The sequence below is a fragment of the Streptococcus sp. HMSC078H03 genome, assembly GCF_001808655.1.
Lineage (GTDB): Bacteria > Bacillota > Bacilli > Lactobacillales > Streptococcaceae > Streptococcus > Streptococcus salivarius_G.
In genome coordinates this window covers 115,344-165,488 of record NZ_KV794072.1, presented here as the reverse complement: position 1 = coordinate 165,488, position 50,145 = coordinate 115,344, and the positions used below count along the sequence as shown (strand labels likewise).

Genomic DNA, 50,145 nt, shown 5'->3' with positions numbered 1-50,145 from the left:
CGACTAGAATAATGTCAAACATTTGATTTTCCTTATCCCGAATATTTTTCAAAAGTTCCAACAAACGGTCATCAGGTTCATAGGCAGGAATGACAATAACAACATCTTGAAACATCATCGACGTTCTCCTTTCTGACTTTTATTTTCGTACATTTTCTTATCAGCTATTGCAAATAACGGTGCAAAATCAGCTCCACTACCGTCATCGACTAGAATAATGTCAAACATTTGATTTTCCTTTCTGACTTTTATTTTCGTACATTTTCTTATCAGCTATTGCAAAAAAATCAACGAAGTTTTTATGTGATTGATAAGAGTCCGTATAAGCACCTAAAGATGCTGTAATCCCCATATCTTTGAGAGTCATTTCTGCTTGAACAAGTTTTATTAAAAATTCAGCTTGATTTTCAGAAACTCCAGGGACTAAAACCGCAAATTCATCTCCACCTAACCTTGCTATTACAGCACTTTCAGGCATTATCTTCGTTAAAATATCACCAAATTCAATTAGAATCTTATCTCCCGTAGCATGTCCAAAGGTATCATTTGCTTCCTTGAATTTATCCAAATCAGATATAATAACCGTAATTTGTTCTTCTTTACGTGTCAGACATTCCTCAAAAGCAAGCTCAATATATCGTCGATTATGAACCCGTGTTAAAACATCTTCGTATGCCATCCTCTGTATTTCAAGTTCATGAAGTCTCTGCTCTGTAACATCAAGAACAAAACAAAAAACACCAATCACTTTTTGGCGATTGTTATAAATGGGAGAATACATATTTTGCCAGTAAAGCGTTTTGTCGCCTGTCTTAATAGTATCCATAAATATAAATGTTTCACCCTTTTTCGCACGATCAACATTTGCTTTTAAACGCGCAGCATCTTCACTATTAAGATAATTCATTGGAAAGTCACCAATTTTGGGAGTGAAATAAAAGATTTCTTCCATGAGCCGAATATCATTCTTATTAACCGCAATAAAACGATAATCTAAGTCTACAGCATAGACGTTAATAAGTTTCGAACTCTGTAAGATAAAGTGGGATAGCATATACTGTCTTCGATTAAGGTAAGATGCTAGGGTCCAAAGAACTAGTATTCCTATAAAGATTGCTAAAACGATGGGATTATCATGGTCAATCAAAACATCATCATACACTAAGCGCATTAATAACATTAACGCAGCAAAAATACTTAAGTACGTTAACAATCTTTGATGCTTGATTAAAAAATCACTTACTTTTCCTAATACCATTACAGCCTCACCATTCTAAGTAGTTTTAATACCTTCAGCATCCAAACTGTCTGTAACAAAACGTCCTGTAAAACCACCGATGAAGCCCGTAGCAGTATTGTCAATTCCTAAACGTTGTAGAATACGGCTGACATTAATACCCTTACCGCCAGCGAATTTATCATCACTCTCTATACGGTTAACTTCACCAATCTCTACCTTGTCGATACGAACAATGAAGTCGATTGATGGGTTTAGCGTCACAGTATAAATCATACTTCAATAACCCTCGTTTTCTCTTTTAATTATTTAAGGAGCCCTTCTTCCGAAGCATTTGTGATTATGGTTACTTTCTCAACCTCGGCTACCTTAGCATAGGTAACCTAACCAAGTTTAGAAGCATCAGCTAGAACATAGGCTTTTTGCGCATTAGCTATCACTGTTCGTTTAATGACCGCCTCTTCCATATCTGGCGTTGTGAAATAATTGGCATCAACTCCATTAGCACCAATGAAAGCACAATCAAAATTCAGTTGTCTGATTTGTTCCAGAGCTGTACTTCCAATAGAGGCATCTGTTGAATGTTTAACCTTACCACCAATAATCCTAGTACTAATACCGAGATCTACCAGCTTAACAGCATGATGGATAGAATTAGTCACAACCGTCACCTGACGATTCATTTCCTCTGGATATGGTGAATATTTGTCATAAGTTCTAAGCCCAGCCTCAACGTGACCAATACTTACTTTATTGTAAAATGCAACCAATCCAGCAGCAAAAGTTGTTGTAGTATCACCATGAACTAAAACCAAATCAGGTTGTTCTTTCTTAACAACTGGATCAAAATTAGCCAAAATTTTAGAAGTAATTTCCTGAAGTGATTGATTTTTTTCCCATGATATCCAAATCATAATCAGGAACTATTTCAAAAGTCTCCAAAACCTGGTCAAGCATTTGATGGTGTTGAGCTGTGACTACTGTAATAGTATTAATGGTTTCTTGATGTTTTTTCAACTCAAGAATTAACGGCGCCATCTTAATTGCCTCTGGTCTTGTCCCAAAGACAACCATAATATTTAATTTTCCCATAAGATCCCCCCTATGACCTATACGAAATCAATATAATATTGACAAATAAGACTCTACATTATCACTTTATTATCCCCAATAAAAAGGAAAATGAGTTATCCTTTCTCCAAAAGCATTAAAGGGAATGCCCTCGCTATTGGTCTTGTTTTGCAAATGATGTAAAGTAGATAAAGAAAAAGGTCTCAATAAAAAGACTATCATTACGTATAAAATTCAAGAAGTAAGACAAGAAAACTAAGTCATATCATCCAAGGATATCAATTGTTTTGAGATTTTCTAGTCTTCTCCCCCGAATTTAAAAATACACTATTTAATAAATAAAAAAACTGCAGGAGAAAAAACGCTTTGCTAATAAAAGTGTTTTTGAATCCAGCAGTATTGCTAATTTACATATATTTCATAAAAACTTCTCCCCATTTTAAAGAGCGTCCCCTTTACTTACGCTCTATCCCCATCTTACAAATCAAAACATCGGTATGATAACCCTATCCCAATACCATATCACATAGCACCAAGTACCAACAAGTAATCATTCAACTCTCCCCAAAAGAGTCAAAATATTACAAACAGGTTGGCTTCGAGTTACTACTACCCATGTTCCCTATTCATATAGACGCTATAATTATAGCATGTTATTTTTATTTTTCAACCTTCTTTCAATTTTTTATTATTTTAATGTATGTGATAAGCATTATAATGAGGTCGTTTGAATTAAGCACTCCTACTTAACAAATACTAATCAAATGATATTTATCTATATTTTAATAAATAATAATTAAACACCCTTTGGCTTTTAAATGGATTTGCATAAAAAAAATCAGAATTCCTATTAAAATTCTGATTCAGAATGAAGATAAACATCGTTTTTGATGTTTGTCTTTTTTTATATTCACACTTAATTCTCCCATAATCCAATAATATTGAGGTATTTGGATAAAATAACGGGTCTTCCCTACCATCATTTTTACCAATTTTTTGATATTTAGACATGCCAAAGTAAGCCCAACCTTATCTTCCATTTTGGACTTTCCTTTTTCTCTGGTATAACGCAAGTTATGATATTCTTTAGCTGTTCCGAATAAACGTTCTATCGTTTCTTTCCGGTGTTGGTACCGTTCCTTCATCCCACTTTGATGACGGATATCTTCACAGATTTCTAAGGCATCTTTCCAAATATGACGCACAACAACTTTTTGGTGCTGGCGACTTTCAGTACAAATCGCTAACAAGGGACAGGTCTTACAAATTTCGGGATTACTTTTATATTCTCTATAACCTTCACGTGTCGTTGTACGGTAAGTTAATACCTGGTTCTCTGGACAAAGATAGCAGTCAAAATGCTCGTCATAGACAAAGTCTCTAGGACGTAGAAAGCCTCTCTTACCTCTTGGCCTAGTGTAAGGGAATACTGGCGTAATCTCTTTTTCTAAAAGAAACTTGGCAATACTAGGTGTTTTGTAGCCTGAATTCGCAATAATGAATTCAGGGGAGAAGGGTTCTAACTTGGCGAAAAGAACAGGAAAGGCCTGACTATCATGGATGTTACCTGCTTCAACTGTATAAGCCAAGGCCCAACCATGTTTATCACAAGCTACCTGAGTATTATAAGCGAAGACTTCCTTGTGTTCTCCCTTGTGAAACCAACCACTATCTGGGTCTGTCGTTGATTGTTTCTTAGGTTTGGCCTCGCCTTTTTTGCATGTTTCTTCCTGTCTAAATTAATTTCAATGTCCAGTTGTTCACTCATGAATTTAGCTTTTTGATTAACGACAACATTTTTGTACTTATGATTATTAGCAGCTGCCTTGATATGTGTCCCATCGATGAAGATTTCTGAGGGATCAATAAGCCCAGCCTCCAAAACTTGATGAAGCACATGACTAAAAATGTGTGCTAATAATTCTTTATTTTGAAAGCGTCGGCTATAGTTCTTACCGTAAGTTGTAAAATGTGGCACCTTATCGTCCAGAGATAAGCCAAGAAACCAACGATAAGCCGTATTCACCTCGATGTCCTTGATGGTTTGGCGCATAGAACGAATGCCATAAAAACATTGAATCAAAGGAATCTTAACTAACAGGACAGGGTCTAGACTAGGACGACCATTATCTGAAGAATAACTATCCTCAACAACATCATAAATAAAAGTAAAATCAATCGTTTCTTCAACTTTTCTTAAAAAATGGTCTTTAGGCACAAGTTCATCAAGAGTATATAAACCTACTTGACGACGATTGTATTCAGGATTATCTTTGTGAAACATAGGAGTACCTCATCAAATGCCTTTTCTTTTATTATACTCCTTCGAAGCAAGAAAAGTCCCCAGAAGTATAACTTCTGAGGACTTTGTCTTCAATCTGAAAGAGGTATTTTTATACCTCTTTTTGTTCACTCTTCAATTATGCTGTCACTGTCCATTTACTGTCCTATATTGTGTAAAATATATAAAAGTTGTTAAGTTTACTAGTAGTTAAATCCCTTAAAATCAGTATTTATGATGATAACAAGCCTAAAAAATTCTTGGAACAAGTTTTGCATGTCTATTATAACAGCAAATAATAAACTTTCGGGAAAAGACATATTTTTCGGACAGTTACACTTTATTCTGACATTTTTTATCTTTCTAGTATTGTCTCGATTAATGGTTCTACCCCTTTGTTAATTAACCTTTCTATCTTATGTTGTGCATTGAAACGAATAATGTCATAAGCTACGTATTTTAATATATAAGCAGCCACTTCGTTAACATTATAAGAAAAATGTCCTTTTAAAATTTCATAAGCTAGGCTAGCAAAAGGGTCTGCATCTTCAAATCGTTTGATATATTGCACATAGTTAGAATCAATCTTCTGAATTATATAAGTTGCGTGAGAGTCATCCAAATTCATAAAGCTAAGTAAGCATTCGGTAAAGCGAGTTCCTTTATTGATACAAGATAGGCAGAGATCTTTTTCTGACATTTCATAAATATAGTTTTCTATGTCGTTATCAAAAATACCTTGATTAATTTTTTCCCAGATTTTTTCTTTAAAAGATTCATGACTTCTTATTCTTAACCATGAATTCAACCCGTTCAACATATCTGTTGCATTTTCATACCTATAATTAGGATCGATATTGGTAGCTTTTGTACTGATTGAACGCAGGGTATGCGAAAAATTATTAGGATCTCCAGTCATAACAAAATTGATAATTCTCCCGAGAGAGTATACATCACTACTTTTGTCAGCCTCTTTTAGAAGAGTTAGTTGTTCTGGTGCACAATAAAAAAGCTGTCCAAAAGATGCGGTATCTATAGTTTGATGCGAGGTTAAGATGTTAATATTTTTTCCTAAACCAAAATCCGCTACTTTTATTATTCCGTTTATGAAGAAAATATTAGTAGGGCTTAGATCCCTGTGCAAAATTCCTCGTTTATGCACTAGAGATATAGTGTGAAGTATTTGCCGTAAAATATTAAATTTTGATTCATCTGGTAATTCGCTTTCTTTAATATAATTAGCTAAAGTAAAATCCGCTTTTTCCATTGTGTAGGAATAATTATCGATATTAAAGTCATATACATTTATAATACTTTCAATATCTGAACATGATTTTGTAATTTCAAACTCTCTACGAAATCGACTTCTTAGCGATTCATGTTTAACCGAGTCTTCATTTAATTTTTTTAATACTAATCCTGTAGATTTTTGTAGAAAAATATCTGCAAATCCACCTTTTCCGATTTCTACTAAATCTTGATCGGTTTCTACTAAGAAGAATTCATTGCCTTTTTTTGACAAATACAATGAATAAATTGAGCAGACTTTATTTAATTCCGTTAAAACCTTTTGTTGGTATTCTAAAGAATCAACTTCACCTTTTTGACGTTCTGTTAAAAGATATTGTTTGCTCAATATAATGCTGAAAAAAGATCAAGTTTACCAGTTTCAGAGAAACTTAGTAATTTATCATTTACATAAACCCATCTTGTTGGGAACCCTTGACGGTAAACATCACTAAAACCGAAATAGCTATTAAAAAAGTCTACTAACTGTGGGCCAGTTTTATAGGTAAATAATTCTGTTTCATCCCCACAGAATATTTTTGCAAGTGTTTTGTAAAATTCTGGATTGATCAATAACGATACCTCTATCATAAATAAGCTAATAGATTCATTATAGCACTATAAATAAAGAAGACTATCTTTGTAATACACTTACTTAATTTTTTATATATCAACAATTTATTTGGTCAATTTAATTTGCTTAATTGACAGAAAAATGAAAGATCTCATTCAATCAGATCTATTTATTTTTTATGAATAAGTTGTACAACCCTGCTAAAGGTTGATATAAAGCTATTTATAAATCACTTGGACACAAACCGTGTCCAATCAGATTTTACGATAAAAAGGTAGAGAAAAAGGTAGAGTTTGAATTGAAATACAGTGCAATAAACTGCAATTGACAAAAAGAAAAAACGCTTGAAATCAGCGTTTTTCTTTTGTATTGATTCGTATTGAATCCTTATTTTACCTCAGTAAAGATTACGTGTTTACGCAATTTTGGTGAGTATTTTTTCAATTGAAGACGGTCTGGAGTGTTACGTTTGTTTTTTGAAGTAAGGTACAAGCGTTCACCAGATTCTTTGTGTTCAAGTGTAATATTTACGCGCATGGTATCTCCCTTCTATTATTTAGCTGCGTTAGCTTTAGCGATTTTACGTCCTTTGTAGTATCCTTTAAGTGATACACGGTGTGAACGTGAGTAATCTCCAGTTGTTTCGTCAAATTGTACTGATGGAGCAGTCAATTTGTAGTGTGTACGACGTTTGTTTTTCTTCGCTTTTGAAGTGTGACGTGCAGGTACTGCCATTTCTTTATTTCCTCCGAATTAATATTTATGTTCTTGATTTTAAATCAACTATAACAGAATAACATATCTTTTTTGTAAAGTAAAGTTACTTGACAAAAAACTTCTCAAGAAAATATATAGTTAAAAACTATACAATGTGATAGTAAATACATATTTCACAGCTATAACAGCAAGTGCTAGAATAGGCTTATTATTACATTAAATGAAAGAATAAAAAGGAGTAAATAACTATGAGTAAAGTTCATTATCATTTTGATCATGTTGGTTCTTACCTTCGTCCACAAGCTTTAAAAGAAGCACGTGAAAAATTTGCCAATGGTGAGATTTCGCAAGAGGAATTGTTGAAAGTACAAGATGAATTGGTTAAGGAATTGGTTCATCATGAGGTAGAAAATGGCCTTCAAGTCGTTTCTGATGGTGAATTTGGTCGTTCTTGGTGGCACCTTGACTTCCTATGGAACCTAACTGGTTTTGAAGCTTACCAACAAGAGGATTCATATAAATTTCATGGAGCTAAGACACGTACAACTAACGTTCGTATCAATGGTAAAATTGATGAAAATCCTAATCATCCTTTCTATCGTGACTTTGAATATCTTAAATCAGTGACTCCTGAAGGAATTACTCCAAAAGTAACTATTCCAAGTCCATCACTCATCATTAACCGTGACCACCGTAGTGATCTTTATGCTGATTACTATGATTCATGGACAGATTTCCTTGATGATTTGGCTAAAGCTTACCATGATACCATCCAACATTTCTACGATTTGGGTGCACGTTATGTACAATTGGATGATACGACTTGGGGTTATTTGATTCAACAGTTTGAGAATGAAAAAAATAATCCTGAGAAAACAGCTGAGTTGGCAAAAATTGCTGAGGATGATGTATACACTATCAATAAAGCTTTGGAAGGTCTTCCAGAAGATTTGACTTTGGCTACTCACATTTGTCGTGGGAACTTTAAGTCAACTTATCTTTTTGAAGGTGGCTATGATTCAGTCGCTAAATATCTTGGTCAATTGAACTATGATATCTTCTTCTTGGAATACGATGATGCGCGTTCAGGTAGCTTCGCACCACTTCCAACGATTTGGAATAACCGTGATCATGTTGAATTGGTACTTGGTGTGATTACTTCTAAGGATCCAGCTTTGGAAGATGTAGATGCTGTCATTGCTCGTATCCATGAAGCGGCTGAACTTGTACCACTTAAGAACCTTGGTATCTCAACTCAATGTGGTTTTGCCTCAACTGAAGAAGGTAATATCTTGACTGAGCAAGATGAGTGGAATAAATTGCAATTGATTAAAACAATTACTGATAAAGTTTGGTCATAATAGAAAAAATGCAGAGGACAGGCTCAGCTTGTTCTCTATTTTTATGAATATAGAAAGGAAGTGTCATGGATTATAAAGAGATAGGACAGAAATTTTAGAAGCTGTAGGAGGAAAGGAGAACGTTCAGAATCTAACCCATTGTGCGACACGTTTACGTTTTACCTTAGCAGATGATTCTAAAGCTGATGATGAGGCTGTTAAAGCTATCGATGGTGTGGTGAGTTTGGCTAAGAGTGGTGGCCAGTATCAAGTTGTTGTTGGGAGTGATGTACCAAATGTATACCGCGCTTTAGAAGGGTTATTGGATCTGGATGAAGTATCTAAGGAATCATCGGAAAAACAAGATAGAACTCCTCTTCAAAGCTTTTTAGCTCTTATTTCTGGGATTTTCACCCCAATCTTACCAGTAATTACAGCAGCAGGGATGATCAAGGCTGTTTTGTCCCTTTTGGTTGTCTTTAAGGTAGTAGCTGTAGATGATGTTAACTATCAAGTTCTTAATTTTATTGGCGATGCTGGATTTTATTTCTTACCTGTATTTTTAGGTGCCTCAGCAGCTCGACAGTTTAAGACGAATGCTCAATTGGGGATGTTGATTGGTGCTATTTTATTACACCCAACTTTTACTCAGATTGTGACAACTGCCAAGGAATCAGGTCATGGCGTCTCTTTCTTTAGTATTCCTCTTACATTAACTTCTTACTCATCAACGGTTATCCCTGTTATTTTGGCAGTTTGGTTTATGAGTTACGTGGAGCGCTTTGCGATTAAAATTTCACCAAAGGCTGTGAAGTTTTTCTTGGTTCCTATGATTACGACCTTAATTACTGCAATCGTAACACTTTTGATTTTAGGTCCAATTGGTGCTGTCATTGGTAACTGGTTGGGTGATTTCTTTAAGTGGTTGGAAAACTTTGGCCCATGGGTTGTTCCGACAATTGTAGGAGCAACCTTCCCGTTAATGGTTACAACAGGAATTCACTATGGCTTAGTATCCATTGGAATCAATAACCGTATGACTATTGGTTATGATACGATTGCACAGCCAGGTGCTTTGGCTTCAAATGTGGCTCAGGGTGGAGCAGCTCTTGCTATTGCTTTAAAAACTAAGGATACCAATAAAAAAGCTCTAGCTTCATCTGCTGGGATTACTGCGATTTGTGGGATTACGGAACCGGCTCTTTATGGGGTAACTTTGCAAAATAAAGCAGCCCTTATAGGATCTATTGTTGCAGGGGGAGTAGGTAGCTTCTTCCTTGGTATTTTAGGTGCGAGAAATTTTGCGGGTGGTTCCCCGGGTATCTTGACGATTGCAGCGTATATCGGTGAAGATACACTTAAATATTTTTACACAGCTATTGCAGGTCTTGTAATTTCTGTTGTGGTCTCTTTCATTGTGACCTTCATTCTTTGTAAGGAAGATTAATGATTGTGGCAGGCCGAGAGGTCTGTTTCTTTCTTACGTTGAAAAATCCTCCACCATTTCCCAAAAGCTATATAAATTATGATAGAATAGAGTGATTATATCTGTAATAACGGAAAAGGAGGGCAGGTCTATCTGAGGCCTGTATCATCATTATGAAACTTCAAAAACCTAAGGGAACGCAGGATATTTTACCTGCGGATAGTGCCAAATGGCAGTACGTAGAAAATGTTGCACGTGAAACATTTAAGAAATACAATTATGGTGAAATTCGTACACCTATGTTTGAACATTACGAGGTCATTTCACGTTCAGTAGGTGATACAACTGACATCGTTACTAAGGAAATGTATGATTTTCATGATAAGGGAGACCGTCATATTACACTTCGTCCAGAAGGAACAGCACCGGTTGTACGCTCTTATGTAGAAAACAAACTCTTTGCGCCAGAGGTCCAAAAACCTGTTAAAGTTTATTATATTGGATCAATGTTCCGTTATGAACGTCCTCAAGCAGGACGCTTGCGCGAGTTCCACCAACTAGGTGTAGAGTGCTTTGGATCAAAAAATCCTGCAACAGATGTTGAAACCATTGCTATGGCCTACCAACTCTTTAATACGCTTGGCATTAAGGATGTTACCCTTCATTTGAATAGCCTTGGAAATACTGAGAGTCGTCTGGCTTATCGTCAGGCCTTGATTGACTACTTGACACCGATTCGTGAAAGTTTGTCAAAAGATAGTCAACGCCGTTTGGATGAAAATCCTTTGCGAGTACTCGATTCAAAAGAAAAAGAAGATAAGGTTGCAGTTGAAAATGCTCCTTCTATCCTTGATTATTTAGATGAAGAAAGTCAAGCGCACTTTGACGAAGTACGTACCATGCTCGATAGTCTTAACATTCCTTACGTGATTGATACTAATATGGTACGTGGTCTTGATTACTATAATCACACGATTTTTGAATTTATTACCACTATTGATAAGTCTGAATTGACAATTTGTGCAGGCGGTCGTTACGATAGTTTGGTTGAATACTTCGGTGGTCCAGAAACAGCTGGTTTTGGTTTTGGACTTGGTTTAGAACGCTTGCTTTTGGTTCTTGATAAACAAGGTATTGAGCTTCCGGTAGAAGAAAGTCTGGATGTTTACATTGCAGTACTTGGTTCAGGTGCTAATGGCAAAGCTCTTGAGTTAGTTCAAGCTATCCGCTATCAAGGATTTAAGGCTGAACGTGATTACCTTGGACGTAAGATTAAGGCGCAATTTAAGTCAGCAGATACCTTCAAGGCCAAGACGGTTATCACATTAGGTGAGAGTGAAGTGGAGTCAGGTCAGGTCAATGTCAAAAATAACGCTACTCGTGAGGAAGTTACTGTAAGTTTCGAAGAGCTAACTAACAATTTTGCAGCAGTCCTCAAACAGTTAGAAAAGTAGGGGGCATATGGTTAGTATAGTTGATATGCTCAAACGGAGTGAAAAGTTCAGTTTGGCTTTTGATCGTAGTATGCCCATTCGTTTCCAACAACAGTTTTGGCAGCTGATCGCCTTTCTTGATAAACATGACATTACTTGGTTCAATGATGAGCCTGCAGGTGATCATGCGATGTGCCAGCAATTACTTGGTCAAGTTTGGCGTCAAGATTGTCAAGATGTGGTCTTGAGTTTTGAAACACAGGAACGTTATTTGGGATGGCAGGTAGACGAGGAAACTGATGAACTTAGTGTTATCATTGAGGATGTTTACGGATTCCGTTGGAATAGTTTACTTGACTTAGAAACAGCCGATTATCGTTTTGAAGATTTTGAAGAGTTTGCTGAGGATTACGTGGATACTAGTGATTTGTTGAAACAATTTGGCAAATAGTTTTATAAAAAAGAAAGTCTATTAAAATTCTAACCTGAAATGGGTGGGGTTTTGATGGGCTTTTTGCTATAATAGTTAAGACTAAAAAATTAACGAAAGAAGTGTATTTATGGAACGTTCTATGTATGCCGGACGTGTTCGTAGTGAACACATCGGAACTACTATTACTTTGAAAGGTTGGGTATCTCGCCGTCGTAACCTCGGAGGTTTGATTTTCATCGATCTTCGTGACCGTGAAGGTTTGATGCAGTTGGTTGTTAACCCTGAAAATGCGGATGCTAATGTTGTTGAAACAGCTGAAAGCTTGCGTAGCGAATTTGTTATTGAAGTAACAGGAACTGTTGAAGCGCGTGAACAAGCTAATGATAACTTGCCTACAGGTGCTGTCGAACTTAAAGTTGAAGACCTTAAAGTCCTTAATACTGCCAAAACAACACCATTTGAAATCAAAGATGGTGTTGAGGCTAGTGATGATACACGTATGCGTTACCGCTACTTGGATCTTCGTCGTCCAGAGATGTTGGAAAACTTTAAGCTCCGTGCAAAGGTAACTCACGCCATCCGTAATTATCTTGATGATTTAGAATTTATCGATGTTGAAACACCAATGTTGACAAAATCTACACCAGAAGGTGCTCGTGATTACTTGGTTCCAAGCCGTGTTAGCCAAGGTCACTTTTATGCTCTTCCGCAAAGTCCTCAAATCACTAAACAATTATTGATGAATGCTGGTTTTGACCGTTATTATCAAATTGTTAAGTGTTTCCGTGATGAAGATTTGCGTGGAGACCGTCAACCTGAATTTACACAAGTTGACTTGGAAACGTCATTCCTTAATGAGCAAGAAATCCAAGATATTACAGAGGGATTGATTGCTAAGGTTATGAAAGAAACTAAAGGAATTGAAGTTACACTACCATTCCCACGCATGTCTTATGATGATGCCATGAATAACTATGGTTCTGACAAGCCAGATACACGCTTTGACATGCTTTTACAAGACTTGACAGAGGTTGTCAAGGGTGTAGACTTCAAAGTGTTTGCTGAGGCACCAGCTGTTAAGGCAATTGTTGTCAAAGGAAATGCAGACAAATACTCACGTAAAAGTATTGACAAGTTGACAGAGTTTGCCAAACAATTTGGTGCTAAAGGTCTTGCTTGGGTTAAGATGACTGACGGAGCTCTAGCAGGTCCAGTTGCTAAATTCTTGACAAGTATTGAAGGCAAGTTGACAGATGCTTTACACCTTGAAGAGAATGATCTAGTTCTTTTTGTAGCAGATACACTTGAAATCGCTAATAACACACTTGGTGCTTTGCGTAATCAAATTGCTAAAGAACTTGACATGATTGACAATACTAAGTTCAACTTCCTGTGGGTTGTTGATTGGCCAATGTTTGAGTGGTCTGAAGAAGAAGGACGCTATATGTCTGCTCACCACCCATTTACTTTGCCAACAGAAGATTCTGCAGCAGAGCTTGAAGGAGATCTTTCCAAGGTACGTGCTGTAGCTTATGATATTGTCTTGAATGGTTATGAGCTTGGTGGAGGTAGTCTACGTATCAATCATAAAGACCTACAGGAACGTATGTTGAAAGCCCTTGGTTTCTCTGAAGAATCAGCCTATGAGCAATTTGGATTCCTTCTTGAAGCTATGGACTATGGTTTCCCACCACATGGTGGTTTGGCTATCGGTCTTGACCGTTTTGTTATGCTTCTTGCAGGTAAAGATAATATCCGTGAAGTGATTGCCTTCCCTAAAAATAATAAGGCATCAGATCCTATGACTCAGGCTCCAAGTCTTGTGGCTGATAAACAGTTGGAAGAACTTGCCCTTCATGTAGATTTAGAAAATGAATAAAGCACCTCTTCATAAACATGTTAAATTTGTAGCGAAAAAGTCTGCGAAGAAAATGGGCGTTTTGCAGGCTGCACGTAGTATTTCCCGTGAAAAATATACTGAAAAAGTTTCAGCTTCTTTACTTTACGGGCTCTTATCGTCAATCGCCGTTAATTTCTTTTTTCAACCTGGACATGTTTACTCCAGTGGAGCAACAGGTTTGGCACAGGTTTTATCGGCATTGAGTGTTAGAACTTTAGGCTTTGAGATACCAGTATCATTGACTTTCTATGCAATTAATATCCCTCTCTTGATTCTGGCTTGGTATAAGATTGGCCATAAATTTACAATCTTTACTTTCATTACAGTAACGATGAGCTCCCTTTTTATTCAGGTGATGCCACATGTAACCTTGACAGAGGATCCTTTGATCAATGCTATCTTTGGTGGTTTGGTCATGGGAACGGGAATTGGTTTCGGTTTAAAATCACGTATCTCTAGTGGAGGGACGGATATCGTTAGCCTCACTATTCGTAAGAAAACAGGCCGTGATGTTGGGAATATCTCCTTGATTGTCAATGGGATTATCATGGTTTTTGCGGGCATTCTTTTTGGTTGGAAATATGCTCTTTATTCAATGGTGACTATTTTTGTTTCTAGTCGAGTTACAGATGCGATTTTCACGAAACAAAAGAAAATGCAGGCTATGATTGTCACAAGTAATCCCGACCCAGTTGTAAGGATGATTCAGAAAAAACTCCACCGTGGAGTAACGATGATTAATGATGCGGAAGGGACTTATAATCACGAAAAGAAAGCAGTATTACTGGCGATTATTACGCGTGAAGAGTATACTGACTTCAAGCATTATATGAGAAAAGCAGATCCTAAAGCTTTTGTCTCCATCGCAGAAAATGTACATATTTTAGGTCGTTTTGTTGATTTAGATGACTAACAAAAAAAGGAAGTTGACGAACGTTAGCTTCTTTTTTGTTGGAGAGAATTCTTGACGAAATGCCTGCTTGACTTTACAATATCAGTATGATTAGATTTTTAATTCCAACCGCAAAAGAAATGAAGGCCAGTAAGGAAGTTTCGTCTCAAAAATTATCCGAAAAGAGTGCGGCTATCCTAACTGAAATGGCAAAATTGTCCACAGATGAATTATCCACAGCTTATAAAATAAAGCCTGAGCAGGCTGAGAAAGAAAAGCAGCGCTGGGCTGCGATTTTGTCGGGAGAAGCGAAGAATTATCCGGCTGTCGAGCTTTTTAATGGTCTGATGTATCGTCACATCAAACGTAGTGACTTATCCACATGTGAAAAAGATTTCTTAGGTCAACAAGTGTTTATCACATCTTCTTTTTATGGAATCATTCCCGCTTTTTACCCGATTCAAGAACATCGTCATGACTTTCATACGAAGATAAAGGTTGATGGTCAGTCCTTAAAAAACTATTGGCGTGCCGAATATGACCAATTTTTAGAGGAGAGTCAAGTTCCAGTTGTTTCTTTGCTTTCGAGTGAATTCGAGGATGTTTTTAGTCCAACTCTTCGTAAGCAGTTATTCACGGTTAGTTTTATGGAAGACCGCAATGGGGTTCTTAAGACTCACTCTACGATTTCCAAAAAGGCAAGAGGGGCTTTTTTGACAGCTGTTATGGAGGAGAATTGTCAAACGATTAATGATTTACGAAAATTGTCTTTTGATGAGTTTAATTATCGTGAGGATTTATCCTCTAATAATGAGCTAGTTTTTGTTAAAATTGCATAAAAAAGTCTGAGTTATAAGCTCAGACTTTTTTTATAGCATATCTTTACGATCGACTTGTTCATAGTTCGTTTGACCGTCATTTAGCTTGTCCCAAATAACGACTTCTCCTTGATTAAGAGATTTTTTGACATCAATAATACGTTGATTAGATGATCCTCGAAACTGGAGCATAAGGTTCTTTTTAGTGATGTCAAAGCGGCCGTCAACGAGAATGTCAACGAGTTGAAGAAGTTCTAGTTTATCAGGAGTTTCAAGCATCAACTCCTCCCAAGTATAACCAGTCCAAGACCAGATATCTTTTTCCGGGAGTTCCTCACGAATGCGTTTGACTAGGGGAATGAGAATTCCTGTGTTTAGGAAGGGTTCACCACCAAGTAGCGTGAGACCTTGTACGTAAGGTTGAGCTAGATCCCTCATGATTTGTTCTTCAAGTTCTTTAGTATAGGGAATTCCTGCCTTAAAGGACCAGGTGGCAGCGTTATAGCATCCCTCGCAATGAAACATGCAACCAGAGACGTAAAGGGAGTTACGCACGCCTTCACCATCAACGAAATTAAAAGCTTTGTAGTCAATAATACGTCCTTGGCTAAGTTCTTCAGACTTCCATTCCTGTGGTTTTGGTGTATTCCATGTCATGATTCTACTCCAAATCTATCCAATAGCGCTCAGTTTCATGGCGAATGTCCTCCAACTGGCCACCGTTGGCTAATATAACAGCTCGACTAGCAGGATTCTTGATACTACAAGTGACCAGAGCACGATGAATATTCTTGTCTTTAGCTACTTGTAAGCCTTGACGGAGTGATTCTTTCGCATAACCCTTTCCTCGTTTGGATGGACGGCTAGAGTAGCCAATATGGCCCCCTTTTTCTAGTAAGTAGTCATTTAATCGGAGACGAAGGTTGAGGAAACCAAGAGCATGATCCGCTTCGTCAAAACTAACCAGCTGGATAGCAGGAACCCAGTTTTCAGGAATATTGAGTCCCGCTTCCGCTTGAATATTTTCTTCCAGCCACTCTTCATAAACAAAATTGTCGGGGTTCCAAAATCCACCATCATGAGCAGATTGCTCCCTTTCAAATTCAGCCATCATCTCTAAGATAGCTTCTTTATCTATTTGACTCGGTCGGCGTAAAATCATATTATTTCTTCTTTCCAGCTTTTTTCAAAAGGGCTTGGACACGTGCTTTTTTATCGTTTTTGACGGTTGCATTTTTTTCATGGTAACGTTCCACTTGTTGCATACCTTTATAATCTAATTGATACTTTCCCATTATATTCCTTTCTAAAAATGAAATAAGCAAAGCAGTTGGAAGGTATCATCCAGCTGCTTCTAGTTCATTATAATGTATTCTAGGTCTTATTAAAGGTGTTTACCTTCATATTTTATGGTTGAACCGTTCATGTGTTTGACTCGAGCAGAGATTTCTTTGTGGCGTCCTTTAACCATTGGGCGTGCCTGTGGATTTCCTAGATAGCCGCAAGTACGTTTGACAACATCAACTGTTTTAGGATCTGTGTTGCCACAGTTAGGGCACATGAATCCACGTTCTGTTGGGGTGAAGTCTCCTTCAAAATCACACTTGTAGCATTTATCAATTGGAGTATTCGTTCCGAGGTAACCGACACGGTCATAAGCAAAGTCCCAGACAGCTTCGAGTGCCTTTGGATTTTGCTGGAGGACTGGATATTCGCAGTAATGGATGAATCCACCAGTTGCGCCAGCTTCTGGGTAAGCTTTTTCGAATTCTAATTTTTCAAATGGTGTTGGATTTTTACGAACATCGTAGTGGAAAGAGTTGGTGTAATATTCTTTATCTGTGATATCAGTCACGACACCGAACTTTTCAGTATCCAAACGACAGAAACGATCCGTTAAACTCTCTGATGGTGTTGAATAAACAGAGAAATGATAATCATATTCGTCAGACCAACTTTCACAAGCATTTTTCATAGATTTAACGATATCTAACGTGAACGCTTTGGCTTCTGGATTAGTCTCCCAGTCACTACCATAAAAAACAGATGCTACTTCGTAAAGCCCAATATAACCAAGTGATACGGTTGCACGACGATGTTTGAAGAGTTGATCTACATTGTCGAATTTACCCAGACGTTGGCCAAAGGCCCCGTACTGATAAAGAATAGGTGCATTAGCAGGTGTAGCTTCTTTGACACGTTCAACTCGGTAGATGAGTGCATCTTTGGCAATTCCCATTCTTTCTTCAAAAATTTCCCAAAATTTATCTTGGTCTCCCTTAGATTCTAGGGCAATTCGAGGAAGATTAAGGGTTACAACACCCAGATTCATTCGTCCAGAATTAACTTCAATACCATTTTCATCCTTCCACCCTTGTAGGAAGGAACGACATCCCATAGGAGCTTTAAAGGAACCTGTCAATTCAACGATTTTGTCATATGACAAGACATCTGGATACATACGCTTTGTTGCACATTCAAGAGCTAGTTGCTTAATATCGTAGTTAGGTGAGCTAGGCTCTAAGTTGAGTCCACGTTTTAAGGTAAAAATGAGTTTAGGGAAAATGGCAGTACGGTGTTCGGAGCCAAGTCCTAAAATACGAACTTGTAGGATAGCCTTTTGGATTTCACGCTCAAACCAGTTTGTCCCTAAACCGAAACCGAGAGAGGTAAAGGGAGTTTGTCCATTCGAAGTGAAAAGCGTATTAATCTCGTATTCAAGAGATTGCATAGCATCGTAGATATCTTTACGCGTTTTGGCGCGTGCATAGTCTTCACGTTTTTCTTCAGCTACCCACTCTTTAGCATCAGCTAAGTGTTTTTTGTAGTTAAGTTCTGCGTAAGGAGCTAAAAACTCATCGATACGGTCTGCAGTACAGCCACCATATTGACTAGAGGCAACATTTGCGATGATTTGTGAAATTTGTGCTGTTGCAGTTTGAATGGATTTAGGACTCTCAACTTCAGCGTTACCAATTTTAAAACCATTTGCCAACATGCCTTTGAAGTCAATCAAACAACAGTTGGTCATAGGTGTGTAAGGGCTGTAGTCTAAATCGTGGAAATGGATATCTCCCTTTTGATGAGCATTTGCTACGTGTGGAGGAAGCATCTTAAGTCCTACAGATTTTCCGACAATTCCTGCGGTTAAATCACGTTGCGTATTGTAAAGATCGCTATCTTTATTAGCATTTTCATGAACAACAGCCTGGTCTTTATTAACAAGTTTACTAATGGTGAAATTGATGTCAGTAGCCTGAGAACGCTCAAAATCACGTTTGGTACGATAGTTGATATATTCTTGAGCGATAGCATATTCGTTAGCTTCGAGTAACTCGTGCTCTACTATGCTTTGGATTTCATATATTTTGATATTTTGAGTGAAGCGGTCATTGATTTCAGCAACAATACGGTTGGCAATTCCCTCCAACTTTGCTTCAATCAAGGGTGTGATAGGTGTAATAGCCTCACTTGCTTTTAGGATAGCCTCATATATTTTACTTGAATCAAAGACAACCATACGACCATCACGTTTGATGACTTTGATATCAGGGTTGATTGTAACCTTTTCTTTTTCTAATGTAATCATCTAAAAATCACCTCGTTACTAATTATAGCACTAGGCAAAAAAAAATCAATATATTGTGGTATATTTTTATCTTAACCACTATATATTGATTTTTCGACCTATTTTAGGACGTAAACAGTGTATCGTTCAACGCCTTTTACAGGGGCTTTTTTATAGTTTTTTGAAAGTGTAGATTTAACATCAGAAGGTAGTTGTGTATCTTGTTGGACAACGATATATTGTGCTGAATCTTGGATAATAGTATCTGATAGAGCTTTCTGATAACTAGATTTAGCTGTGTTAAGTTCTGGAAGAACAAATTGTGAGGCTGCTTTACGACTGCTTTCCAAATAAATTTTTGCTGATGAATCGTAAACGTAGATAGTTTCATCTTTTTTGGTATTTTTAGCGAGGTAATTTGCAACAGTACTACGTTCAGTATTATTTCCTAAATTAAATAGGAACATAATGATTGGCATCGCGAAAGCAAATGCAAAGACTGCAATAGGTAAGAAGTAATTACGACTAAGGAAGATACCAAAAACTTTAAGTGTGTGAATCTGGTTACCATTACGACGTCGGTGAGAAGTTCGCTCTGCTCTCTTTTTAATAGCATCATCTAAAGAAAGTGCTGTCAAGACTAGACTATAAGGTACGATGTTGAGAATACTGTAAAGTCCAAAACTTTGAGAGAACAAGCTGTAAACCACTGTAAAGATAAAACTAAGGAGTAGTACCCACTTAATGCTCTTATCTTTAGCATCGCCAAGAAGGTGGTTGCTTGTAGTCAGTGCACCAATAAGTAATCCAGAGCCTATAACAGCAAAACTTTGGTAAGCTAACGTAAGTAGAAAGTCATTTTTTTCTACAGCAAGTTGTGTAAAGTTGTAAACCAAAACTTGGTTAATATAGTCCGATGTAATTTGTAAATTTAGGATAAAGTAAAGACATAGATACAATACTAGAATGTTACCAAAAATAATACAAAGAACTTGATAAAAACCACGAGCAAAGTGCTTGTTGACAAGGTTGTAAACGAAGATTGTCACAAGTGACAATATCCAGAAAATAAGAGTTCGAGCTTCAAAGAGAGCCCCCGCAGTGCCAGCGAAGCCGTAAAGAATAAAGGCTTCATCACGACTGTGACCCGCAAAGTAACGAGTTAAGAAGAAGATAGCACCTAGGACAAAAGGCATAGCAAATTGGATAGGGTAGAGCCCACCAAAACCAAGTGTTCCATTAGTGACATAGAAAATAATACTAATTAGAGTGGCAATTTCCTTCTTGTTTGTCATGTGCATGACAGTCTTGTAAAGGTAACTTCCAGAAAGATAGTAGGTAAGGAATTGTATAGGAATTAGCCAAAGAGTAGATCCTAAACGGAAAGCCAGAGAAACCAGTAAGTAATAAAAGAATCCACCTGTCGCAAAAAAGTCAGAGTAAGGTAAGCTACCATTGGCAAACATTTTTGCAATGTAAAGGTTTTGAGACTGTATATTATTGGCAAAGTCTGTAAAGCAGGGAACTGATATACTAAAAATACTCAAAATCAAACTGAGAATCAGGATATGACCTTTATGCTTCCATGGAAGTGAAATCTTAGTTTTTTTCTCTATTTGAGACGAATTTGATTCTTCTGTATGTCCCTGAATTGTCACTTCAATCTTTTCGGATTGATTATCTTGTGTATGAGAGCGATGGTGGCTTCGATGATAACCTTGGTAGCCACTTGAATCTAAAGTATTGTCTTCGTTGTATGGACTCACAATTAAACTCCTTTGTTGACATTTGGAAAGTTATAAATAAAAGGGTCTTATCCCCTAATTGTCTTATTTAAAGTATATCAGATAATACCATTTAGTCAATTTTCCTCTAATTTCTTACATTTAAGAAAAAAATATCTAAAAAAGAGACTGAGATACAATATCTCAATCTCTTTTTAAAAAGTCATTTCTTTGCCTATGGCATTAATTATTTTTTAGTTTTCATCGATGAAGCTATTGAAAACTTCTTCAATCATATCCCATTCAGCATCTGAATCTTCAGGAATTGGTTGAAGGTCGCCTTCAGTACCGTCTTCATTTTCAGTGAATGAGTATGCTTGGATTTCAATTTCTCCATTAGCATCTTCTTCAGCACCAGCTGGTACCAAAAGAACATAGTTTTTACCAAATTCTTCGCGTCCATCAATAGTCAACAAGATTTCAAAAAGTGTTTCATTTCCTTGTTCGTCTACTAAAGTGATGACTTCATGATCATGGTTGTGGTCGTGATTGTGTGACATATTGTTCTCCTTTTTGTAGAGAGCACTGAATAGTGAGGAAATCTAGTATATTGCTTGGCAGTTTACTAGATTGTCACTTGACTATTAGGTCTCTATTACACTTTCTTAAAACATTCGATCGAGGTAGTTTTGTAGAATAAGTTGGGCAGCTAATTTATCAATAACTTTTTTACGTTTACCACGGCTGATATCTGCTTGTTCAACCAACATACGCTCGGCTTGAACAGTTGTCAAGCGTTCGTCTTGGTAATCTACAGGAATTCCAAAGATTTCCTTGATTTTGTCACCATAGGCTTTGCTTGCCTCAACACGTGGTCCTTCAGTATTATTCATATTTTTAGGAAGACCAACAACAAATTTTTCTACCTTATATTCTTTAACGAGCTCGCCTAGTCGGTCGAAACCAAACTCTTCAGCCTCCTCGTCAATTTTGATAATTTCAACGCCTTGGGCTGTAAAACCGAGGGGATCACTAATCGCAACTCCTACTGTTTTTGAGCCAACATCAAGTCCCATTACTCGCATTAGAGGTCAATTCCATTTCCTTTAAGATAATAGCGAACGAGTTCTTCAACGATTTCATCACGTTCGTATTTACGAATCTGGTTACGGGCGTCATTATAACGCGGAACATAAGCAGGGTCACCGCTCAGAACATAACCGACGATTTGGTTGATAGGATTGTAACCTTTCTCAGCCAACGAACGGTAAACATTTGTCAAAGTATTACTGATTTCATCTTTGCTACCGTCGTCTAGGTTGAAACGAACAGTTTCATCTGTAAATCCCATACTGACACCTTCTTTCTATAAGAATTATCTGTTAGTTCTTTATTATAACATAAGTATAGCCAAAAGGGAAAGACGATGAACAAAAAAAGAGATGACTAAAGTCATCTCTCTTAATATCCAATAAGATTAAACGCGTTCAACTTTACCAGATTTAAGCGCACGAGCTGAAGCCCAAACTTTTTTAGGTTTACCATCAACAAGGATAGTAACTTTTTGAAGGTTAGGTTTAACGGCACGTTTAGTTTTGTTCATAGCGTGTGAACGGTTGTTTCCAGAAACAGTTTTACGTCCTGTAAAGTAACATACTTTAGCCATTTCGTGTTTTCCTCCTAGGTAGAATTTATTACGGATGTGCTAGCACCACATACCAAAACATTCTATCATAAGAATTTAGGTTTGACAAGAACTATTTATAATTTCTTTTTATAACAAAATAGTATATGCTTATTATAATAAGAAAAAAATCAGTTAAAAAAGGAGAGAAGATGCCAGATAATCTTGCTCTACGCATGCGTCCACGTACAATTTCAGAGGTGATTGGTCAGAAGCATTTGGTTGGTGAAGGTAAAATTATTCGCCGTATGGTAGAAGCGAATATGCTGTCGTCAATGATTCTCTACGGACCACCAGGAATCGGGAAGACCTCAATAGCTAGTGCTATTGCAGGAACAACAAAATTTGCTTTTAGAACCTTTAATGCTACTGTTGATAGCAAGAAACGCCTGCAGGAAATTGCGGAAGAGGCTAAATTTTCAGGTGGCTTAGTGCTGCTTCTAGATGAGATTCATCGTTTGGATAAAGCTAAACAAGACTTTTTATTGCCACTCTTAGAGAATGGCAATATTATCATGATTGGGGCTACAACGGAGAATCCGTTTTTTTCTGTCACACCAGCCATCCGTAGTCGTGTACAAATATTTGAGTTGGAACCACTCTCTAATGAGGATATTAAGGAAGCTATCCTAGGGGTTCTAGAGGATAAGGAGCGTGGCTTTGACTTTGATGTTAAGTTAGATGAGGATGCTCTAGATTTTATTGCTACGGCTACTAATGGTGATTTACGTTCGGCTTATAATTCCTTAGATTTAGCTGTCATGTCGACGCTAGCTTCAGAAGATGGGCTTCGCCATATTACTTTAGATACAGTGGAAAATAGTTTACAACGTAGCTATATCACCATGGATAAAGACGGTGATGGACACTATGATGTACTTTCTGCTTTGCAAAAATCTATTCGAGGCTCTGATGTTAATGCCAGTCTTCACTATGCAGCACGTTTGGTTGAAGCAGGAGATCTCCCTAGTCTAGCACGACGCTTGACTGTGATTGCGTACGAGGATATTGGTTTAGCTAATCCTGATGCGCAAGTTCACACGGTTACAGCTTTGGAAGCTGCACAGAAAGTAGGTTTCCCAGAGGCGCGAATTTTGATTGCCAATGTAGTTGTTGACTTAGCTTTATCTCCTAAGTCGAATTCGGCTTATATGGCTATGGATGCTGCCTTGGCAGACCTTAGAAAATCAGGAAATTTACCGATTCCTCGTCATTTGAGAGATGGACACTATGCTGGAAGCAAGGAACTGGGCAATGCACAAGATTACAAGTATCCCCATGCTTATCCTGAAAAGTGGGTCAAACAACAATATCTTCCGGATAAATTAAGAGGTGTGAATTATTTCCAACCCAATGAAACCGGGAAATATGAAAGAGCTCTTGGAGCTAATAAAGAACGGATCGATAAGTTATCTAGGTAATACGAGAGGAATCAACGAAAACGATTGCAAAAAAATTGATTTTTCCTCTTGCAATAATTTTCAAAAGTGGTATTATAAAAACATAGAAATTGCTGTGGTATACGAATCCACATATAAGTGTTGACCGACTAATTTTTGTATTATCGGGAGACAGAGGTCTATTAACAGTGTGCAGGCTGGCTCACCCAGAAGCAACTGAAGTTAGTAGCGAGTCGCCCACCTGCTTTTTTACGTCGCGGGTTCAATACAAACCGTGGATCATCGGTACCAATACAGCATCCAGCCTCCTTAGCTCAGTTGGTAGAGCAGTGGACTCTTAATCCATGGGTCACAGGTTCGAGCCCTGTAGGGGGCATAGAAATACAGAAGAAAAAGCCTTGATTTAAAAGGCTTTTTTGCTTGTCTATAACTGATTTGCCCCATCATTTGCCCCATATTTTTTTATGAGCAATCTTTCCAGACATCTTTGATTTGATTAAATTCCTCAAAAATTTTCTCCTCTAAAGTGTGTCCATATACTTCTACTAACATTGAAATATCTCTATGCCCTAGAATTTTTGCAATAACCCCAAGGTCAAATCCTTTGTGCCAGAGGTAACTTCCATAGGTATGACGTGCTCCTTTTGTCGTGATAATTGGATAAATATCTAATTCATTTAAAAGAACACTCAAAGCTTTATTGACACTAGCAATATCTGGTACCATATGAATATATCCATAATGCTGAAAAATCATTTTATACCTGTTCTTGACACCTAGCTCTTTATTAGCCTTCTCTTGTTCAATTTTTAGGACTTGTAATATCTTAATACATTCTTCGTCTATCGGTACCATACGAATAGACGTTTTGTTTTTTGGAGGGACAAATTTATGAGAAAGGGTATTAAACCTTCTATATGTTTTTAACAGTCCTCTGTCAAAGTCAACTTCATTCCAAGTTAACGCTATTAACTCTCCAAACCTCATCCCTGTTTTTAATAGAAAATAGACGATATAAGGAACAATTGATCGTTGGTAATCAAATTTTCTCTTTACTGCTAAAAGTAAATCCAGATAGTCCTTTTCTGTATGCAAATATTTCTCTTCGGTCATCTGTTGTTCTTTGGATGAAAATAACTCGACATGTTGTGTAAAATCATCTATTAGAACTTTGTCGGCAATTGCCATTTGGATGCTCTGATGGATTCCAGTATTCAATCTACCAAGAAAATTTCTACCAACTGTTTGCCCATACTTATTCATTATTCTTTGGTATTCACTCGCACGAATTTGAGTGACTTTTTTATTTCCAAATAATCTTTCAATTGTGTTTTTACGGAGAAGATATTTTTTCTTTGTCTCTTCCGACCTGCTACTCGGTAGAATTTTTAGTTCAAGCCATTCTTGATATAGATCTACAAGAGAAATATCTCTAGAAATTCTTTTCCCTAAACGAAGTTCTTGCAGAATCGGTTCAGCTTCTGACTCTGCAAGCTTTTTTGTTTTAAAACCGCTATTATGAGCAACAGTCTTTCCTTCGTTACGAATTTCATAGGTCCATAAGTTGCTATCTCCTCGCTTTCGATAACGAACACTTGCCATATTACGCCACCTCTGTTCCTAGAATCTCATTTACAACACTTTTTGGAACAACCATCAAACGTTTGCGATTATAAAATGTATAGCCTCGTGATACAAGTAATTCTCTTGCCTGATGAATGATATCATTCGCTGTATGAGGGCGATAGCCCATTTCAATTAATTCTTTGTTACTAATTAAATTATTGTCCATAGTTATCCTCCTTATTTATTTTCTAAATTCAGAAACTCACCTACAAGTAGTTGTAATTCTGTATTTAATTTAGGGAGATTCTGTATTAATACTTCTTTTAATTCTTCCGCAAATTGGTTCGTTTCTTCTCTCAATAGTTTGCGGACTCTTGTTTTTTTCTTTTTGATGCTGTCTGATTTTAAATTTGGAAAAGCCAATGATAACAGTTCAGGATTGTTGAGAAAGATAATTGTAAATGCTCTTTGCTCTACTCGAATATGTTCTAGCTTATAAAATCCGAAATTATCAAGTCGATTCATAATATCTTGGACCATCTCCTCACCAATCGCTTTGGTTCTGAGTTGGAACTCCAGTCTCCACCAAAACGGATTTACAGCCAAATCTAGCTTCTCTTCGCGCTTGTGAGCAATGATTTCTTTATTCTTATCATATAACCTAACTTGTACATTACTACCGTTAGAACCCCAATATTTCGTCTCTAATTCGCCCCCTCGACCATAGAAGACCTTATGGGTAACACCACCTTTAATATGTTGCAAATTAACGATATCAGGCCTGTTGAAAATGTCAAATGCTAAATCAAAACGAGACAAACGTACCATCAATGAATTCAATCTGGCAAAATACATTAATTGCCTCCATACTTTCATTCCATCAAATTCTTTTAAAGTATTAGGATTGAAATCAATTCGAATTAATTGTTCACCTCCATAAGTGGATAATTGAAAAAATATAATATTGATCGAATCATACTCATTAAAAACTTTAGCTAAAGTAAAGACATCATCTCGAACATTATCATATATTTCAAATGAGTCAACTTTTGTACTTATTGCCTGTTTCAGATTTTTGAAAATTCGTCTTAGGGAACCAGTGTCTGTATCCCAGATAACCGTTAATCTATCAATACTGACATCTAACCTCTGTACTAATTCTCCTATTTCACATCGTTCTTGAATGCTTCTTAAATCTTGTATAGAAACCAACAAAATTGTCCCCCCTTCTTTTAGATTTTTTAGGTCTCAGAAACACTGTCAAATCAACGTTTGCTCGTTCCGTCGTTCTTTGGACGTTGTCCTAAGTGTCCCTTTTTGCTGGCTGTTAGAATAGCCAGCTTTTGCTTGGCTAGAAATTGTCTGGACGGCAGTCTTCGGGACTTCGCCTGACTTCCCGTCAGGCTCGTCCTTTGCCCTTGTCCACACAATTTCTAGCACCAAGGCTTCGAATAGTCATAAGTCATAGTCTCGTCTTCAACTTCCTCCTCACTCACTATTCCTAAACTTATGAACTATTTTGTATCATTTATAACTTATTTACAAGTTATAAATATATTTTATAAAAATTATTTTGGGTAGTCAACTAAAAACTTGATTTGTAAGTTTATAGGTGATAGAATAAGTTAAAAATAAAACACAGGAGTTTATCATGACCTTTATTATTCAAAATTTTGGACCCAATTTGGCACGACTACGCATAGAAAAAGGAGTAAGTCAAACTCAACTTGCAGAAGATTTAGGAATCGGTAAACAGTCCGTCTCTGACTACGAAAAACAAAAAAGCTATCCTACCTTTGCAAATTTAGATAAGATAGCAGAATATTTTGATGCAACTCCAACCCAACTATTTGGAACTAGTAAAGAGATTGAATTAGAAAAGAGTGTTCTTGAATCGAATGAATACTCTGATAAAGTAAGTGAAATTTTAAAAGCTGTCAAATACATCGAACATTTCCTACATACTGATGGACAGCACTTAGAGGATTTACTTTATCTAACAAAAGGCAACCAACTATACACAGAAGATGGAGATGAGTTGTATATTGATCCAACTTCTCAGAAAAGAACATTTCATACTCAATATGAACCTGGTTTTATTGTAGCAAGAGAAAAATCTCCACTAGAACTCTTGATTGAAAATAAGGAATTGTTTGATAAATAGAAAAAAGCGAGGATATGTACTGATCCCAAAAGTTAGATTTTCTCTGTCTAACTTTTGGGGTGCAGTACATTTTCAACTCTCTTATTTATTTTCTTATCTCACATAATTACTTCACATATCCAGGCTCATCAAATTCATTTTTTTTTCAATAACATATGCCACATTTGCATCCTTATTGGTCAAAGAACATATATCTATTGAACTACAAAAGCTCTCTGACCGCAAAATTCCGTTAATTTACAACCTTATTCCTACTTTCTATTTTACTTTTCTGACAGATAAGATTATAATAAGAAGTATTTATTTTCGGAGGTTTTTATGTCATTTCTATCAAAAAATTGGGCAGGACTGTTAGCCTGTCTTATCATTTCTATCATCTCTTGGGTTTTAGGAGGCTTTCTGCCTGTTGTGGGAGCACCTGTTTTCGCCATTTTTATCGGAATGATTCTCTACCCCTTTCTCACTCCCTATAAACAACTGGATGCTGGTTTGACTTATAGCTCCAAAAAATTGCTTCAGTATGCTGTTATCTTGCTTGGGTTTGGACTCAATATCTCACAAGTTTTCGCAGTTGGAAAATCTTCCCTTCCTGTCATCCTCTCGACTATTTCTATCGCTTTAATTATTGCTTTCTTTTTCCAACGATTTTTTAACATGGATACAAAGCTAGCTACCTTGATTGGGGTAGGCTCTTCTATCTGTGGCGGTTCTGCCATTGCAGCGACTGCTCCTGTTATTCACGCCAAGGAAAAAGAAGTAGCCCAAGCCATTTCTGTTATCTTTTTCTTCAATGTCTTGGCAGCTCTTATCTTTCCAACTCTAGGTTCTTGGCTCCATCTCTCCAACGAAGGTTTTGCTCTCTTTGCGGGTACTGCGGTCAACGATACTTCCTCTGTAACAGCCACAGCTAGCTCCTGGGATAGTCTGTATCATACCAATACTCTAGAATCTGCAACCATTGTCAAACTGACTCGTACCTTAGCTATTATCCCTATTACTCTCTTCCTCTCCTATTGGCAAAGCCGTCAACAAGACAACAACCAAGGAGTAAAGCTTAAAAAAATCTTCCCCGTTTTCATTCTCTACTTCATCCTAGCTTCTCTGCTAACTACCGTCCTTACTTCTTTTGGTGTTAGCAATAGCTTCTTTTCACCTCTCAAACAGCTCTCCAAATTCCTCATCATCATGGCTATGAGTGCTATTGGTCTCAAAACTAACCTCGTTGCTATGATCAAATCCAGTGGAAAATCCATTCTTCTTGGAGCCCTTTGCTGGATCGCTATCATCCTGACTAGTCTTGGCATGCAATTACTCATCGGTATTTTCTAAGAAAAAAGGGAGCCTAAAGGCTACCTCAGAACGTAGACAAACGTCATTTTTGGCGTTTGTCTTTTTGTATCTTCAAAGATATTTTGTCTTATCATCTACTATTCCATCCAAAAATCTGATTTAAAGCAAAATAAAAAGGGATATTCCCTATCCATTTCGATAATTTTTTCATTACCCATTCTTCATTATCAATCATCAAACACTCTGCCTGTGAGTTGGTACATGAGGTAAATGTGCTCCAAGGTTTTGACAATTCGCGTCACATGAAGTTATTTAAGCATCTCCTTTTCTCTCATTACCATTTTCTGTTATAATAAATTGTACTTCTAGAATAGAAAGGTCTTAAGATGGCAACTCTTATTAAGCATAAACGTGTAGAATTTTCAGAACTATTTTATGACCTAGTGTTTGTTTTTGCAATTTCAAAAGCAACTGCTTTAATTCACCCTATTCATAACGGTGTTTTGGCTTGGGACTCTTTACTTGATTTCTTCATCTCTGTCATGGTTATCATCAATTCCTGGATGATTCAAACCATTTATACCAATCGCTATGGAACAAACTCGTTATTTAACATGGTAATCATGTTTATCAACATGGGACTTATGCTCTTTATATCCAATATGATTGGATACAATTGGCAACAATGGTACTATCATACCTGTTGGGCTGTTGGCACATTAACCCTTACCTTATTTTTTCAATATTTGGTTCAGTTTTTTAGAGGATCAACCGATAGTGCTGATCGGGAAAGTATCAAAGGTTTTCTATGGTTGACAGGTCTACAAAGCTTAGGAGTCTATCTGGCAGCTCTTTTTCCTATTTACGTTGGAGTCTATATCTTTATTGCTAGTATTCTGCTAACATTTATTGTGCCAATTTTCTTGATTACTAAAGATGAGCATTTCCAAGTAAATCTTCCCCATTTAATCGAGCGCGTCTCCCTTCTTGTCATTATTACGTTTGGAGAGATGGTTATTGGGCTAGTTAACTTCTTTACAGTTGAGAATTTCTCGATATATTCGGTTCTTAATTTCGTTATCATGCTTTCTCTGTTCTTGTTTTATTTTGGTGAATTTGACCATGCTATTGACGAAGGATCCAATCAAAAGGGATTATTTATAATTTATAGTCACTATCCTATTTTCATTGGGCTTATGTTGATGACAGTTTCGATGGGTTTTCTTCTGAATCCTGAGGCTAATCTTCTCGTTGCAATCAGCTTCTTTTATATCGGAATTGGCCTCTTCCAAGCTGCTGTCCTAGCAAATGGGCCCTATAACAAAAACTATCTTCGCTATTCGAAAAGTTACTACTGTGCTCAAGCGACACTCTATCTGGCTGCCTTGATTCTCTCTTTGGTTTTCGCTTCGAATCCTACAATAGTGCTGAGTATTGCAACCATCTTCGCTCTAGCTATAGCCATTCATTTTATTTATTTTTATGTGACACAGAATAAAAAATATTCCAAATCTAACTGGGGGTTCTTTTAATGAGTTTATAACATAAAAAAGCTTTGGGAACCAAGGCTTTATATGATATCAATCACCGACCACGAAAATGTTTAGCTTACAGAACTGCTAGTGAAGCTCTAGAGGATGAGTTCGAGTAAATGTTGCACTTATTCTTGCAATTTATCATTTACTTGATGCACGAACTCGATATTTTTTTCGTTAATTTGTTTTTGCCCCACTTTTGCCCCATTTTTAAATCCTGACATTGAAAATACCTAAAAGTATTTCCCTAAAATCAGCTATATTTCAACATTTTTGTTTATTTTCAATATGAAAAGTTCTTACAAATTCATGTAGGGGGCATCTTAATATCGGGAAGAGACTTGCTTATAAGTCTCTTTTTATTTTTCTAAGAAAGAACTCACTTTAAACAGAACTTTACGTGCTTGTTTGTCCAAACGAGAGTTGTTCCAAATGATAATTCCTTCTAAGATATATGCTTTGTGTTATGATATTAGTCAGGAAACAGAATTGAAAAAGGAGACCTGTGTTGAAAATTGCAATCATTGGCTATAGCGGCTCTGGAAAGTCTACTTTGGCAAACTTTTTAGGTCAACACTACAATTGTGAGGTTCTTCATTTAGATAAAATTCATTTCACATCAAATTGGCAAGAGCGAACAGTTGATGAAATGACTGACGATATATCAACATTTATGCTACAACGTGATTGGATTATTGAAGGGAATTACTCGGCCTGTCTTTATGAAGAACGGATGAGGGAAGCTGACTGTATTGTCTATTTCAACTTTAACAGAGTTAATTGTCTCTATCGGGCATTTAGGCGCTATTTAACATATAGGGGAAAGACACGTCCTAGCATGGCAGAAGGCTGTAATGAAAAATTTGATTTTGCATTTGTGAAATGGATTTTATTAGACGGACGTTCCAAAAAATATGTCGAGCAATATCATACAGTTGTTAAAAATTATTCTGACAAGACGACTGTTTTAAAGAATCAAAGGCAGTTAAATCATTATATGAGGCAGGTTAAATAGCTAGTAGAATTATTTGGTCATAAAATAGCTGGTAGTTCTATATAAGATGTAAGGATAAAAAAGAGATTGTAAATAACGAGTTGCAATCTTAGCTATAACTGTCAGAATATTTTGTAAGAAGCGCTTTCAACGTTGAACAAATAGCCTTTTTTCTGCTATAATAAACTGTAACGCAAAACTTGTGGGTGAAATTCCCACCGTGAAGTTTTTCAAGAAAGGTGGGGACAGCCTCGTAAAGGTGGAGCTGTCCGTTATCAAAATAATATGACATCAGTAGTTGTTGTGGGTACCCAGTGGGGTGATGAAGGTAAAGGGAAAATTACAGATTTCCTAAGTCAAGATGCCGAAGTGATCGCACGTTATCAAGGTGGAGACAATGCAGGTCACACGATTGTTATCGATGGTAAGAAATTTAAATTGCACTTGATTCCATCAGGTATTTTCTTCCCAGAGAAAATCTCTGTTATCGGGAATGGTGTAGTGGTCAATCCTAAATCACTTGTCAAAGAGTTGGAATATCTTCATGCCGAAGGCGTGTCAACAGAGAGCCTTCGTATTTCTGACCGTGCGCACGTTATCTTGCCGTACCACATTAAACTTGATCAACTGCAAGAAGCTGCTAAAGGTGATAATAAGATTGGTACAACTAACAAAGGTATTGGGCCTGCCTATATGGATAAGGCTGCGCGTGTAGGTATCCGTATTGCAGACCTTTTGGACAAAGAAATTTTTGCTGATCGTTTGAAAACGAACTTAGCTGAGAAAAACCGTCTTTTCAGTAAGATGTATGAAGCTGAAGAATTATCATTCGATGAGATTTTTGAAGAATACTACGCTTACGGACAACAAATTAAGCAATATGTCACAGATACATCCGTTATCTTGAATGATGCTCTTGATGCAGGTAAACGTGTCCTCTTTGAAGGAGCTCAAGGGGTTATGCTTGATATTGACCAAGGTACTTACCCATTTGTAACGTCATCAAACCCAGTTGCGGGTGGTGTTACAATCGGTTCTGGTGTTGGTCCATCTAAAATTAATAAGGTAGTTGGTGTATGTAAGGCCTATACGAGTCGTGTTGGTGATGGTCCTTTCCCAACTGAGTTATTTGATGAAGTGGGTGAACGCATCCGTGAAGTTGGTCATGAATATGGAACAACAACTGGACGTCCACGTCGTGTAGGATGGTTTGACTCAGTGGTGATGCGCCATAGCCGTCGTGTATCAGGTATCACAAACCTCAGCTTGAACTGTATCGATGTTCTCTCAGGTCTTGACACTGTAAAAATTTGTGTAGCTTATGACCTTGATGGTGAGCGTATTGATCACTACCCAGCTAGTCTTGAGCAACTGAAACGCTGTAAACCAATCTATGAAGAATTGCCAGGTTGGGAAGAAGACATCACAGGTTGCCGTAGTTTAGATGAGCTTCCTGAAAATGCTCGTAATTATGTTCGTCGTGTTGGTGAATTGGTAGGTGTACGTATCTCTACTTTCTCTGTAGGACCAGGACGTGAACAAACAAACATCCTTGAAAGTGTTTGGTCAAATATCTAAAGCCAACAAAAAGAGAATCTAGGAAACTAGGTTCTCTTTTCTCACGCCTTAAATATATAGATTAATAGGAATATTGCAACTGTTAAAAAAGGTTACTAATTTTTCGATATGATTAGGAAAGAAACCTTTCTATTTGATTAGTTTTTCGGTATAATATGGATTGATTAAATGAAAATTAATGAGAACCTACTTTCATGATTTAAAAGTGTGTTCATAATTTTGACGAAGAAAATAAGTGAGCAGATCTTTTAATAGTTTTGGGCAAGAGGTGAATAATGAATAAGATTGTATTTGTTTGTCTGGGGAATATTTGTCGTAGCCCAATGGCAGAATTTGTGATGAAAGAGCTGGACCAAGAAAAGTCTTTGCATATCGAAAGTCGCGCGACATCTTCATGGGAGCATGGAAATCCAGTTCATCAAGGAACCCAAAAGATTTTAAGGAAATATGCTATTTCTTTTGACTCTTCCAAGGGCTCACAACAGATTAGTCAGGCCGATTTTGAGTTCTTTGATTTAGTTGTGGGAATGGATGAGTCAAATGTTGAGGATCTTCTACAGATATCTGCAGGGCGTTATGACGATAAAATCAAGCTTTTCAGACCTGGTGGAGTTCCGGACCCATGGTATACAGGTGACTTTGAAGAAACATACAAATTGGTAACTGCAGGTTGTCGAGATTGGTTACAGTGGATTAAGGATAGACAATGAATTTTAAACAACTAAAGGATTTTGATTTTAAAAATATTGATATTGACCGAAATCAATTTGAGCGTATTACAGTAGGGGTTATTATTTTATGCGCCCTGTCCTTGTTTTTGGTGACTATAAAAACGCAACATTCTATCAAGATTGATGGGACTAAGATTGCCTATAAAGGTCAGATGCAGAACCATCGTTTGAATGGTCAAGGAACTTTGACCTATGATAATGGTGATACCTATACGGGAGAATTTAAGAATGGTTCCTTTAATGGTCAAGGAACCTTCAAATCTCATGAGGGTTGGATTTATCAAGGAGAGTTCAAGTCTGGTCAAGCCGATGGTCAAGGAAAATTGACTACTGAAAATAAGGTTACCTACAAAGGAAAATTTAAACAGGGGATTTTTAAAGGATGAGAATTAACTGGTTTTCTTATATTCGTGTGACAGGACTTCTTTTGGTTCTGATCTATCATTTCTTCCCAAGTATTCTTCCTGGGGGCTTCATCGGTGTTGATGTCTTCTTTACCTTCTCAGGGTATTTGATTACAGCGCTTTTGATTGATGAGGTATCTAGGACGCATCGCATTGATTACCTTGGTTTTATGCGACGACGCTTCTACCGGATAGTACCACCACTTGTGTTGATGGTTCTTATCTGCACCCCTTTGGCACTCTTGGTTCGAAATGATTTTATTGCAGGTATTGGACGTCAAATCACCTCTGTTATCGGTTTTGTAACTAACTATTATGAGATTTTGACCGGGGGAAATTATGAGAACCAGTTTAACCAGCATATTTACCTCCATACATGGAGTCTGGCTATTGAGGTTCACTATTATATTCTTTGGGGTGCCTTGCTTTGGTTCCTAGCTAAGCGTGTTAAACATCAAAATCAATTTAGAAGCCTAGTCTTTATGGTATCTCTTGCCTGCTTTATGGTGAGTTTTCTATCAATGTTTATTAGTGCTTTCTTTGTTGATAGTTTTTCTCGCTTATATTTCTCATCAATTACGCATGCCTATCCATTCTTCCTAGGTTCTCTCTTTGCGACACTTTCAGGTGTGTATGAAACGACCGCTAGGTTCAAGAAAAATATACGCCTTTGGACTCTGAAAAAGACAGTCCTTTATATGGTAGGAAGTTTTGCCTTGCTCGTATTGTTGGGCTTAGTTCTCCATTTTGAGGAACGCATTACCTATCTATTTGGTTTTGTTTTAGCTAGTTTGTTCACGGCTGTTATGATTTACTCTGCCCGTGTCCTCCATGAGAAATTGCCTGGAAAATCAGAGCCTGCTCTTATTAGTTATTTGGCAGAGATTAGCTATAGTGTCTATCTTTTTCACTGGCCGCTATATATTATCTTTAGTCAATTGACCAATAATATTATTGCAGTCATTCTGACAACGATTCTGTCAATTGTTTTCGCAACACTTTCCTACTATATAATAGAGCCATTTATTGCAGGAAGAAAGGCCAGTCTCTTTGGAATAGATTTAGACTTGACGCCGTACCGACATATTGTGCTTTATGTTTTTAGTGGTCTTACTTTAATTACAGTGCTTATTTCTCTCTTTGCGCCAGCTGTAGGGAACTTCGAGAAAGATTTAGAAGCTAATGGTTTGTCGCAAGCTCAGACTAAGATGAAATTAACGCGTACCAATGCGGAAAACAGTCAGGCTACTTCATTTGGTGTGAATAAGGGAGTGACAGTTTTAGGGGACTCCGTAGCTCTTAGATCAAAAGATCAGCTGGAATCAAGTATTGATAATGTCGCTATAGATGCAGTTGTCAGTCGTAACCTATCAACAATCAATGATTTGCTTAAAGATTACGCGGATAGTAATGCTCTTGCTAAGGATGTTGTCATTGCTGGTGGTGTTAATGAGATTGACGACTATAAAGGCGTTATTAATAAAATCATCAAGAATTTACCTAAGGGTCACCATATTATCTTTGTGACACCATATAATGGTAGTAAATCTGGTAATGAGGCCCAATCTTTGATTCAGTTACGTAAGTATGAGTTAGAGATGGCTAAGAAATACGACTTTGTGACGGTTGCTGACTGGTATCAAGTGGCTAAAGAAAATATTTCTATCTGGAATGGTACAGATGGGGTTCACTTTGGATCCGATAGCGACTCAATTAACCGTGGTGCTAAACTCTATACTAAGACAATTAAAGAAGCTATAGAGAAAGCTGATAAAGCACCAGTTAAGGGTGGTAAGAAATAATTAAAAGAGAAGGCAAGTCTTGTCTTCTTTTTTATGGACAAATTTTGACTGCATTTTTTGTTTTGTGCTAAAATAAGCCTATGACAAGAATATTAGATAATGATTTACTAGGAGATGAAGAGTATGTTGAGCGTACCCTTCGTCCTCAGTACTTTAAGGAATATATTGGTCAAGATAAGGTTAAAGACCAATTAAAGATTTTTATAGAGGCAGCTAAACTTCGTGATGAAGCACTAGATCATACTCTTTTGTTTGGTCCTCCAGGTTTGGGGAAAACAACCATGGCTTTTGTGATAGCTAATGAGATGGGCGTTAATTTAAAGCAGACGTCTGGGCCAGCAATTGAAAAGGCTGGTGATTTAGTTGCCATACTCAATGACTTGGAGCCAGGTGATATCTTATTTATTGATGAGATTCACCGGATGCCTATGGCAGTGGAAGAAGTTCTTTATAGTGCTATGGAAGATTACTACATTGATATCATGATTGGTGCAGGCGAAACAAGTCGTAGTGTCCATCTAGAGTTACCACCTTTCACATTAGTAGGTGCAACTACTCGAGCAGGTATGTTGTCAAATCCATTGAGGGCTCGCTTTGGGATTAATGGTCATATGGAATATTATGAGCTACCAGATTTGAAGGAAATTATTGAACGTACTTCAGAAATCTTTGACATGACTATAACACCTGAAGCTGCTCTAGAGCTAGCACGTCGTAGCCGTGGGACGCCTCGTATTGCTAACCGCCTACTTAAGCGCGTGAGAGACTATGCACAAATCATGGGTGATGGCATCATTGATGATAAGATTGCAGACAAGGCGTTGACTATGTTAGATGTGGACCATGAAGGACTTGATTATGTCGATCAAAAAATTCTCCGAACCATGATTGAGATGTATGGTGGGGGACCAGTTGGTCTAGGTACCTTGTCTGTTAATATTGCTGAAGAGCGAGAAACGGTAGAAGATATGTATGAACCTTACTTAATTCAAAAAGGATTCATCATGCGTACACGTACAGGACGCGTTGCAACGGTTAAAGCCTATGAACACATGGGATACGAGTACACTCAAGAAAGTTGATAAAAAATCCATCTAAGGTGGATTTTTTGTTTAGTCAAAAAAGAAAATAAAAAAAAGGAAAAAAACTTTAAAAATCCCTTGCAATGAGTAGGTTCTTTTGTTATTATATTATGGTGCTGTAAATACAGCGCTTAGCTATGATACAAGAGGTTGCGACACGCCTGGTTGCACTGCCACGCAATCCGTGTTGGTTTTCTTGAGGAGCTAGCCTATTATCTTAAATAGACGAAAGAGGAGAAAAAATGGCAAACAAAAAAATTCGTATCCGTTTGAAAGCTTACGAACACCGTACGCTTGATACAGCGGCTGAAAAAATCGTAGAAACTGCAACTCGCACAGGTGCGACAGTTGCTGGGCCAGTTCCACTTCCAACTGAACGTAGTCTCTACACAATTATTCGTGCGACTCACAAATATAAAGATTCTCGCGAACAATTTGAAATGCGTACACACAAACGTCTTATCGACATCATCAACCCAACTCAAAAAACAGTTGACGCTTTGATGAAACTTGATCTTCCAAGTGGTGTGAACGTAGAAATCAAACTTTAATTTAAAGCTTGATTCATTGAGCATAAAAAACGCTCGTTAAAAACTTTTTTGAGCATAAAAAACGCTCATAAAAAACTTTTTGAAAAAACAATAAAGTAAAGGAAATATTTTCTCATGACAAAAGGAATCTTAGGGAAAAAAGTGGGAATGACTCAAATCTTCACTGAAGCAGGTGAATTTATCCCTGTTACTGTCATCGAAGCTACTCCAAACGTTGTGCTTCAAGTTAAAACTGTTGAAACAGACGGTTACGAAGCAGTTCAAGTTGGTTTTGACGACAAACGCGAAGTATTGAGCAACAAACCTGCCAAAGGCCACGTAGCGAAAGCTAACACAGCTCCTAAGCGCTTCATTCGTGAATTCAAAAACATTGAAGGCTTGGAAGTTGGATCAGAAATCACTGTTGACACATTCGAAGCTGGAGATGTTGTTGACGTAACTGGTACTTCAAAAGGTAAAGGTTTCCAAGGTGTTATCAAACGCCACGGTCAATCACGCGGACCTATGGCTCACGGTTCTCGTTACCACCGTCGTCCAGGTTCAATGGGACCTGTTGCGCCTAACCGTGTTTTCAAAAACAAACACTTGGCAGGACGTATGGGTGGCAACCGTGTGACAATTCAAAACCTTGAAGTTGTACAAGTTATCCCAGAGAAAAACGTTATCCTTATCAAAGGTAACGTACCAGGTGCTAAGAAATCTCTTATCACTATCAAATCAGCAGTTAAAGCTGCTAAATAATAAGAAAGGAGAAATCAGTTAAAAATGGCAAACGTAAAACTATTTGACCAAACTGGTAAAGAAGTTAGCACAGTTGAACTTAACGACGCTATCTTCGGTATCGAACCAAACGAATCAGTAGTATTTGATGTCGTAATCAGCCAACGTGCTAGCCTTCGCCAAGGTACTCACGCGGTTAAAAACCGTTCAGCAGTATCAGGTGGTGGACGTAAACCATGGCGTCAAAAAGGAACTGGACGTGCTCGTCAAGGTTCTATCCGCTCACCACAATGGCGTGGTGGTGGTGTTGTCTTCGGACCAACTCCACGTTCTTACGGATACAAACTTCCACAAAAAGTTCGTCGCCTTGCATTGAAATCTGTTTACTCAGCTAAAGTTGCAGAAGATAAATTTGTAGCAGTTGAAGCTCTTTCATTTGCAGCACCAAAAACTGCTGAATTCGCAAACGTTCTTTCAGCTCTTAGCATCGATTCTAAAGTACTTGTTATCGTTGAAGAAGGAAACAAATTCGCTGAACTTTCAGCACGTAACCTTGCAAACGTAACTGTTGCAACTCCTGCAACTGCAAGTGTACTTGACATCGTAAACGCAGATAAACTTCTTGTTACTAAAGAAGCTATCTCATCAATCGAGGAGGTTCTTGCATAATGAATTTGTATGACGTAATCAAAAAACCTGTTATCACTGAGAAATCTATGATTGCTCTTGAAGCAGGAAAATACACTTTCGAAGTTGATACACGTGCACACAAACTCTTGATCAAACAAGCAGTTGAAGCTGCATTTGAAGGTGTTAAAGTTGCTAGCGTGAACACTGTAACTGTTAAACCAAAACAAAAACGTGTTGGACGTTACACTGGTTTCACTTCAAAAACTAAAAAAGCTATCATCACTCTTACAGCTGATTCTAAAGCAATCGAGTTGTTTGCAGCTGAAGCTGAATAATCAAAGGAGAAATTAACGTGGGTATTAAAGTTTATAAACCAACGACAAATGGCCGTCGTAACATGACTTCTTTGGATTTCGCAGAAATCACTACAAGCACTCCTGAAAAATCATTGCTTGTTTCTCTTAAGAACAAAGCTGGTCGTAACAACAACGGTCGTATCACTGTACGTCACCAAGGTGGCGGACACAAACGTCACTACCGTTTGATTGACTTCAAACGTAACAAAGATGGCGTTGAAGCAGTTGTTAAAACAATTGAGTATGATCCAAACCGTACTGCAAACATCGCTCTTGTACACTACACTGACGGGGTTAAAGCTTACATCATCGCACCTAAAGGTCTTGAAGTAGGTCAACGTATCGTTTCAGGTCCAGATGCGGATATCAAGATTGGTAACGCTCTTCCACTTGCAAACATCCCAGTTGGTACAGTTATCCACAACATTGAGCTTCAACCAGGTAAAGGTGCTGAACTTATCCGTGCCGCTGGTGCTTCTGCTCAAGTTTTGGGTCAAGAAGGTAAATACGTACTTGTTCGTCTTCAATCAGGCGAAGTTCGTATGGTTCTTGGTACATGTCGTGCAACTATCGGTACTGTAGGTAACGAACAACAATCACTTATCAACCTTGGTAAAGCCGGCCGTAATCGCTGGAAAGGTATTCGCCCAACAGTTCGTGGTTCTGTAATGAACCCTAACGATCACCCACACGGTGGTGGTGAAGGTAAAGCACCAGTTGGACGTAAAGCGCCATCTACTCCATGGGGTAAACCTGCGCTTGGTCTTAAAACTCGTAACAAGAAAGCTAAATCTGACAAACTTATCGTTCGTCGTCGTAACGAAAAATAATTTAGTCGCTTAGCACATAACATCCGCCAACTCGGTAGCGCTTCTTAGTGCAAGCCGCTGTGGTACATTCAATTTAAAGGAGAAAACTACAAAATGGGACGTAGTCTTAAAAAAGGACCTTTCGTCGATGAGCATTTGATGAAAAAAGTTGAAGCTCAAGCAAATGACGAAAAGAAAAAAGTAATTAAAACTTGGTCACGTCGTTCAACGATTTTCCCAAGTTTCATCGGATACACTATCGCAGTTTATGATGGACGTAAACACGTTCCTGTTTACATCCAAGAAGACATGGTAGGTCACAAACTTGGTGAATTTGCACCAACTCGTACTTACAAAGGTCACGCAGCTGACGATAAGAAAACACGTCGTTAATAGGAGGAGGACACAATGGCAGAAATTACTTCAGCTAAAGCAATGGCTCGTACAGTGCGTGTTTCACCTCGTAAAACACGTCTTGTTCTTGATCTTATCCGTGGTAAGAACGTTGCTGATGCAATCGCAATCTTGAAATTCACTCCAAACAAAGCAGCACGCATTGTTGAGAAAACTCTTAACTCTGCTATCGCTAACGCAGAAAACAACTTTGGTTTGGAAAAAGCTAACTTGGTAGTATCTGAAACATTCGCAAACGAAGGACCAACAATGAAACGTTTCCGTCCACGTGCGAAAGGTTCAGCTTCACCAATCAACAAACGCACAACTCACGTAACTGTAGTTGTGTCAGAAAAATAAGGAGGTAAACTCGTGGGTCAAAAAGTACATCCAATTGGTATGCGTGTCGGGATCATCCGTGACTGGGATGCGAAATGGTATGCTGAAAAAGAATACGCAGATTACCTTCACGAAGATTTGGCAATCCGCAAATTCATTCAAAAAGAACTTGCAGACGCTTCAGTTTCAACTATTGAAATCGAACGTGCTGTAAACAAAGTTATTGTTTCACTTCACACTGCTAAACCAGGTATGGTTATTGGTAAAGGTGGATCAAACGTTGACGCTCTTCGCGCTCAACTTAACAAATTGACTGGAAAACAAGTACACATCAACATCGTTGAAATCAAGAAACCTGATTTGGACGCTCACCTTGTTGGTGAAACAATTGCTCGTCAACTTGAGCAACGTGTTGCTTTCCGTCGTGCACAAAAACAAGCTATCCAACGTGCAATGCGTGCTGGAGCTAAAGGAATCAAAACTCAAGTATCAGGTCGTTTGAACGGTGCAGATATCGCCCGTGCAGAAGGATACTCTGAAGGTACAGTTCCACTTCACACACTTCGCGCTGATATCGATTACGCTTGGGAAGAAGCTGACACAACTTACGGTAAACTTGGTGTTAAAGTTTGGATCTACCGTGGAGAAGTTCTTCCAGCTCGTAAAAACACTAAAGGAGGCAAATAACAAATGTTAGTACCTAAACGTGTTAAACACCGTCGTGAATTCCGTGGAAAAATGCGCGGTGAGGCTAAAGGTGGTAAAGAAGTATCATTCGGTGAATACGGTCTTCAAGCTACAACTAGCCACTGGATCACAAACCGTCAAATCGAGGCTGCTCGTATTGCCATGACTCGTTACATGAAACGTGGTGGTAAGGTTTGGATCAAGATCTTCCCACACAAATCATACACTGCTAAAGCTATCGGTGTACGTATGGGTTCTGGTAAAGGGGCACCTGAAGGTTGGGTAGCACCAGTTAAACGTGGTAAAGTAATGTTCGAAATCGCAGGTGTTTCTGAAGAAGTTGCACGTGAAGCACTTCGTCTTGCTAGCCACAAATTGCCAGTTAAATGTAAATTCGTGAAACGTGAAGCAGAATAAGGAGAAGACATGAAACTTGAAGAAATCAAAAAGTTTGTTGCTGAGCTTCGTGGCTTGTCTCAAGAAGAGCTTGCTAAAAAAGAAAACGAACTTAAGAAAGAACTTTTCGACCTTCGTTTCCAAGCTGCAGCAGGTCAACTTGATCAAACTGCCCGTTTGAACGAAGTGAAAAAACAAATTGCACGTGTTAAAACTGTGCAATCTGAAATCAAATAATAGATTGGGAAAGGAGCAATTCTAATAATGGAACGTAATCAACGTAAAACCCTTGTTGGACGCGTAGTATCTGACAAGATGGATAAAACAATCACAGTTGTAGTTGAAACTAAACGTAACCACCCAGTCTATGGTAAACGTATCAACTATTCTAAAAAATACAAAGCACATGATGAAAACAACGTTGCTAAAGAAGGCGATATCGTTCGTATCATGGAAACTCGCCCACTTTCAGCTACAAAACGCTTCCGTCTTGTAGAAGTTGTGGAAGAAGCTGTTATTATCTAATAAAACTAAAAGGAGACAATTGAAATGATTCAACAAGAAAGTCGCTTAAAAGTTGCTGATAATAGCGGTGCTCGTGAAATCTTGACTATCAAAGTTCTTGGTGGTTCAGGACGTAAATTCGCTAACATCGGCGACGTTATCGTTGCAACTGTTAAACAAGCTACACCAGGTGGAGCTGTTAAAAAAGGTGATGTTGTTAAAGCTGTTATCGTTCGTACAAAAACTGGTGCTCGCCGTCCAGACGGTTCATACATCAAGTTTGATGACAACGCTGCAGTAATCATCCGCGATGACAAAACTCCTCGTGGAACTCGTATCTTTGGCCCTGTTGCACGTGAATTGCGTGAAGGTGGATACATGCGTATCGTATCTTTGGCGCCAGAAGTACTTTAATCTGAATTAACACAAACTTAGTCCCCTGAAATGTTCAGGGTGCCCATTAGGGCGTAAGAAATAATAGGAGAAATACTCAAATGTTTGTAAAAAAAGGCGATAAAGTTCGCGTTATTGCTGGTAAAGACAAAGGAACTGAAGCAGTAGTTCTTAAAGCTCTTCCAAAAGTAAACAAAGTTGTTGTTGAAGGTGTTGCAATCATCAAAAAACACCAAAAACCATCAGCTGAAAACCCTCAAGGTGCTATTGTGGAAAAAGAAGCACCAATCCACGCTTCAAACGTTCAAGTTCTTGACAAGAACGGTGTAGCTGGACGTGTAGGTTACAAAGTTGTTGACGGCAAAAAAGTTCGTTACAACAAAAAATCAGGCGAAGTGCTTGACTAATCACGAAGGAAAGGAGAAAGTATTAAATGGCTAACCGTCTTAAAGAAAAATACACTAACGAAGTAATTCCAGCTTTGACTGAAAAATTCAATTATTCTTCAGTTATGGCTGTGCCAAAAGTTGATAAAATCGTTATCAACATGGGTGTTGGTGAAGCTGTAAACAACGCTAAAACTCTTGAAAAAGCTGCTGCTGAGTTGGCACTTATTTCAGGTCAAAAACCATTGATTACTAAAGCTAAGAAATCAATCGCTGGCTTCCGTCTTCGTGAAGGTGTAGCGATCGGTGCTAAAGTTACCCTTCGTGGTGAACGCATGTACGAATTCTTGGATAAATTGGTATCAGTATCACTTCCACGTGTTCGTGACTTCCATGGTGTTCCAACTAAATCATTCGATGGACGTGGTAACTACACACTTGGTGTTAAAGAACAACTTATCTTCCCAGAAATCAACTTCGACGATGTTGATAAAGTACGTGGTATGGATATCGTTATCGTAACTACTGCTAACACTGACGAAGAAGGTCGTGAATTGCTTAAAGGCCTTGGAATGCCTTTTGCAAAATAATCTAGGAGGTAAATAAATTGGCTAAAAAATCAATGATTGCTAAGAACAAACGCCCTGCGAAGTTCTCTACGCAAGCTTACACTCGTTGCGAACGTTGTGGACGTCCACACTCAGTTTATCGCAAATTTAAACTTTGCCGTGTTTGCTTCCGTGAATTGGCTTACAAAGGTCAAATTCCAGGTGTTACCAAAGCTTCTTGGTAAAAACATGGTACATTTAAGTTAGTTTCACCTAATTTGAATGTATTTAACACAATCTGAGCCTAGCTCAATCATTAACTAGCAAGTGAATTATTCAAACTACTAGTAAGAGGAGAAAATATAAAATGGTTATGACTGACCCAATTGCAGATTTCTTGACACGTATTCGTAACGCTAACCAAGCTAAACACGAAGTACTTGAAGTACCTGCATCAAACATTAAAAAAGGTATCGCTGAAATCCTTAAACGTGAAGGTTTCGTAAAAAATGTTGAAGTTATCGAAGATGACAAACAAGGTATCATCCGCGTATTCTTGAAATACGGACAAAACGGTGAACGTGTTATCACTAACTTGAAACGTATTTCTAAACCAGGTCTTCGTGTTTACTCTAAACGTGAAGATGTTCCTAAAGTTCTTAACGGACTTGGAATCGCGATCATCTCTACTTCAGAAGGTCTTTTGACTGATAAAGAAGCTCGTCAAAAGAACGTTGGTGGAGAAGTTATCGCTTACGTTTGGTAAGAAGCTGATACTAAGCACTTATCTCAAATGATTTGTGCGAGTTTCGTTGATTATATTCTATGAAACTCATCCCCGTGAAAACTAGTCACTTTGTGGCTTGATAATCTAACAGGAGAATTAAATACTATGTCACGTATTGGTAATAAAGTTATTACTTTGCCTGCTGGTGTTGAAGTAACAAACAACGATAACGTTGTTACTGTTAAAGGACCTAAAGGCGAACTCACTCGTGAGTTTAACAAAAACATTGAAATCAAAGTTGAAGGCAATGAAGTTACACTTCACCGTCCAAACGACTCAAAAGAAAACAAAACAATCCACGGTACTTCACGTGCAAACTTGAACAACATGGTTGTTGGTGTTTCTGAAGGTTTCAAAAAAGAACTTGAAATGCGCGGTGTCGGATATCGTGCGCAACTCCAAGGAACAAAACTTGTTCTTTCAGTTGGTAAATCTCACCAAGACGAGGTTGAAGCTCCAGAGGGTATTACTTTTGAAGTACCATCTGCAACTTCAATCGTTGTAAGTGGTATTAACAAAGAAGTTGTTGGTCAAACAGCAGCTTACATCCGTAGCCTTCGTTCACCAGAACCTTACAAAGGTAAAGGTATCCGTTACGTTGGTGAATACGTACGTCGTAAAGAAGGTAAAACTGGTAAATAATAGGATTTTATCCTTATGGCAATTCTTTGTGGATTGTCTCTTTACCAAAAGCTCTCATGAGCTAGCATTATAATTAAGAGGTGAAAATTGTGATTTCGAAACCAGATAAAAACAAACTCCGCCAAAAACGCCACCGTCGCGTTCGCGGAAAACTCTCTGGAACTGCTGATCGCCCACGTTTGAACATTTTCCGTTCTAATACAGGCATCTACGCTCAAGTTATTGATGACGTAGCGGGTGTAACGCTCGCAAGTGCATCAACTCTTGATAAAGAAGTTTCTAAAGGAACTAAAACAGAACAAGCCGTTGTTGTCGGTAAACTTGTTGCTGAACGCGCAGTAGCTAAAGGTATTTCTGAAGTGGTGTTTGACCGCGGTGGATATCTCTATCACGGACGTGTTAAAGCTTTGGCTGACTCAGCTCGTGAAAACGGATTGAAATTCTAATAGGGAGGACACTTAATAATGGCATTTAAAGATAATGCAGTAGAACTTGAAGAACGCGTAGTTGCTATCAACCGTGTTACTAAAGTTGTAAAAGGTGGACGCAACATGCGTTTTGCTGCTCTTGTTGTTGTTGGTGACCGTAATGGTCGCGTAGGATTTGGTACTGGTAAATCTCAAGAGGTTCCAGAAGCTATCCGTAAAGCAGTTGAAGCAGCTAAGAAAAACCTTATCGAAGTTCCTATGGTTGGTACAACTATTCCTCACGAAGTTCGTTCAGAATTTGGTGGAGCGAAAGTATTGTTGAAACCAGCTGTTGAAGGGGCTGGGGTTGCCGCTGGTGGTGCAGTTCGTGCCGTCATCGAATTGGCTGGTGTTGCTGATGTAACATCTAAATCACTTGGTTCAAACACTCCAATCAACATCGTTCGTGCGACTGTTGAAGGATTGAAACAACTTAAACGTGCTGAAGAAGTTGCGGCTCTTCGTGGCATCTCAGTATCTGACTTGGCATAAGAAAGGAGATAACAATGGCTCAAATTAAAATTACTTTGACTAAGTCTCCAATCGGACGCAAACCAGAACAACGTAAAACAGTTGTTGCTCTTGGACTTGGTAAATTGAATAGCTCAGTTGTTAAAGAAGACAACGCTGCTATCCGTGGTATGGTCAACGCAGTATCTCACTTGGTAACTGTAGAAGACGTTAAATAAAAATTGATTTAAGTCGTGAGGGTTACCTCGCGACTTAAACTGAATTTCATGTATAGGCGAGTTTCTAATCAAGCTACCTTACTTGGTTAGAGGCGCTAGCATTTTACAAAAAGAGGAGAAAATAATAATGAAACTTCATGAATTGAAACCTGCTGAAGGTTCTCGTAAAGTCCGCAACCGTGTAGGTCGTGGTACTTCATCTGGTAACGGTAAAACTTCAGGTCGTGGTCAAAAAGGTCAAAAAGCTCGTAGCGGTGGTGGTGTACGTCCAGGATTTGAAGGTGGACAAACTCCATTGTTCCGTCGTCTTCCAAAACGCGGATTCACTAACATCAACGCTAAAGAATACGCACTTGTAAACCTTGATCAATTGAACGTCTTTGAAGATGGTACAGAAGTAACTCCAGTAGTTCTTAAAGAAGCTGGAATCGTTCGTGCTGAAAAATCAGGCGTTAAAGTTCTTGGTAACGGCGAATTGACTAAGAAATTGACTGTTAAAGCAGCTAAATTCTCAAAATCTGCTGAAGCAGCTATCACTGCTAAAGGTGGTTCAATCGAAGTCATCTAATGAGGGGTAACTCATTATGTTCTTTAAACTATTAAAAGACGCATTGAAAGTCAAAAACGTTCGTAATAAGATTTTATTTACAATCTTCATTATTTTCGTTTTTCGTGTAGGGACTCATGTAACAGTTCCTGGTATCAATGCGGAAAGTTTGAAACAATTAAGCGATTTACCTTTCTTGAACATGCTTAACTTGGTGTCTGGTAATGCCATGAATAACTTTTCAATCTTCTCGATGGGGGTTAGTCCTTACATTACAGCATCAATCATCGTCCAACTTTTGCAGATGGATATCTATCCGAAATTTGTGGAGTGGGGCAAACAAGGGGAAGTTGGTCGTCGTAAATTGAACCAAGCGACTCGCTATATTACTCTTGTTTTAGCCTTTGTTCAATCGATTGGTATTACAGCAAGTTTTAATACTCTCTCATCAATTTCATTGGTTAAAACACCAAATGTTTCAACCTACCTATTGATTGGGACAATTCTAACTGCTGGTAGCATAATTGTGACATGGCTTGGTGAACAAATCACAGATAAAGGTTTTGGTAATGGTGTGTCAATGATTATCTTTTCAGGGATCATTGCTTCTATTCCAAAAATGTTCTCAACAATTTACGAGGATTTCTTTGTCAACGTTCGTTCAGGAGAATTGACTCGTTCATATATCATAGTTGCTTTGCTAATTGTGGTAGGTTTGGCGATTGTCTTCTTTACGACATTTGTTCAACAGGCAGAATATCAAATTCCAATTCAATATACTAAATTGGTTCAAGGGGCTCCAACGAGTTCTTACCTTCCATTGAAAGTTAATCCAGCTGGTGTTATTCCCGTTATCTTTGCTAGCTCGATTACAACAATTCCTAGTACTATTCTTCCATTCTTCTCGAAGGTTACATGGTTATCACACTTACAAGGACTACTCTCGTATAATACACCTAGTGGAATGATTACTTACGCGATATTGATTATCTTGTTCTCATTCTTCTACACATTTGTCCAAGTAAATCCTGAAAAAACTGCTGAAAATCTTCAAAAGAATGGGTCTTACATTCCTAGTGTTCGTCCAGGTCGTGAGACTGAAAAGTACATGTCTTCATTGCTTAAGAGATTGGCAACAATCGGAGCTGTATTTCTCGCGTTTATTTCATTGGCTCCAATTGCGGCTCAACAGTTTATGCACCTTACAAGCTCAATCGCGCTTGGTGGTACATCTCTCTTGATCTTGATTTCAACTGGTATTGAAGGTATGAAACAACTCGAAGGTTACCTATTGAAACGTCAGTACGTTGGATTTATGAATCTTGAAGACTAAGTCTTCTCATGAACAATTGAGAGGGAAAGAAAGGTTACTTTCTGACCCTTCTCTTTTGTTTTTTGATAACTCTACCAATGTTTTTAAACTTTGATAGAGTTATTTGAAAACAAAAATAAGGAGTTCGTAAGATGAATCTTTTAATTATGGGTCTACCAGGTGCTGGTAAAGGGACTCAAGCTGCAAAAATTGTAGAAGAATTTGGTGTAGCTCACATCTCAACTGGTGATATGTTCCGTGCTGCTATGGCTAACCAAACAGAAATGGGAACTTTGGCAAAATCATTCATCGATAAAGGTGAATTGGTACCAGATGAAGTGACAAACGGAATCGTTAAAGAGCGTTTGGCTGAATCTGATATTGCTGAAAAAGGTTTCTTGCTTGATGGTTATCCACGTACTATTGAGCAAGCTCATGCATTGGATGAAACATTGAAAGCACTTGGTATTAAACTTGACGGTGTAATCAATATTGAAGTTAATCCAGAGAGCTTGGTTGAACGTCTTTCAGGTCGTTTTATTTGTCGCTCATGTGGTGCAACATATCATAAAGTATTCAACCCAACTAAGGTTGAAGGAACATGTGATGTTTGTGGCGAACATGAATTCTTCCAACGTGAAGATGACAAACCTGAAACTGTTAAACGTCGTCTTGACGTAAACATTGCTCAAGGTGAGCCAATTATTGCACATTATCGTGAGCTTGGTCTTGTATCAGATATTCAAGGTAACCAAGATATCGATGATGTATTCGCTGATGTTAAAAAAGCGATTGCAGCAATTAAATAATTATATAATCTTACTTGCGTATCAGACTTAAGCATGTTATAATACTTTAGTCTGACTTATAATTGTTACCTCTGTGCTCAGAGGAAATCAAATCGAAATTTTAGGGGGTACTTTTGCGTGGCAAAAGAAGACGTGATTGAAATTGAAGGTAAAGTTGTAGAAACTATGCCTAATGCTATGTTTACTGTTGAATTGGAAAATGGACACCAAATTTTGGCGACAGTTTCTGGTAAAATCCGTAAAAACTACATTCGTATTTTGGTCGGTGACCGTGTGACTGTTGAAATGAGTCCTTATGATTTGACACGTGGACGCATCACATACCGCTTTAAATAATCGAAATAATTGGAGGGATTAAAACATGAAGGTAAGACCATCGGTTAAACCAATTTGCGAATACTGTAAAGTTATTCGTCGTAACGGTCGTGTTATGGTAATTTGTCCAACAAATCCAAAACACAAACAACGTCAAGGATAATATAGAAAGGAGAAATCATGGCTCGTATTGCTGGAGTTGACATTCCAAACGATAAACGTGTAGTAATTTCACTTACTTACGTATACGGTATCGGACTTGCAACATCTAAGAAAATCTTGGCTGCTGCAGGCGTTTCTGAAGACATCCGCGTTAAAGATTTGACAAACGATCAAGAAGACGCTATCCGTCGCGAAGTGGATGCAATTAAAGTTGAAGGTGACCTTCGTCGTGAAGTTAACCTTAACATCAAACGTTTGATGGAAATCGGTTCATACCGTGGTATCCGTCACCGTCGTGGACTTCCTGTCCGTGGACAAAACACTAAAAACAATGCCCGCACTCGTAAGGGTAAAGCTGTTGCGATTGCAGGTAAGAAAAAATAATTAAAATAAAATAGGAGGTAAAAACATTGGCTAAACCAACACGTAAACGTCGTGTGAAAAAGAATATCGAATCTGGTATTGCTCACATTCACGCTACTTTCAATAACACTATTGTTATGATTACAGATGTGCATGGTAACGCTGTAGCATGGTCATCAGCTGGTGCTCTTGGTTTCAAAGGTTCTCGTAAATCTACACCATTTGCTGCACAAATGGCTTCAGAAGCTGCTGCTAAATCTGCACAAGAACATGGTCTTAAAACAGTTGAAGTAACTGTTAAAGGTCCTGGTTCAGGTCGTGAGTCTGCTATCCGTGCTCTTGCTGCTGCAGGTCTTGAAGTAACAGCAATCCGTGATGTAACACCTGTACCACATAATGGTTGTCGTCC

The 50,145-nt window shown here is 37.9% G+C and carries 61 protein-coding genes, 1 tRNA gene, 1 other RNA gene and 6 pseudogenes (1 of these 69 cut by a window edge); 47 read left to right on the top strand and 22 right to left on the bottom strand.

From position 1 onward, the window contains the following. From HMPREF2607_RS10705 to rpmF, 9 genes and pseudogenes are all read right to left on the bottom strand, one after another. Positions 1-118, bottom strand: a pseudogene (locus HMPREF2607_RS10705) (glycosyl transferase); the annotation flags it as partial. A gap of 102 nt (positions 119-220) precedes the next feature. Continuing rightward, positions 221-1,258 carry a sensor domain-containing diguanylate cyclase gene (locus HMPREF2607_RS00980; protein WP_070475401.1) on the bottom strand — a complete coding sequence of 346 codons (1,038 nt, stop codon included), beginning with the start codon at positions 1,256-1,258 and terminating at the stop codon, positions 221-223. A 21-nt stretch (positions 1,259-1,279) separates the two neighbouring features. Next, positions 1,280-1,513 (bottom strand): annotated as a pseudogene (locus tag HMPREF2607_RS00975) (PfkB family carbohydrate kinase); the annotation flags it as partial. Between the two features lie 29 nt (positions 1,514-1,542). Continuing rightward, a pseudogene (locus HMPREF2607_RS10700) lies at positions 1,543-2,151 on the bottom strand (UDP-N-acetylglucosamine 2-epimerase). Continuing rightward, on the bottom strand, positions 2,099-2,329 hold the full coding sequence (locus tag HMPREF2607_RS10695; protein WP_148130139.1) for a hypothetical protein: 231 nt from the start codon (positions 2,327-2,329) through the stop codon (positions 2,099-2,101). Before HMPREF2607_RS10695 ends, HMPREF2607_RS10700 begins: the two are co-directional and overlap by 53 nt. 829 nt (positions 2,330-3,158) lie before the next feature. Further along, positions 3,159-4,592 (bottom strand): annotated as a pseudogene (locus HMPREF2607_RS10025) (IS1182 family transposase). Between the two features lie 352 nt (positions 4,593-4,944). Next, positions 4,945-6,449: pseudogene (locus HMPREF2607_RS00950) on the bottom strand (serine/threonine-protein kinase). Between the two features lie 388 nt (positions 6,450-6,837). Beyond that, on the bottom strand, positions 6,838-6,987 hold the full coding sequence (rpmG, locus tag HMPREF2607_RS00945; RefSeq protein ID WP_002262412.1) for a 50S ribosomal protein L33: 150 nt from the start codon (positions 6,985-6,987) through the stop codon (positions 6,838-6,840). Between the two features lie 15 nt (positions 6,988-7,002). Next, positions 7,003-7,185 carry a 50S ribosomal protein L32 gene (gene rpmF, locus HMPREF2607_RS00940; protein WP_002885630.1) on the bottom strand — a complete coding sequence of 61 codons (183 nt, stop codon included), beginning with the start codon at positions 7,183-7,185 and terminating at the stop codon, positions 7,003-7,005. A gap of 230 nt (positions 7,186-7,415) precedes the next feature. Between rpmF and HMPREF2607_RS00935 the strand changes: the two genes are divergently transcribed. From HMPREF2607_RS00935 to yaaA, 8 genes and pseudogenes are all read left to right on the top strand, one after another. Further along, positions 7,416-8,528 (top strand): vitamin B12 independent methionine synthase, encoded by a 1,113-nt coding sequence (locus HMPREF2607_RS00935; RefSeq protein ID WP_048790907.1) that lies wholly within the window; start codon positions 7,416-7,418, stop codon positions 8,526-8,528. 91 nt (positions 8,529-8,619) lie between these two features. Further along, positions 8,620-8,670 (top strand): annotated as a pseudogene (locus HMPREF2607_RS10745) (PTS transporter subunit EIIB); the annotation flags it as partial. An 81-nt stretch (positions 8,671-8,751) separates the two neighbouring features. Further along, positions 8,752-9,954 carry a PTS transporter subunit EIIC gene (locus HMPREF2607_RS00930; RefSeq protein WP_239665577.1) on the top strand — a complete coding sequence of 401 codons (1,203 nt, stop codon included), beginning with the start codon at positions 8,752-8,754 and terminating at the stop codon, positions 9,952-9,954. Positions 9,955-10,106: 152 nt separating this feature from the next. After that, entirely contained in the window at positions 10,107-11,387 is a 1,281-nt protein-coding gene (hisS, locus tag HMPREF2607_RS00925) for a histidine--tRNA ligase (protein WP_048790908.1), read from the top strand. 7 nt (positions 11,388-11,394) lie between these two features. Beyond that, positions 11,395-11,817 carry a hypothetical protein gene (locus HMPREF2607_RS00920; RefSeq protein WP_070475396.1) on the top strand — a complete coding sequence of 141 codons (423 nt, stop codon included), beginning with the start codon at positions 11,395-11,397 and terminating at the stop codon, positions 11,815-11,817. A 109-nt stretch (positions 11,818-11,926) separates the two neighbouring features. Then, entirely contained in the window at positions 11,927-13,678 is a 1,752-nt protein-coding gene (gene aspS / locus HMPREF2607_RS00915; protein WP_070475394.1) for an aspartate--tRNA ligase, read from the top strand. Next, positions 13,671-14,612, top strand: a complete 942-nt coding sequence (locus tag HMPREF2607_RS00910; RefSeq protein WP_070475392.1) for a YitT family protein — start codon at positions 13,671-13,673, stop codon at positions 14,610-14,612. The genes aspS and HMPREF2607_RS00910 overlap by 8 nt, the downstream gene beginning before the upstream one ends. An 86-nt stretch (positions 14,613-14,698) precedes the next feature. After that, positions 14,699-15,430, top strand: a complete 732-nt coding sequence (yaaA, locus tag HMPREF2607_RS00905; protein ID WP_070475390.1) for a peroxide stress protein YaaA — start codon at positions 14,699-14,701, stop codon at positions 15,428-15,430. Positions 15,431-15,460: 30 nt separating this feature from the next. On the opposite strand, the gene nrdG is transcribed toward yaaA, so the two are convergent. The 9 genes from nrdG to rpmB all read right to left on the bottom strand — a co-directional run bounded on the left by nrdG (position 15,461) and on the right by rpmB (position 22,367). Continuing rightward, positions 15,461-16,066: an anaerobic ribonucleoside-triphosphate reductase activating protein gene (nrdG, locus tag HMPREF2607_RS00900; protein ID WP_002885801.1), complete on the bottom strand. Its 606-nt coding sequence runs from the start codon at positions 16,064-16,066 to the stop codon at positions 15,461-15,463. A 4-nt stretch (positions 16,067-16,070) separates the two neighbouring features. Continuing rightward, complete coding sequence (locus tag HMPREF2607_RS00895) at positions 16,071-16,571, bottom strand: GNAT family N-acetyltransferase (RefSeq protein WP_070475388.1); 501 nt, start codon at positions 16,569-16,571, stop codon at positions 16,071-16,073. A 1-nt stretch (position 16,572) separates the two neighbouring features. Next, a complete protein-coding gene (locus HMPREF2607_RS10580) occupies positions 16,573-16,704 on the bottom strand; it encodes a hypothetical protein (RefSeq protein WP_002885877.1) in 132 nt (43 codons plus the stop codon). 89 nt (positions 16,705-16,793) lie between these two features. Then, the gene (nrdD, locus tag HMPREF2607_RS00890) at positions 16,794-18,998 is read right to left on the bottom strand and encodes an anaerobic ribonucleoside-triphosphate reductase (RefSeq protein ID WP_048790913.1); all 2,205 of its coding nucleotides are present in this window, start codon (positions 18,996-18,998) and stop codon (positions 16,794-16,796) included. A 98-nt stretch (positions 18,999-19,096) separates the two neighbouring features. After that, positions 19,097-20,743 carry a hypothetical protein gene (locus HMPREF2607_RS00885; RefSeq protein ID WP_070475385.1) on the bottom strand — a complete coding sequence of 549 codons (1,647 nt, stop codon included), beginning with the start codon at positions 20,741-20,743 and terminating at the stop codon, positions 19,097-19,099. Between the two features lie 212 nt (positions 20,744-20,955). Next, on the bottom strand, positions 20,956-21,261 hold the full coding sequence (locus HMPREF2607_RS00880) for a DUF1292 domain-containing protein (RefSeq protein WP_002887079.1): 306 nt from the start codon (positions 21,259-21,261) through the stop codon (positions 20,956-20,958). A gap of 105 nt (positions 21,262-21,366) precedes the next feature. Continuing rightward, complete coding sequence (gene ruvX, locus HMPREF2607_RS00875) at positions 21,367-21,786, bottom strand: Holliday junction resolvase RuvX (protein WP_002885830.1); 420 nt, start codon at positions 21,784-21,786, stop codon at positions 21,367-21,369. After that, a complete protein-coding gene (locus tag HMPREF2607_RS00870; protein WP_002885737.1) occupies positions 21,786-22,052 on the bottom strand; it encodes an IreB family regulatory phosphoprotein in 267 nt (88 codons plus the stop codon). The genes ruvX and HMPREF2607_RS00870 overlap by 1 nt, the downstream gene beginning before the upstream one ends. Positions 22,053-22,178: 126 nt before the next feature. Then, positions 22,179-22,367, bottom strand: a complete 189-nt coding sequence (gene rpmB, locus HMPREF2607_RS00865) for a 50S ribosomal protein L28 (RefSeq protein WP_002885786.1) — start codon at positions 22,365-22,367, stop codon at positions 22,179-22,181. Positions 22,368-22,537: 170 nt separating this feature from the next. On the opposite strand from rpmB, the gene HMPREF2607_RS00860 reads away from it, so the two are divergent. The 3 genes from HMPREF2607_RS00860 to HMPREF2607_RS00850 all read left to right on the top strand — a co-directional run bounded on the left by HMPREF2607_RS00860 (position 22,538) and on the right by HMPREF2607_RS00850 (position 24,161). Then, complete coding sequence (locus tag HMPREF2607_RS00860) at positions 22,538-23,806, top strand: replication-associated recombination protein A (RefSeq protein ID WP_070475383.1); 1,269 nt, start codon at positions 22,538-22,540, stop codon at positions 23,804-23,806. A gap of 86 nt (positions 23,807-23,892) precedes the next feature. After that, positions 23,893-24,088: non-coding RNA, 6S RNA (gene ssrS, locus HMPREF2607_RS00855), on the top strand. Continuing rightward, positions 24,089-24,161: transfer RNA gene (locus tag HMPREF2607_RS00850), tRNA-Lys, on the top strand. It abuts the RNA gene before it with no gap. 86 nt (positions 24,162-24,247) lie between these two features. Here the strand turns inward: HMPREF2607_RS00850 and HMPREF2607_RS00845 are convergent. Genes HMPREF2607_RS00845 through HMPREF2607_RS10690 form a run of 4 tightly spaced genes read right to left on the bottom strand, consistent with a single transcriptional unit; the run spans position 24,248 to position 26,794 of the window. Further along, the gene (locus HMPREF2607_RS00845; RefSeq protein WP_070475381.1) at positions 24,248-25,387 is read right to left on the bottom strand and encodes a tyrosine-type recombinase/integrase; all 1,140 of its coding nucleotides are present in this window, start codon (positions 25,385-25,387) and stop codon (positions 24,248-24,250) included. A gap of 1 nt (position 25,388) precedes the next feature. Next, on the bottom strand, positions 25,389-25,577 hold the full coding sequence (locus HMPREF2607_RS00840; protein ID WP_000369785.1) for a DUF3173 domain-containing protein: 189 nt from the start codon (positions 25,575-25,577) through the stop codon (positions 25,389-25,391). A gap of 11 nt (positions 25,578-25,588) precedes the next feature. Then, positions 25,589-26,566: a replication initiation protein gene (locus tag HMPREF2607_RS00835; RefSeq protein ID WP_048788676.1), complete on the bottom strand. Its 978-nt coding sequence runs from the start codon at positions 26,564-26,566 to the stop codon at positions 25,589-25,591. A 45-nt stretch (positions 26,567-26,611) separates the two neighbouring features. Further along, positions 26,612-26,794, bottom strand: coding sequence for a hypothetical protein (locus HMPREF2607_RS10690; protein ID WP_311043116.1), 183 nt, complete (start codon positions 26,792-26,794; stop codon positions 26,612-26,614). A 208-nt stretch (positions 26,795-27,002) separates the two neighbouring features. On the opposite strand from HMPREF2607_RS10690, the gene HMPREF2607_RS00830 reads away from it, so the two are divergent. From HMPREF2607_RS00830 to rpsK, 36 genes are all read left to right on the top strand, one after another. Further along, positions 27,003-27,515, top strand: coding sequence for a helix-turn-helix domain-containing protein (locus tag HMPREF2607_RS00830; RefSeq protein ID WP_070475379.1), 513 nt, complete (start codon positions 27,003-27,005; stop codon positions 27,513-27,515). 318 nt (positions 27,516-27,833) lie between these two features. Next, positions 27,834-28,844, top strand: a complete 1,011-nt coding sequence (locus HMPREF2607_RS00825) for a YeiH family protein (RefSeq protein WP_014635149.1) — start codon at positions 27,834-27,836, stop codon at positions 28,842-28,844. Positions 28,845-29,191: 347 nt separating this feature from the next. Next, complete coding sequence (locus HMPREF2607_RS00820) at positions 29,192-30,337, top strand: low temperature requirement protein A (protein WP_014635148.1); 1,146 nt, start codon at positions 29,192-29,194, stop codon at positions 30,335-30,337. 511 nt (positions 30,338-30,848) lie between these two features. After that, entirely contained in the window at positions 30,849-31,355 is a 507-nt protein-coding gene (locus HMPREF2607_RS00815) for a DNA topology modulation protein (protein ID WP_064523571.1), read from the top strand. 264 nt (positions 31,356-31,619) lie between these two features. Continuing rightward, on the top strand, positions 31,620-32,912 hold the full coding sequence (locus HMPREF2607_RS00810; protein ID WP_014632520.1) for an adenylosuccinate synthase: 1,293 nt from the start codon (positions 31,620-31,622) through the stop codon (positions 32,910-32,912). 275 nt (positions 32,913-33,187) lie between these two features. Then, on the top strand, positions 33,188-33,622 hold the full coding sequence (locus HMPREF2607_RS00805; protein WP_014635146.1) for a low molecular weight protein-tyrosine-phosphatase: 435 nt from the start codon (positions 33,188-33,190) through the stop codon (positions 33,620-33,622). Next, complete coding sequence (locus HMPREF2607_RS00800; RefSeq protein WP_014635145.1) at positions 33,619-34,029, top strand: MORN repeat-containing protein; 411 nt, start codon at positions 33,619-33,621, stop codon at positions 34,027-34,029. Before HMPREF2607_RS00805 ends, HMPREF2607_RS00800 begins: the two co-directional genes overlap by 4 nt. After that, positions 34,026-35,849, top strand: coding sequence for an acyltransferase family protein (locus HMPREF2607_RS00795; protein WP_014635144.1), 1,824 nt, complete (start codon positions 34,026-34,028; stop codon positions 35,847-35,849). The genes HMPREF2607_RS00800 and HMPREF2607_RS00795 overlap by 4 nt, the downstream gene beginning before the upstream one ends. 80 nt (positions 35,850-35,929) lie before the next feature. Continuing rightward, positions 35,930-36,931 (top strand): Holliday junction branch migration DNA helicase RuvB, encoded by a 1,002-nt coding sequence (gene ruvB / locus HMPREF2607_RS00790; protein WP_070475378.1) that lies wholly within the window; start codon positions 35,930-35,932, stop codon positions 36,929-36,931. Positions 36,932-37,173: 242 nt separating this feature from the next. After that, on the top strand, positions 37,174-37,482 hold the full coding sequence (gene rpsJ / locus HMPREF2607_RS00785) for a 30S ribosomal protein S10 (protein ID WP_002885653.1): 309 nt from the start codon (positions 37,174-37,176) through the stop codon (positions 37,480-37,482). Positions 37,483-37,596: 114 nt separating this feature from the next. Then, entirely contained in the window at positions 37,597-38,223 is a 627-nt protein-coding gene (rplC, locus tag HMPREF2607_RS00780; protein ID WP_002885755.1) for a 50S ribosomal protein L3, read from the top strand. 24 nt (positions 38,224-38,247) lie between these two features. Beyond that, positions 38,248-38,871 carry a 50S ribosomal protein L4 gene (rplD, locus tag HMPREF2607_RS00775; RefSeq protein WP_002885795.1) on the top strand — a complete coding sequence of 208 codons (624 nt, stop codon included), beginning with the start codon at positions 38,248-38,250 and terminating at the stop codon, positions 38,869-38,871. After that, positions 38,871-39,167 carry a 50S ribosomal protein L23 gene (locus HMPREF2607_RS00770; protein WP_002887066.1) on the top strand — a complete coding sequence of 99 codons (297 nt, stop codon included), beginning with the start codon at positions 38,871-38,873 and terminating at the stop codon, positions 39,165-39,167. The genes rplD and HMPREF2607_RS00770 overlap by 1 nt, the downstream gene beginning before the upstream one ends. Before the next feature lie 17 nt (positions 39,168-39,184). Continuing rightward, positions 39,185-40,018, top strand: a complete 834-nt coding sequence (rplB, locus tag HMPREF2607_RS00765) for a 50S ribosomal protein L2 (protein ID WP_002887065.1) — start codon at positions 39,185-39,187, stop codon at positions 40,016-40,018. Positions 40,019-40,111: 93 nt separating this feature from the next. Next, positions 40,112-40,390: a 30S ribosomal protein S19 gene (rpsS, locus tag HMPREF2607_RS00760; RefSeq protein ID WP_000533765.1), complete on the top strand. Its 279-nt coding sequence runs from the start codon at positions 40,112-40,114 to the stop codon at positions 40,388-40,390. 15 nt (positions 40,391-40,405) lie between these two features. Then, complete coding sequence (gene rplV / locus HMPREF2607_RS00755; RefSeq protein ID WP_002887063.1) at positions 40,406-40,750, top strand: 50S ribosomal protein L22; 345 nt, start codon at positions 40,406-40,408, stop codon at positions 40,748-40,750. A gap of 12 nt (positions 40,751-40,762) precedes the next feature. After that, positions 40,763-41,416, top strand: a complete 654-nt coding sequence (gene rpsC, locus HMPREF2607_RS00750) for a 30S ribosomal protein S3 (protein ID WP_002885727.1) — start codon at positions 40,763-40,765, stop codon at positions 41,414-41,416. A 3-nt stretch (positions 41,417-41,419) separates the two neighbouring features. Next, positions 41,420-41,833 carry a 50S ribosomal protein L16 gene (rplP, locus tag HMPREF2607_RS00745; RefSeq protein WP_000960950.1) on the top strand — a complete coding sequence of 138 codons (414 nt, stop codon included), beginning with the start codon at positions 41,420-41,422 and terminating at the stop codon, positions 41,831-41,833. A 9-nt stretch (positions 41,834-41,842) separates the two neighbouring features. After that, positions 41,843-42,049: a 50S ribosomal protein L29 gene (gene rpmC, locus HMPREF2607_RS00740; protein ID WP_002885754.1), complete on the top strand. Its 207-nt coding sequence runs from the start codon at positions 41,843-41,845 to the stop codon at positions 42,047-42,049. 27 nt (positions 42,050-42,076) lie between these two features. Then, a complete protein-coding gene (gene rpsQ, locus HMPREF2607_RS00735) occupies positions 42,077-42,337 on the top strand; it encodes a 30S ribosomal protein S17 (RefSeq protein WP_002885836.1) in 261 nt (86 codons plus the stop codon). Between the two features lie 24 nt (positions 42,338-42,361). Then, entirely contained in the window at positions 42,362-42,730 is a 369-nt protein-coding gene (gene rplN, locus HMPREF2607_RS00730) for a 50S ribosomal protein L14 (RefSeq protein WP_002885711.1), read from the top strand. An 80-nt stretch (positions 42,731-42,810) separates the two neighbouring features. Beyond that, a complete protein-coding gene (gene rplX / locus HMPREF2607_RS00725) occupies positions 42,811-43,116 on the top strand; it encodes a 50S ribosomal protein L24 (protein ID WP_002885874.1) in 306 nt (101 codons plus the stop codon). A 26-nt stretch (positions 43,117-43,142) separates the two neighbouring features. After that, a complete protein-coding gene (gene rplE / locus HMPREF2607_RS00720) occupies positions 43,143-43,685 on the top strand; it encodes a 50S ribosomal protein L5 (RefSeq protein WP_002887058.1) in 543 nt (180 codons plus the stop codon). Positions 43,686-43,702: 17 nt separating this feature from the next. Next, positions 43,703-43,888 carry a type Z 30S ribosomal protein S14 gene (locus tag HMPREF2607_RS00715; protein WP_001085699.1) on the top strand — a complete coding sequence of 62 codons (186 nt, stop codon included), beginning with the start codon at positions 43,703-43,705 and terminating at the stop codon, positions 43,886-43,888. A gap of 122 nt (positions 43,889-44,010) precedes the next feature. Continuing rightward, positions 44,011-44,409, top strand: a complete 399-nt coding sequence (gene rpsH / locus HMPREF2607_RS00710) for a 30S ribosomal protein S8 (RefSeq protein WP_002885642.1) — start codon at positions 44,011-44,013, stop codon at positions 44,407-44,409. Positions 44,410-44,535: 126 nt separating this feature from the next. Continuing rightward, positions 44,536-45,072 carry a 50S ribosomal protein L6 gene (gene rplF, locus HMPREF2607_RS00705; RefSeq protein WP_002887056.1) on the top strand — a complete coding sequence of 179 codons (537 nt, stop codon included), beginning with the start codon at positions 44,536-44,538 and terminating at the stop codon, positions 45,070-45,072. An 89-nt stretch (positions 45,073-45,161) separates the two neighbouring features. Beyond that, positions 45,162-45,518: a 50S ribosomal protein L18 gene (gene rplR, locus HMPREF2607_RS00700; RefSeq protein WP_002885810.1), complete on the top strand. Its 357-nt coding sequence runs from the start codon at positions 45,162-45,164 to the stop codon at positions 45,516-45,518. An 18-nt stretch (positions 45,519-45,536) separates the two neighbouring features. Next, positions 45,537-46,031, top strand: coding sequence for a 30S ribosomal protein S5 (rpsE, locus tag HMPREF2607_RS00695; protein ID WP_002885626.1), 495 nt, complete (start codon positions 45,537-45,539; stop codon positions 46,029-46,031). A gap of 14 nt (positions 46,032-46,045) precedes the next feature. Then, positions 46,046-46,228 (top strand): 50S ribosomal protein L30, encoded by a 183-nt coding sequence (rpmD, locus tag HMPREF2607_RS00690; RefSeq protein WP_002885773.1) that lies wholly within the window; start codon positions 46,046-46,048, stop codon positions 46,226-46,228. 127 nt (positions 46,229-46,355) lie between these two features. Then, positions 46,356-46,796, top strand: coding sequence for a 50S ribosomal protein L15 (gene rplO, locus HMPREF2607_RS00685; RefSeq protein ID WP_021144711.1), 441 nt, complete (start codon positions 46,356-46,358; stop codon positions 46,794-46,796). Between the two features lie 16 nt (positions 46,797-46,812). After that, positions 46,813-48,108, top strand: a complete 1,296-nt coding sequence (secY, locus tag HMPREF2607_RS00680; protein WP_002892081.1) for a preprotein translocase subunit SecY — start codon at positions 46,813-46,815, stop codon at positions 48,106-48,108. A gap of 131 nt (positions 48,109-48,239) precedes the next feature. Beyond that, a complete protein-coding gene (locus tag HMPREF2607_RS00675) occupies positions 48,240-48,896 on the top strand; it encodes an adenylate kinase (RefSeq protein ID WP_002885632.1) in 657 nt (218 codons plus the stop codon). 117 nt (positions 48,897-49,013) lie between these two features. Next, positions 49,014-49,232 (top strand): translation initiation factor IF-1, encoded by a 219-nt coding sequence (gene infA, locus HMPREF2607_RS00670; RefSeq protein ID WP_001040189.1) that lies wholly within the window; start codon positions 49,014-49,016, stop codon positions 49,230-49,232. Positions 49,233-49,257: 25 nt separating this feature from the next. After that, positions 49,258-49,374 carry a 50S ribosomal protein L36 gene (rpmJ, locus tag HMPREF2607_RS10015; protein ID WP_000868345.1) on the top strand — a complete coding sequence of 39 codons (117 nt, stop codon included), beginning with the start codon at positions 49,258-49,260 and terminating at the stop codon, positions 49,372-49,374. 17 nt (positions 49,375-49,391) lie between these two features. Continuing rightward, positions 49,392-49,757, top strand: a complete 366-nt coding sequence (rpsM, locus tag HMPREF2607_RS00665) for a 30S ribosomal protein S13 (protein WP_002885820.1) — start codon at positions 49,392-49,394, stop codon at positions 49,755-49,757. 26 nt (positions 49,758-49,783) lie between these two features. After that, on the top strand, positions 49,784-50,145 hold the 5' portion of the coding sequence (gene rpsK, locus HMPREF2607_RS00660) for a 30S ribosomal protein S11 (protein WP_002885718.1). Its footprint extends 22 nt past the window's final position; 362 of the gene's 384 nt are visible here — the first part of the coding sequence; its start codon is at positions 49,784-49,786; the stop codon falls past the right edge of the window.

Coding starts and splice junctions, on each gene's coding strand:
- HMPREF2607_RS00980 (WP_070475401.1), bottom strand. CDS start 1,258: ATGGTATTAGGAAAAGTAAGTGATTTTTTAATCAAGCATCAAAGATTG.
- HMPREF2607_RS10695 (WP_148130139.1), bottom strand. CDS start 2,329: ATGGGAAAATTAAATATTATGGTTGTCTTTGGGACAAGACCAGAGGCA.
- rpmG (WP_002262412.1), bottom strand. CDS start 6,987: ATGCGCGTAAATATTACACTTGAACACAAAGAATCTGGTGAACGCTTG.
- rpmF (WP_002885630.1), bottom strand. CDS start 7,185: ATGGCAGTACCTGCACGTCACACTTCAAAAGCGAAGAAAAACAAACGT.
- HMPREF2607_RS00935 (WP_048790907.1), top strand. CDS start 7,416: ATGAGTAAAGTTCATTATCATTTTGATCATGTTGGTTCTTACCTTCGT.
- hisS (WP_048790908.1), top strand. CDS start 10,107: ATGAAACTTCAAAAACCTAAGGGAACGCAGGATATTTTACCTGCGGAT.
- HMPREF2607_RS00920 (WP_070475396.1), top strand. CDS start 11,395: ATGGTTAGTATAGTTGATATGCTCAAACGGAGTGAAAAGTTCAGTTTG.
- aspS (WP_070475394.1), top strand. CDS start 11,927: ATGGAACGTTCTATGTATGCCGGACGTGTTCGTAGTGAACACATCGGA.
- HMPREF2607_RS00910 (WP_070475392.1), top strand. CDS start 13,671: ATGAATAAAGCACCTCTTCATAAACATGTTAAATTTGTAGCGAAAAAG.
- yaaA (WP_070475390.1), top strand. CDS start 14,699: ATGATTAGATTTTTAATTCCAACCGCAAAAGAAATGAAGGCCAGTAAG.
- nrdG (WP_002885801.1), bottom strand. CDS start 16,066: ATGACATGGAATACACCAAAACCACAGGAATGGAAGTCTGAAGAACTT.
- HMPREF2607_RS00895 (WP_070475388.1), bottom strand. CDS start 16,571: ATGATTTTACGCCGACCGAGTCAAATAGATAAAGAAGCTATCTTAGAG.
- HMPREF2607_RS10580 (WP_002885877.1), bottom strand. CDS start 16,704: ATGGGAAAGTATCAATTAGATTATAAAGGTATGCAACAAGTGGAACGT.
- nrdD (WP_048790913.1), bottom strand. CDS start 18,998: ATGATTACATTAGAAAAAGAAAAGGTTACAATCAACCCTGATATCAAA.
- HMPREF2607_RS00880 (WP_002887079.1), bottom strand. CDS start 21,261: ATGTCACACAATCACGACCACAACCATGATCATGAAGTCATCACTTTA.
- ruvX (WP_002885830.1), bottom strand. CDS start 21,786: ATGCGAGTAATGGGACTTGATGTTGGCTCAAAAACAGTAGGAGTTGCG.
- HMPREF2607_RS00870 (WP_002885737.1), bottom strand. CDS start 22,052: ATGGGATTTACAGATGAAACTGTTCGTTTCAACCTAGACGACGGTAGC.
- rpmB (WP_002885786.1), bottom strand. CDS start 22,367: ATGGCTAAAGTATGTTACTTTACAGGACGTAAAACTGTTTCTGGAAAC.
- HMPREF2607_RS00860 (WP_070475383.1), top strand. CDS start 22,538: ATGCCAGATAATCTTGCTCTACGCATGCGTCCACGTACAATTTCAGAG.
- HMPREF2607_RS00845 (WP_070475381.1), bottom strand. CDS start 25,387: ATGGCAAGTGTTCGTTATCGAAAGCGAGGAGATAGCAACTTATGGACC.
- HMPREF2607_RS00840 (WP_000369785.1), bottom strand. CDS start 25,577: ATGGACAATAATTTAATTAGTAACAAAGAATTAATTGAAATGGGCTAT.
- HMPREF2607_RS00830 (WP_070475379.1), top strand. CDS start 27,003: ATGACCTTTATTATTCAAAATTTTGGACCCAATTTGGCACGACTACGC.
- HMPREF2607_RS00825 (WP_014635149.1), top strand. CDS start 27,834: ATGTCATTTCTATCAAAAAATTGGGCAGGACTGTTAGCCTGTCTTATC.
- HMPREF2607_RS00820 (WP_014635148.1), top strand. CDS start 29,192: ATGGCAACTCTTATTAAGCATAAACGTGTAGAATTTTCAGAACTATTT.
- HMPREF2607_RS00810 (WP_014632520.1), top strand. CDS start 31,620: ATGACATCAGTAGTTGTTGTGGGTACCCAGTGGGGTGATGAAGGTAAA.
- HMPREF2607_RS00805 (WP_014635146.1), top strand. CDS start 33,188: ATGAATAAGATTGTATTTGTTTGTCTGGGGAATATTTGTCGTAGCCCA.
- HMPREF2607_RS00800 (WP_014635145.1), top strand. CDS start 33,619: ATGAATTTTAAACAACTAAAGGATTTTGATTTTAAAAATATTGATATT.
- HMPREF2607_RS00795 (WP_014635144.1), top strand. CDS start 34,026: ATGAGAATTAACTGGTTTTCTTATATTCGTGTGACAGGACTTCTTTTG.
- ruvB (WP_070475378.1), top strand. CDS start 35,930: ATGACAAGAATATTAGATAATGATTTACTAGGAGATGAAGAGTATGTT.
- rpsJ (WP_002885653.1), top strand. CDS start 37,174: ATGGCAAACAAAAAAATTCGTATCCGTTTGAAAGCTTACGAACACCGT.
- rplC (WP_002885755.1), top strand. CDS start 37,597: ATGACAAAAGGAATCTTAGGGAAAAAAGTGGGAATGACTCAAATCTTC.
- rplD (WP_002885795.1), top strand. CDS start 38,248: ATGGCAAACGTAAAACTATTTGACCAAACTGGTAAAGAAGTTAGCACA.
- HMPREF2607_RS00770 (WP_002887066.1), top strand. CDS start 38,871: ATGAATTTGTATGACGTAATCAAAAAACCTGTTATCACTGAGAAATCT.
- rpsS (WP_000533765.1), top strand. CDS start 40,112: ATGGGACGTAGTCTTAAAAAAGGACCTTTCGTCGATGAGCATTTGATG.
- rplV (WP_002887063.1), top strand. CDS start 40,406: ATGGCAGAAATTACTTCAGCTAAAGCAATGGCTCGTACAGTGCGTGTT.
- rplP (WP_000960950.1), top strand. CDS start 41,420: ATGTTAGTACCTAAACGTGTTAAACACCGTCGTGAATTCCGTGGAAAA.
- rpmC (WP_002885754.1), top strand. CDS start 41,843: ATGAAACTTGAAGAAATCAAAAAGTTTGTTGCTGAGCTTCGTGGCTTG.
- rpsQ (WP_002885836.1), top strand. CDS start 42,077: ATGGAACGTAATCAACGTAAAACCCTTGTTGGACGCGTAGTATCTGAC.
- rplN (WP_002885711.1), top strand. CDS start 42,362: ATGATTCAACAAGAAAGTCGCTTAAAAGTTGCTGATAATAGCGGTGCT.
- rplX (WP_002885874.1), top strand. CDS start 42,811: ATGTTTGTAAAAAAAGGCGATAAAGTTCGCGTTATTGCTGGTAAAGAC.
- rplE (WP_002887058.1), top strand. CDS start 43,143: ATGGCTAACCGTCTTAAAGAAAAATACACTAACGAAGTAATTCCAGCT.
- rpsH (WP_002885642.1), top strand. CDS start 44,011: ATGGTTATGACTGACCCAATTGCAGATTTCTTGACACGTATTCGTAAC.
- rplF (WP_002887056.1), top strand. CDS start 44,536: ATGTCACGTATTGGTAATAAAGTTATTACTTTGCCTGCTGGTGTTGAA.
- rpsE (WP_002885626.1), top strand. CDS start 45,537: ATGGCATTTAAAGATAATGCAGTAGAACTTGAAGAACGCGTAGTTGCT.
- rpmD (WP_002885773.1), top strand. CDS start 46,046: ATGGCTCAAATTAAAATTACTTTGACTAAGTCTCCAATCGGACGCAAA.
- rplO (WP_021144711.1), top strand. CDS start 46,356: ATGAAACTTCATGAATTGAAACCTGCTGAAGGTTCTCGTAAAGTCCGC.
- secY (WP_002892081.1), top strand. CDS start 46,813: ATGTTCTTTAAACTATTAAAAGACGCATTGAAAGTCAAAAACGTTCGT.
- HMPREF2607_RS00675 (WP_002885632.1), top strand. CDS start 48,240: ATGAATCTTTTAATTATGGGTCTACCAGGTGCTGGTAAAGGGACTCAA.
- rpmJ (WP_000868345.1), top strand. CDS start 49,258: ATGAAGGTAAGACCATCGGTTAAACCAATTTGCGAATACTGTAAAGTT.
- rpsM (WP_002885820.1), top strand. CDS start 49,392: ATGGCTCGTATTGCTGGAGTTGACATTCCAAACGATAAACGTGTAGTA.